Raw genomic sequence first — 57,671 nt, forward strand, 5'->3', positions numbered from 1 at the left:
CGGCAGCTCGCGCACCGCGGCCACGGCGCGGCCCAGGGTCGCGGTCTCCGCCGCGAGGTCGCGCAGGTCCGCTCCCGGCTCCAGCGCCGTGGTCAGCGGGTACTCCTTGTCCGACGGCGGGTAGGCCCACCGCCACGTCACGTGCACCTCGGCCGCCGACACCGCCTCGATGGACGCGACGAGCTCCGGCCGGGGCAGGTCCGGCAGGTCGACGCCGGGCTCCGCGCGGACCCGGACCTCACGCCGTAGGAGCGGGAGGTAGTCCGCGAGGAACTCGTCGACGGCGTCGGCCGGGATGGCGACGTCGGACAGGTGCACCGCGGCGCGCTCCTGGTCGGTGAGCGGCGCCGCCGTCGGGCCCAGGGTGATGGTGCGGCCCTGGGACGACTCCTCGACCGCGAACAGGCCGTGGTCGCCGAGCGGTCCGACGGACGTCGCGGCCGTGACCACGCCGTCGAAGGCGACGGTCCGCTCCAGGCGCGCGCCGCCGTCGGGCAGGGAGAGGTCGAGGGAGACAGACGCGTCGTGGGCCAGCCGCACCGACTCCCGACGGGACTTGCCGACCAGCTCGATCCCGAGCTCCGCCGCGTCGGCGAGGTGGTGCCAGAAGGGGCGGGCGAGCACGTCGTCGAGACTGATCCAGTCACCGGTGCTGAGGTAGCCGTAGCCGCGCGGGCTCGTGGCGCGCAGGGCGTCGAGGGTGGTGAACCACTGCCGGACCGCGGGGTCGACCCCGCGGAGGAACCCGTTGCGGATGTAGTTCCACGAGGCGTTGCCGCCCACCCAGGCGCCCCGGTCGTTGCGCTGCACGGGCCGCATCGACAGCGCCAGGTTGTTCGCGGCGGCGGTGCCGTCGATCCGCAGCTGGAGCGCCAGCTCCGGCGCATCGTCGGGCGCCGGCCCGGCCGGCGGTCCCGCGGGCGCGGTGGGCACGAGCTGCTGGACGACCGCCTTCCACTCCGGCACCTGCGGTGCGCGGGTCAGCGACGACGCGGACCGCACCAGCGAGGCCAGCCCGTCCGTCCCGGACTCCAGCAGAGTCGCCGCCACGTGCTTGCAGGCGGACCTGACCGGGCACGTGCAGTCCGAGCCGACGACGACGGGCGGCCCCGGCGGGTCCTCCTGGAACTCGATGGAGCACGAGTAGGTGCTGCGGCCGCTGCCGCGCACCCAGGAGATGAGCAGCATCTCGGCCGGCAGCCACTCCCACGAGATGACCCGGCCCTGCTGCTGGTACTCCTCCCCGCGCTGGTACGCGCCGCTGCCCACCAGCAGCTTGATGGCCGCGGGGTGGATGCGCGGGGCGGGGATCGGCGGGGGCACCCATCCATGGTTCCACGCCGGCCGGCCCGCACCGCCGAGTTATCCACAGCGTGCCGCGCATCACACGGAGTGTCAGTGGCTTCTGGGAGGGTGTCCGCATGAACCCGTTGCCCGACGCCGGCCGCCGGCCCGCCGCGCTCAGCATCATCGCCCTCGCCCTCGCGGCGTGGATGGCGGTGCCGCAGCGCCTGCTCCTTCCCAGGAGCGAGCTCGACCTGGGGTTCACCACGAACAACCTGGTCTACATGGTGGAGAACGCGGCGACGGCCGGGACCGTGCTGCTCGCTCTGGGAGCGGCCGCGCTGCGGGCCCGACGGCTCCTGGTCGCCGCCGTCGTCGTGGTCGGCGCGCACCTGCTGCTCCAGGTCGGCACGGCCGTGGTGCAGCTCGCGTTCGGCGCCCGGCCCGACCTGCTCCTGGGCACCCTGGCCGAGATCTTCGTGCTGGCCGTCGTGGCGACCGGCGTCCTGCTCGCGCTGCTCCTGCGCGATCCCCGGACGGCGCGGCGGGCCGGCCTGGTCGTCGTCCTGGTCGGTGCGGTCATCCACACCCTGTGGACAAGCGTGCTGCTCCCGGTCGTCTCGATGCTGTCGTTCGGGGGTCTGCTGACCGGGATGATCGGATCGCTGCTGCTGAGCGCGGTGCTCGGGCTGCTCGTCGTGGCGGCGGCCGCGCTGTGCGGCTGGGCGGCACCCGTGACGCGGCGGATCGGGGCGCTGCTCGCGGCGGTCGTCGCGGTGCTCGGCCTCCTGGCCGCGGCCGGCTCGTTCGGCGTACTCGGCGCTGGGTACGCGGTGGCGCAGATCCTGCAGGGGCTGCTGATGCTGACTGTCGTGCCGTTCGCCGTCGTCGCGGCCCGGCGCCCTGCGGTGGCCGTTACCCCTGATCCGGCCACCGTCGAGGCTTGAGAGAACTGCTATCTCGCGGAGCTGGCCCGGATTTCTTCCAGCGCCACGACCTCGAGGATCTGCTTGACGATGATCGGACCGACCGACTCCCAGGAGAGCATCTCGGCGATCACCATGTAGGAAAGGTCGTCCCCGGTGAAGCAGCCGCCACGGTGCAGAGCGTTGAGCAGGCGGTGCTTGGGCCAGGTGAGTTCGTCGAGCCGCTCGACCCGCCGCACTGCGGGGTAGAGGCGGCCGACGGGAAGGGGCTTGAGCCGCGTCACTGCGGCGTCTGCCAGGCGTGCGACGCCTACGTCGGTCTTGTTGTCGACCTTACCGACGTACCAGGCGTCGTCTTCGGCCATGACCTCGCGGAACCAGGGAAATACCTCACCCCAGGTTGGCGTCGGGGTGACGGCGGGTGCGTCGGACATGAACGGGAGCCTCCAGTCCCTGTAGGTAACTAGTCTCAATCCTTGCACCGTTCGACCGGCAAAACAGGCATGTTCGCCTCAAAAGACCGGACCTCATCCACAAATTCACCCGCTTACCGGTTGCCGCACCAGCGCAGCCGTGCGAGTGCCGCGGAGACCGAACAGCAGCGCGGCCAGGACGTACCCCAGGGAGAGGGCGACGAAGAGGCCGGGCGACCAGCCGGCGTCCGGCACGAGGAATGCCGCGAGGGCCGCCGCGCCGACGAACGCGGCGTTGTAGAGCACGTCGTAGAACGCGAAGGCACGACCGCGGTACGCGTCCTCGGAGTCGCGCTGCACGATGGTGTCGACGGCGATCTTGGCGCCCTGCGCCGCGAGGCCGAGCAGCCCGGCGGCGGTGACCACGGCGGCGAAGCCGGGCTCGGGCACGAGGATGAGCTGCGACAACCCCGCCACCAGGAGCATCACGGCGATCCAGGACTGCGGGGCCATGCGCCGGGCCAGCACCGCGGTGAGCAGGATCGCGAGCCCGCCGCCCACGCCGGTCGCCGCGATCACCGTGGCGAACATCGCGAGCCCCGCGGTCGGGTCGTCAGGGTCGGCCAGCAGGTTGCGGGACATCAGGATCGACGCGATGAACACGACCCCGTACAGGAAGCGGTGCAGCGCCATGACCAGCAGCGCCTGGCCGGGCGTGCGGCGTGCGGCCAGGTAGCGCGCGCCGTCGACCAGGCCGCGGACGACGTTCGCCAGCTCGTTGCGGATGGAGCCGACGGCGGGCTCCAGCGGACCCAGCAGCGTGCGCGACATCCGCAGCCCCAGCAGCGAGGCGCAGCCCATCACGACGCTCGCGCAGGCCAGCGCCGTGGCGTCGTGGACCCGGCCCGACGGCATCGCGAGGCTCAGCACGAAGCTCAGGCCGCCCCCGAGGAACGCCGCACCCGCGCCGAGCGTCGGCGTCAGCGCGTTGGCCGTGAGCAGCAGGTCGCCCTGGACCACGCGCGGCAGGCCCGCCGAGAGGCCGGCGAGCAGGAAGCGGTTGACGCTCAGGGCCGCGAGGCCCAGCACGTAGATCGCGGGCGTGACGCCCTGCGTGAGCATGAGCACCGCCATCGTGGCGGTGATCAGCACGCGCACCGCGTTGCCGTAGACCAGCACCTGACGCCGCTGCCACCGGTCCAGGAACACGCCGGCGAACGGTCCCACCACGGTGAAGGGCGCCAGCATCAGCGCGAACGCGCCGGCGATCGCGGACGCCGACCCCTGTGACTCCGGGCTGAAGAACAACAGGTTGGCGAGGCCCACCTGGAACATGCCGTCGGCTGCCTGGGACACGAGCCGCACCGCGAACAGCTTCCGGAACCCGGGAAGGCGCAGCAGAGCGCGCAGCTCGGCGAGGACGGTCACACCGTCGAGCCTAGCCGCGCACGCCCTTCGCCACCTGGGCTCGCGCGCGCGGAAGTTCACCTGCGCGACACCCCCGGGCCAGCCCACGGTCCTCCCAGCGACACCGGATCGCGCGACGGTGCCGAGCGTGTCTCCTCACCGCCGCCATGCGGCCTTCATCGCTTCCGGCGCGGTTCTCGCGCTCGGCCTGAGCACGCTTCCGGCGATCGCCGCCAGCCACCACACCCCGACCGGATCGACCGGATCGACTGGATCGTTCGGCACGACCAGCGCGCGCGAGACGTTCCACCGCCTCGCCACCTACCCCGTCTTCGAGAACGTCCCGGCGGGCACCGATCCCGCCGACGCGACCGTCGCCGAGATCTCCGCGGTCAGCGAGGACGGCCGGACCCTCGTCCACACCGACGCCGCCGCCCGGCGCATCGGCTTCGTCGACATCAGCGACCCGGCCGAGCCCAAGGGCCTGGGCACGCTGTCGCTCGCCGAGCTCGGCTCGGAGCACGACGAGCCGACCTCGGTCGCGGTCGTCGGCGACCACGTGCTCGTCGTCGTCGACAGCTCGACGTCGTTCACCGCGCCCTCCGGCCGTCTCGATGTCGTCGACCTCGCGACCCGCACCCTGGTGCGCTCGATCGACCTGGGCGGGCAGCCCGACTCGATCGCCGTCACGCACGACGGCGCCCACGCCGTCATCGCGATGGAGAACCAGCGCGACGAGGACGTGCTGCCCGACACGGGCGAGGGCGAGGAGGGCGACCTCCCGCAGGCGCCCGCCGGGTTCCTGCAGTTCGTCGACCTCCCCGGCACCGACCCCGCGGCCTGGCAGGTACGCCTCGTCGCGCTCGACGAGGCGGCGCTCGCGGCCGCCGGCCTGGACACCCCGCAGGACCCGGAGCCCGAGTACGTCTCGATCAACCCGTCCGACACCAAGGTCGCGGTGACGCTGCAGGAGAACAACGGCGTCGCCGTGCTCGACGTCGTCTCCGGCGAGCTCGAGAACGTGTTCTCGGCGGGCGACGTCGCTCTGGAGGGCGTGGACACCGAGGACGACGGCGCGATCGACCAGACCGGCTCCGTCGAGGCCGCCCCGCGCGAGCCCGACGCGATCGGCTGGATCGACGACGAGCACGTCGCCACGGCGAACGAGGGCGACTGGAAGGGCGGCACGCGCGGCTGGTCGGTCTTCGAGGCCGCGACCGGCGACGTCGTCTGGGACGCGGGCTCCTCGGTCGAGGAGCTCGCCGTCCGCGTCGGCCTGCACAACGAGGACCGCGCCGGCAAGAAGGGCGTGGAGATGGAGGGCCTCGCCGTCGCGACCCTCGACGGAGTCCGCTACGCGTTCGTCGGCTCCGAGCGGTCCAACTTCGTGGCCGTCTACGACGTCTCCCGCCCGGCGAAGCCGCGGTTCGTGCAGGTGCTGGCCACGACGAACGGTCCGGAGGGGATCCTGCCGGTCCCGTCGCGGAACCTGCTCGTCGTCTCCTCGGAGGAGGACGCGGCCGAGGACGGCGTCCGCGCGTCGGTCTCGGTGTTCGGCAAGGGGCAGCGGTACGCCCGCTCGGCCGGTACGGCTCTGCTCGATGCCGCGGCTTTGCGGGGCTCGCAAGCTCACTCCTCAGCCGCGGCCTTCCCGTCGATCGTCTCGGCCGACGCCCGCACCTCCGCGGGAACGAAGAAGCCGATCGGCTGGACCGCGCTCGGCGCGCTCTCGGCCGACCCGGCCAAGCGTGACCGCCTGTGGACCGTGACCGACGCCGCGAAGTCGCCGACGTCGATCCTCTCCGTCTCGACCGCCGGCACGCGCGGCTCGAAGAACGGCCCCGCGGTGATCGACCGCGAGATCGTCGTGACCGAGGACGGCGAGCCGGTCGGCCTGGACGCCGAGGGCATCTGGGCGCGTCCGTCGGTCCGCGGCACGGCGGGCGGGTTCTGGCTCGGCGTCGAGGGCGCGACCGGTCCGGAGAACGCGCTGGTGCGCGTCTCGGCGTCGGGCCGCGTGCAGGAGCGCGTCAGCCTGCCCGACGACGTCGCCGCAGGCCTCGGCAAGTGGGGCATCGAGGGCGTGGCCGGCACCGTGGACCGCGACGGCGAGCACCTGTTCGTCGCGCTCCAGCGGGGCCTGACCAGCGACGACGGCGTGGGCGGCTACGCCCGCATCGGCCGGTACGACGTCGCGACGGGGGAGTGGACCTGGTTCGGCTACGAGCTGTCCCGGCCCACCGCCGACGGCGACTGGGTCGGCCTGTCCGAGATCACCGTCGTGGACCGCGACACCCTCGCCGTGATCGAGCGGGACAAGCTCAACGGCCCGGCGGCGAAGCTCAAGGCCGTGTACACGGTGGACCTGCCGAAGCGGGACCCGCGTCCGGGCACCGTCCCGGTGCTGCGCAAGAAGCTCGCGATCGACGTGCTGCCCGCGCTTCGTGCCACGAACGGCTGGACGCAGGAGAAGCTCGAGGGCCTCACCATCGGCGGCGACGGCCGGGTGTACGCGATCACCGACAACGACGGCGTGCAGGACGCGACCGGCGAGACGGTGTTCCTGGACCTGGGCAGCGCCCGCAAGATCTTCCGCTGAGTGCTGCCGTCGCTGGTCGAGCTTGTCGAGACCTGGTGAGGTCTCGACAAGCTCGACCAGCGGGGTGAGGTCTCGACAAGCTCGACCAGCGGGGTGGGGTCTCGACAAGCTCGACCAGCGGGGTGGGGTCTCGACAGGCTCGACCAACGAAGGTCTCGACCAGCTCGACCGCCGACGTCGAGGTCAGCCCCGCGCGCCCGCGTGGATCGCCAGCGCCCCGTAGGCCGGGACCGAGGCCGTGAACCAGCCGCCCGAGTCCACGGTCCGCTTCACCGAGCAGTCCGCCGCCGCGACGACGTCGCAGTACGTGCCCGCCGGCAGCGACGTCTGGAACGAGCGCTGCACGGCCGAGGCGGTGTTGTTCAGCACCACGTACCCCTTGGTGCCGCGGCCGTACGAGACCAGGTTGCCGCCGTCGTCCCACCAGTTGGTGACCTCGGTGCCGGCCACCTCGTTGTGGAAGCCGACCATGCCGCGGATCTCGGTCCAGCGCTGCGTGCAGGTCCACCTGCCCGCGCCGCAGGTCGCGTCCGGGACCGTGGTCTCGGTAGCGCCCGGCGCGCCGGCGTCGTTGTTCGAGAACTCGTAGCCCGAGTACACGCTGGGCGAGCCGTACGGCCACGAGAGCAGGAACGTGTTGGCCAGGACGTACTTGGCGCCCCACTTGTAGTTCATCGACTCGCCGTTGCGCTCCGTGTCGTGGTTGTCCACGAACACACCCGCCCGGTCGTACGGCAGCTTGCCGTCCCCGATGAAGCGCAGGTTCTTGATCTGCCCGTCGAAGTCACGCTTGAGCTGCCGTGCGTAGTCGAACTCGTGCGAGTCGCCGCTGCCCAGGTACTCGGACGGCTGGATCGGCTCACCCGCGGCCCCGATCACCTCGTGCACCCAGAACACGTTCGGGTTGCTCATCCGCGCCTTGATCGCCTCCAGGTCCGACGCCGGGATGTGCTTCGCGGCGTCGATCCGGAACCCGTCGACGCCGAGGGACACCAGGTCGTCGAAGTACGCGGCGAGCCGGCCCCGCACGTAGTCGGAGCCCGTACGCAGGTCCTGGAGCGAGACCAGGCGGCAGTTCTGCACCTGGTAGCGGTCGCCGTAGTTCGAGATGTTGCTGCGGCAGTCGTTGAAGTCCGCCGCGCTGTACGTCCCGGCGAAGTTGTCGTCCGAGAACTGCGTGCCGGCGACGCCCGTGCCGGACTGGCCGGCGCCCGCCATGTGGTTCACGACGGCGTCCGCGATCACGCCCACCCCTGCTGCGTCGCAGGCGGCGACCATGTTCGCGAACTCGGCCCGGGTGCCCAGCTTGGACTCGATCCTGTAGCTCACGGGCTGGTACGACGTCCACCACTGCGAGCCGCGGATGTGCTCCATCGGCGGGGAGACCTGCACGTAGCCGAACCCGGCGGGCCCGACGACGTCGGCGCACTCCGCGGCGACGGAGTCCCAGGTCCACTGGAACATGTTCAGGATGACGTCCCCGTCGCCGTGCTCCGGGGTCGCTGCCCGGGCCGGCTCGGCGGCGGGTGTGGCGGCGCTCGCGACCAGACCCAGGGTCAGTGCGGTGGCGAACGTCGTCAGGGTGGCTAGCAGGCGGCGGGGCACGTTCGGATGGCGCGTCATGGCGGCTCCTTGCGGCGTCGTCCCGGCTGAGGCCAGTGCGGCGTTGCACGGCCGTTTCCGGATCTTGCTGCAAGCCTTGCAGAAACGTACGACGACACGCCAGAGGCCCGGGTGAAATACCCGGGCCTCTGGCGTGTCGTTGCCCCGACGGGGGTCGGTTCAGTCCTCGTTGGGCATGAGGATCCAGAACGCGATGTAGGCGAGGAACTGCGGTCCAGGGATGAAGACGGAGGCGACGGTGAGGACCCGGACGAGCGTCGGGTCCCAGCCGAATCGGTGGGCGATACCGGCGCAGACACCGGCGATCATGCGCCCCTGGCGCGGACGGGAAAGTGTCTGTGTGCTCATGTCATCGACGCTACGTGCGCCACGAGCCGCCCGGTATCCGGTGATCCCCCGGCGCGGCCCTGAACCTGCCCGGAGGGGCGGCCAGGGTGGACCCGGGCCCCCGCCGGGGTGCTCAGGCGGCCTGACGCTCGTTCGGGATCGCGACCCAGCAGATGAGGTAGGCCAGCACCTGCGGGCCGGGGATGAGGATCGAGGCGACGGCGACGACCCGCACGACAGTGGGGCTCCAGCCGAACCGGCGGGCGATCCCGGCGCAGACACCGCCGATGATGCGCCCCTGGCGAGGACGGGAAAGGGTGTTTGTGCTCATGTCCTCGACGCTACGTGCGCCGCACCCGGGGCGACATCCGGGCTCACCCGGATCTTTGCCCTGAGCGCGGGCCTGGACCCCTGTACCCCGCTTCGGGTGAACTATCCCGAACTTCGTTGTTGTCGCGTTCTGGCCGACCTACCCTCAGCGAGGCCCCTGCCTACCTGCACGGGGCCTCGGCGACCCCTGAGGGGTCCGTGGGAGGACGGCGACGTGAATCCGCTTCGACTCTCGGCTGCATCGAGCCGGGCGCTGGCCCTCCTGACCGGAGGCGCGCTCCTTGCCGGCCTGATCACGGTTCCCGCGATCCCCGCCCCGGCCGCCACGGCGGAGCCGTCACCCTCTGCGACAGGACCCGCTCCTGTGCTGTCGACCATGATCAACGGCGAGGCCTGCGGCGACGACCCGGTCTGGTACCACGGCGACGGCTCGTACCTGGTGCTCCGGTGGTCCTCCACGTTCGACGTGCCCACGGCCGACACCGCCGTCCTCTACACGGTCGTCAGTCCGGACGGCGTGGACCTGGACAAAGCCCCCGCCCCGGTGGACGACGGCGTCGCCGTCAGCAGGGATCGCACGCTGAGCGTGGACGACGGCACGGTCTACACCCTCGAGGTGCGGCTCCGGGACGCGGACGGGGTCTGGGCGGAGGAGCCCGTGGCGTCGTGCGTCTTCGGCGTCCGTCACCCACCCGTCATCCGGGCGGTGGTGCCGGATCTCGGGGCCGACGCGGTGTACGTCTCCGGCGAGGCCCGCGGCGGTGCGGGCGTGGCCGGGCGATACCTGGTGGCCGACACGTATCAGCATCGGGGAGAGGCCGTCGCGTACGAGTACGCCCTGACGACGAACTCGAGCCGGCCCACGACGTGGGAGACCGTCCTGGTGCCCGACGCCGGCCCGGCGTCGATCCCGGTGCTCCCGATGGCACCGGGCAGCCACTACCTGCACCTGCGGGGGATCGACCAGTACGGGGTCGCCGGTCCGAGGTGGTCCAAGAACCTCCTGGTGGGCGCGGCCGGCACGTCGAAGCCGGTGCCCCCCGCGGTCACCGTGGCGGATCTTGCCGGAGAACCGGGCGACGGCCGAATCCCCCTGGCCGTCACGCTGACGAGCGACCTCGCGTCCAAGCCGATGGGCGAGGTCGTGCTCCGGTACGGGGCGGTGGTGCTCGGCCGTGCCACGTTCGACGCACAGACCGAGACCGTCCTCGTGGAACCGGCCCCGCTCGGCACCGGGTTCCGGCAGATCACGGCGGAGTACCAGCAGCTGGAGGGTGCCCCGGTGCTCTCGACGACAGCCCGTGTCTGTGCGAAGGACTGTGTCTTCACCGGTGGGTGGGCTGTGGTCGAGTCGATCGAGTCGTCCGGCAACGCCCATCCCAGCTACAACAGCTTCTACCGGGCTGTGGTCGACGGCTTCAGCCCGACCCCGGCGTCGTACACGTACCAGTGGCTGCGCGACGGTGCGGCCATCAAGGGCGCCACGAGCAGTCAGTACCTGAGCTCGCCGGCGGACGTCGGGCGCAGCATCGCCGTACGCGTCACGGCGACGGGGCCCAGCACGAGCCCCCGGTCGGTCACGTCGACACCGTTCACGGTCCGGCCGCGGGACACCATGCACGTCAGCTATGGGCTCAGCGGCGTCGGCAGCCCCTGGGAGAGCAACTACTGCTACTGCCAGGCCAGTGACGGCCGCAGCGCTGGAATCGCAGGAAGCGGATGGGCAGCGCAGGCTCTGATCGCCCGCCCGTACTCGGAGTCGTACGCGACGAGCCCGGTGCCCTCGACCAGCACCGAGTCGCGGGCCGCCTTCTGGTTCGAGTCCGAGGGCTACGTGCAGGGCCGCGGATGGGTCGGTTCCCAGGCCAGGTCGAACATGTACTACCTCGGCAGCATCGGGGAGAAGCGTCGGCTCGAGGCCATCCGGATCTCGCCTGGCGGTCCGCACGCGTCGTTCTACGACGTCTGGTACCGCGTGTACGTGCCGAAGTTCGGCTGGCTGGGCTGGGCGAAGAACGGGGAGGCCGCGGGTACGACGGGGTACGCCTACCGCATCGAGGACGTCCAGATCCGCGTGCTGGCCAAGGGCAAGACACCCACGGCGACCACGACCGGCAACGCACCCTTCTACGACAAGACGACCCAGAACCAGGCGGAGGTGCAGCCCTACCTGCGGCCGGCGGGCTGGAAGCCGATCGTTCGCGGTGGGGCGACCGCCGGGTACACCAGCACCTCGCAGCGCCTCAACGCCGTGAGCATCGACGTGAACGGCCGGGAGTACTCGGGCGGTGTCCAGGTGTCGGCCAAGGTCGAGGGCTCCGGCTGGCGGCCCTACATGGGCGACGACCGGGTCTCGGGCACGTACCACCGCACCAACCGCACCTCCGCCTACCGGATGCGGCTCACCGGCGAGATGGCCAAGCAGTACGACCTCTACTACCGCGTCCACGTGGCCGGCACCGGCTGGCTCGGCTGGGCGAGGAACAACGGGCGCGCCGGCACGGAGTCGTACAAGTACCGCAACACGGCGGTCCAGGTGGTGCTCGTCAAGAAGGGCGAGCGTCCGCTGATGAGCGCCTACGGCCGAGCGGCCTACAAGGGCTGAAGCGGGCCGGTGCCGGGCGGCGGTCCCGCCCGGCACCGCGAGGCGTCTCACCACCCGCCCGGCGCCAGCACCTTCCTGATCCGCTTCTCGCTGACCGGCCCGTCCGTGCCGAGCTGCTGCGCGAACAGCGACACCCGCAGCTCCTCCAGCATCCAGCGCACCTCGGCCAGCTCGGCGGCGCGGGCGGCGTCCGGCGACCCCGCCGCGTATGTCGCCTGCGCCTTCTCGTATGCCGACGTCACGTCGCCGATCCGCCACGCGAGGTCGGCGTCGCGCCCAGGGTTCTCCGCCGCCTTGGTCAGGCGGTGGGAGTCCGCCCGCAGGTAGCGCGCCAGGTGCGGCAGCCGCCGCGGCGGCGTCGCCGAGACGAACCCGTCGTGGATCAGCGTCGCGCGGTGCTCGCGGACGTCCTGCAGCGTGTTGAGCAGCGCCAGGCTGCCCGACGCGCGGACCTCCGCCTCGAGCGTGCGGCTCGCCGACAGCGCGGCGACCACGTGCCCGACGACGCGGTGCACCTCGTCCTCCAGGTGCTTCCGGACGAACGCGAGCGCGTCGGCGTAGTCCGCCGCCGACCGCACGGCCGCCGCGTCCGGCCCGCCCGGGGGCGTGTCGTACCGCGTCTCGTCGGCCGGTGCCGTCAGCGAGCCGACGGCGGCGAGCTGCAGGTCCGCCACCAGCGCCTCCGTGCTGGGGTACGGCGACGCCGCGAGCGTGAGCGACTGCGTGCCGGTCCACCGCGACGTGATCCGCCCGGTCCCGAGCGCGGTCTCCGACAGCAGCAGGCGGCGCACGCCGGCGGCGTGCGCGGCGGCCTGGGCCGTCTCGTCCGCCAGGATCCGGAGCGCGACGCCGACGGTGCGGGCCTGTCCCTTCACCTTCGGGGCGGTCTCCTCGACCAGCGCGGGGAAGCCCCGGACCACGACCCCGGCGCCCACGTCGGTCGACACCGACTCCGGCAGCGTCCCGCCGTCGGGCAGCCCGGCGGGCCACCCGGTCAGCCCGGTCTGCTCCCCGACGACGGCGCCGGCGCTCGTGCCGCTCCCGGCCGCGCCCGAGGCGCGCGCGCCCACCGCGGCCGGCGACGCGGAGCCCGGCGCGGGCGCCTTCGCTCCCGGTACGGCCCCGTCGGCGCTCCCGGACGCAGCGGATCCGGCCGCAGCGCCCCCGGCACCGGCGGCGGCCCGGGCCTCGGCCAGCGCGGCGCCGACGGCCCCGCGCACGGCCGACCGCACCGCGGCCTCCGCGCGCGACGCGAGCTTGCGCTGCAGCAGCACCAGGTCCTTGGACTCGTCCAGCACCACGGACGAGGCGTTCCGGCCCCGCCCGCGCTCCTCGATCACCCGGAACGTCACGCGCAGGTGCCCCGGCAGCCGGGAGACGCGCTCGTCGTCCCACACCTCGGCGGGCACCACGACGTCGCGCAGCGCGCGGACCGCCCGGGTGAACGCCGACGTGTAGGGCTCGGCCATGTCGCCCGCCCGGGCGATGTCTTCCCAGGCCGGAGCCTCGGTGCGCAGCCAGGCGACGATCTCGCGGGCGACGTCGGGGGCCGGCACGAGCTCGCGCCGCACCGTCTTGGGCAGCGACTTGATGGTCGCCACGGTCAGCTCCTCGAGCAGCCCGGGCACCATCCAGTCGAACCCGTCCGGCACCACGCGGGCCAGCACGGCCACGGGCACGTGCACGGTCACGCCGTCGGCGTCGGACCCGGGCTGGAACTGGTAGGTGAGCGGCAGGGTGAGCTCGCCCTGCGGCCAGGTCTCCGGGAACTCGGCCGTGTCCACGGAGGCGTCGCCGACGAGCTGCTCCATGGTGAAGGTGAGCAGGTCCGGCGTCTCCTTGCGGGCCCGCGACCACCAGCGGTCGAAGTGCGCAGCGGACACCACGGTCTCGGGCACGCGCTCGTCGTAGAAGGCGAACAGGTCGTCCTCGTCCGCCACCAGGCCGCGCTGCCGGGACCGGGCCTCCAGCTCGCCGGCCTCCTCCAGGAGCGCCCGGTTGTCGTGGAAGAACCGGTGGTGCGTGGTCCACTCGCCCTGCACCAGAGCGTGCCGCACGAACATCTCGCGGGCCGCCTCGGGGTCCACCTTCGCGTAGAGCACGCGGCGGTCGGACACGATCGGCACGCCGTACAGCAGCACCTTCTCCGTGCACATCGCGGCGCCCTGCTTGGTGGACCAGTGCGGCTCCGAGTAGGTGCGCTTCGCGAGCGGCCCCGCGAGGTCCTCGGCCCACTCCGGCTGGATGCGGCTGACGTCGCGGGCCCACAGCCGGCTGGTCTCGACCAGCTCGCCCGCCATGATCCACACCGGCGGCTTCTTGGACAGCGGCGAGCCCGGGAAGATCGCGAACCGCGCCCCGCGGGCGCCGATGTACTCGTTGCGGGCCTGCTTCTTGGCCCGCTTCAGCGCGCGCTCGCGCGCCTCGCCCCGCAGGTGCGCGACGGCGGACGCCTTGACCTCGCCGGTGTCCTGCATGCCGATCTGCGACAGCAGGCCCGCGAGCAGCGACCGGTGGATCGTGTCGTCGTCCCAGGTCTGCCGGTACGACGCCACCTCGGGCTCGATACCGTCGGTGGTCGGGCTCGACCCGCGGTCCGGACGGTTGCGCGGCTGGAACGACATCTCGATGCCCAGCGGCTTGGCCATCTCGCGGAGCTGCGCCACGACGTCCTGCCACTCGCGGATGCGCAGGAAGTTCAGGTACTCCGCCTTGCACTGCCGGCGGAACGCCGAGCTGGAGAGCAGCCGCTGCTGCTCCCGCACGTACTCCCAGAGGTTCAGGTACGTCAGGAAGTCGGAGCGCGGGTCGGCGAACCGGGCGTGCAGCTGGTCGGCCTGCGCGCGCTGCTCGGCGGGGCGCTCGCGGGGGTCCTGGATCGACAGCGCGGCCGCGACGATCGCCACCTCGCGGGCGACACCGTGCCGCGAGCCCTCGATGACCATGCGCGCCAGGCGCGGGTCCATCGGCAGCTGGGCGAGGGTGCGGCCCACCTCGGTGAGCTGCGTGACGCCGTCGATCTCCTCCAGCGCGCCGAGCTCGGTCAGGAGCTGCACGCCGTCGCGGATGGCGCGCGTGTCCGGCGGCTCCACGAAGGGGAAGCGGGCGACGTCGTCGGGCGTGCTGACCACGCCCACCGAGATCATCTGCAGCAGCACCGACGCCAGGGAGGTACGCAGGATCTCGGGCTCGGTGAACTCGGGCCGGCCGTCGAAGTCCTCCTGCGAGTAGAGGCGGATCGCGATGCCGTCGGCGACACGGCCGGAGCGGCCGCTGCGCTGGTTGGCCGAGGCCTGCGAGACCGGCTCGATGGGCAGACGCTGCACCTTGGTCTGCTTGGAGTAGCGGCTGATGCGGGCGGTGCCCGGGTCCACCACGTAGTGGATGCCCGGCACGGTCAGCGACGTCTCGGCCACGTTCGTGGCCAGCACGATGCGCCGCGACGCGTGCTGCTGGAAGACCCGGTGCTGCTCCGCGCTCGACAGCCGCGCGTACAGCGGCAGGATCTCGATGTGCTGCGGGTGCTTCGGGTCGCGCGCCCGCTCCTTGTAGTGGCCGGCCAGGCCGTCGGCGGCGTCGTGGATCTCGCGCTCGCCCGAGAGGAACACGAGGATGTCGCCGCTGCCCTCCCGGAGCAGCTCGTCGCAGGCGTCGATGATGCCGGTGACGAGGTCCTTCTCCTCCTCGCCGCGGGCCTTGCCCTTCTTCGCCCTCGCCGGTCGGGTCTGTCGAGCACCACCGGTGGTCTCGGCCGGCTCGACCTGCGAGGCCCCGTCCTCCGGTCCCTCGTCGGGCGACAGCGGGCGGTACCGGATCTCGACCGGGTAGGTGCGGCCCGAGACCTCGACGATCGGGGCCAGGTCCGGAAGCACGTCGGTGACGTACTCGGGCGCCCCGCCCCGCTGCGCCAGGGCCGCGGGGGAGAAGTGCGCGGCGAACCGCTCGGAGTCGATGGTGGCCGACGTGATGATCAGCTTGAGGTCGGGCCGCTGCGGCAGCAGCCGCGACAGGTACCCGAGCAGGAAGTCGATGTTGAGCGACCGCTCGTGCGCCTCGTCGATGATGATCGTGTCGTAGGCCAGGAGCTGCGGGTCGCGCTGGATCTGGGCGAGCAGGATGCCGTCGGTCATGACCTTGACCAGCGTCTCGTCGCTGGACTGGTCGGTGAACCGCACCTGGTAGCCCACGACGCCGCCGAGCTGGGTGCCGAGCTCCTCGGCGATGCGCTCCGCGACGGTGCGCGCGGCGAGGCGGCGGGGCTGCGTGTGGCCGATCTGGCCCTCGCGCCCGCGCCCCAGCTCGAGCGCGATCTTGGGGATCTGCGTCGTCTTGCCGGAGCCGGTCTCGCCGGCCACGATCACGACCTGGTGGTCCCGGATCGCCGCGGCGATGTCCTCGCGGCGGGCGGAGACGGGCAGCTGGGCCGGGTAGGTGATCTCCGGCATCTCGACGGCGGCCCGCTTGGCCGCCGCGGCCGCGAGCTGTTCCGCGGAGACGCGCTGCGGCCCGGATCGCCGCGGACGGCGGTTCTGGTTGCCGGCGCGCCTGCCCGAGCCACGGCGGTGGTTCCGGCCTCCGCCCGCGCGACCGCGATCGCCGTCGGACACAGGGGTGGAAGAAGGCTCGGTACTCACAACCCCTCATTCTCCCAGGAACGGCAAGATGATTTGCCGCGGGGTCCACCGGGGCCCGCCCACGTGTCAGACGTACAGGTCACGGGGGTGATCTGTACGTCTGACACGGGGTGCTAGCCGGCCTCGGCCGCGTTCATCAGGTCCAGCACGCCGTGCTGGCAGCCGTGCCCCGTCGCGGGCCGCACCAGCGGCCCGGCCCAGTGCGGGCCGTACATGCCGAGCGAGTCGCGGTCATTGGCGTACGCGGCGTCGGCCTGCCGGTCGAGGTAGGCACTGTACGGCCGGTCGCCCAGGGCCACGTTCAGCTTGCCCAGCCCGCGCACGTAGGCCCCCTTGAACGACGCGCCGTCGCTGTTGCAGTCGTCGCCCTCGTTCACCTCGCGGAGGATCCCGCCGGGGTTGAGGTACGTCGAGCCGGTCGAGGCGTCGGCCAGGTCGCGGGCGGTCTCCAGCAGGGCGGCGTCACCGGTGGCCCGGTGCAGCTCGGCCAGCGCCCCGAGGATCACGCCCTGGTTGTACGTCCAGGTGGGCTGGCCGTTGTTGGCGCACGAGTCGTTCAGCCCGTCGTTGACCAGGTTGCCCGAGTTGATCATGCCGCTGTCCCGGAACCACTCCCACCCCTCCTGCGCCCGCTGACGGTAGGTGGTGTCGCCGGGGATCCGGTTGTGCAGCGCCGCGTTGAGCTGCACGTACAGCTCGTTGGTGATGGCGTTCTTGTACGCGATGCCCGTGTTCCACTGCACGCCGCCGCCGCACTTGTCGGTCCAGTAGGCGCGCATGTGGTCGGCGTCCGCCCGGGCGGTGCTCAGGTACCGGCTGTCCCCGGTCAGGTCGTAGGCGGCGACCCAGGCCAGGCCCCACCAGCCCGTGTCGTCCAGGTACTCGTTGCGGAACTGGCCGTCGCGCGCGTTCACGTTCTTCTCGTAGGTCTGCGCGATCGCGTAGCGGTAGCTGCCCATGCCGCTGATCCGGGCGTTGTCGATGACGGCGGTCAGCGCGTTGGCCCCGGTCCACCAACCGTTGGTCTCGAACAGCCCGGTGTCACGGTCCCACAGCATCATCAGCGCGGTGGCGGCCGCCGTCGAGCGGCTGCCCGCGTTGCGGTCGTTGCGCGCCCACCCGGTGCAGGCGATCTCGGCGCGGTCGCCCGCCTTGCCGCAGGCCCGCAGCGCGCCGACGCCGGTGTTGTTCCAGTCGTCCACGTTGTACATCTGGGTGCGCCAGCCGGTGGAGCCCGCCGGAATCGTCGTGGCGCCCAGCCGGCTGCCCGACGCCCACGTCCGGCCGCCGTCGAACGAGCGGTCCAGCCAGACCTCGTCGCCGGGCTGCCCGCCGTCGACCGAGCCCCAGCCCATGACGTCGGGGTCGGACACGTGCAGCCGGATCGTGCGGCCGTGCACCGTGGTGGTCACCGGCACCCGGTCGCCCGCCGCGGCCCCCGGGTCCCGGGCGTCGCAGTAGATGTCGCAGATCTCGGCCAGGGCGGCGGCCCGCGTCCCGGTCCCGGCAGGTTCGACGGCGGCTTCCGGGCCGACGGCGCTCGCGGCCGCCGGTGCCGCGTCAGCCGGTGCCGCGCCGGCCGGCGCGGCGGGGGCGAGCGGTACCGCGACCAGGCACGCGGCGGCCAGCGCGGCGGCGATGCCGAGGGCGGGTCGTCCGGGCCTCCGGCCGGGGTGTCCCCTGAAGCGTCGGTGCGTGCGGTGCGAGGGCGTCTCTGACAGCGTTGTCATCGGTTCTCCCTGTGCTCGTATGTCGTCCGTCGGTTGGAGAGCTGAGCAGTGCGAACGCGGCCCGCCGGGCCGCGGCCCGACCAGACTCACGGCTCCGCGCGGATCCGTCAACAGCCGCAGGGGTGCGCCACGGGACCCGGACGTGACCCGCGTCGGCGGCCCCGGGGGATGGGGATCGCTCCCCATGTTGTCTCCGGTGGATGCCGCCTAGGCTGCCGAAAATCCCTGTGACGTGCGGGGATGCCGGAGAGGGAGCTGGATGGCTGAGCAGCTGAGGGTCGACGTCGGCACGCCGGAGCGCACACCATGAGCCCCGAGACCGTCGCGCGTTCCGTACGACGCCTCACCGCCGCGGGCGTCGGCTGGCCGACGACGCGCCGGGTCGCCATCACGGTGCGGCTCGCCGGCCTCGCCGACGTGATCGCGCTCGGCGACGCCGTGGTCGAGGGGCCGACGGCGGCCCGCGACGCCGTCGGGCACGTGCTGCGCACCGCGGGCCGGGAGGCCGACCCGGCCGCCGCGCTCCGCGAGATCGCCAGGATCCATCGGGTCCTCGCGGTGCTCGACCGGCTCGGACCGGAGCCGGCGACGGGCCGGGCGGCCGGGCAGCCGACCCAGCAGCCGACCCAGCCGGCCGGGACTCCAGCACGCGTCGACACCCCGGACCGTGCCGGGGCGGTCGCTGTGGACCGCCCGACGGGACCCCGGCCGCTGCCGGTCCGCCAGGTGGGCCGACCGGACCCCGCAGCAGGTCCGGCCGATCCCGCCGGTGCCCCCGGCGAAGGTCCGGCGTGAACCTGCTCGAGCTCATCGACCTGTGCGAGAGCCGGATCGACGGGCTGAGCCGCAGGCGCCAGGGCTTCGAGCACCTGGACGTCCCGGAGTACGTCGAGATCCTGACCGAGGACCTGCGCACGGCATCGTCCGACTGGGACGCCGCCGTCGGCCACCTGCCCGGCGGGAGCCCGGCGGAGGTGCGGGGGAGGGCGCGCGCCGTCCGCGACGCCGCCACGGGGCTGCGCACCATGCGCACCGCGCTGCGCGGACCCGGCGCGACCACGTCGGGCACGCGGGGCCTCGACGCGATGGCCGACACGTTCGACGACTACGCGACCGCCCTGGAGTCCGGCCAGACGCGGCACATCTCCGGCGTCGCGCGCCTGCGGGTGGCCCGGCACGGGGCCACCCGGCTCGCCTCGGTCGGCGGGACGGCCCCGCCCGAGGAGGTCGACGCCGTCTCGCGGGCCGCGATCGGCGTGGTGGACGCCGCCTGCGCGGGGTACGCGGCCTGCCGGGACGCCTACCAGGCCGTGCTCGACGCCGAGGAGACGCTGCGTCGCACGCTCGCCCGGCTGTCGGACGCCCAGGTCGGCGAGGTGGCCTGAGCGCCCGGCGGCGGGCTCAGTACGAGCAGCTGTCCAGCAGCGGCTGCAGGGCGGCCATCTCGGCCGCGTCCACGCTCAGGCCCCAGCGCGACTTCGTGTGGATCCACATCTTCGAGTAGGCGCAGCGCTTGCTCGCCAGCGGCGGCACCCACTCGGCGGGGTCCTTGTCGCTCTTCGAGCTGTTCACCTCCGCCGTGACCGCGATGAGCTGCGGGCCGGTGAGGTCGTTCGCGAAGTCCTGCCGCCGCGCCGTCGTCCACCCGTCGGCGCCCGAGCGCCAGGCCTCGGCCAGGGCCACCACGTGGTCGATCGAGATGTCGGCGGGCGCCGTGCGGGTCTGTCCGTCGTACTCGCTGTACCAGCTGCCGGACGTCGGGTAGCAGTCGCTGCCCACCTCCACGCCGTCGCCGTCACGGCGCAGGACGGTCTCGCGGGTGGTGCAGCCGTCGACGGTGATCCAGTGCGGGAAGAGGTCCCGGTCGTACGGTGCCGACTCGCTCTCGGCGCGCACCGGGAGGGCGTCGAGCTCGGACTGTGCCACCGCCTTGGACGGGAGTCCGGGCGGGTAGGCGCTCGCGGACTGGGGATGCACCACCGTCAGGAGGGCGACGAGCGCCAGCGCCAGGGCCGACGCGACGAGATGGCGGGCGCGGTGGCCGCGCCGGGGGTCTCGCTGGACGACGAGCTGCGACATGGGACAGACCTTCCTCGAGACTGACCGGGGCCCGTTCATGGTCGAGGCGTCCGGTGACACCCGAATGACCACCATGTGTAGGTTAGCGAAATTTCACCCGTTCTGACCGAGTCGTGAGACGTGAGCTCCCGGGCAGAGCACGAGGTCCGCCCCGCCCGGCGGTCCGGCACGGCGTCTGGGGAGAGGCCGTGCGGGAGGGCTCGGGGGAGGCGGACCTCGGCAGGAGTACGGGGCGGCTCAGATGGCGCCGGCGGTCAGCAGGCCGAAGTAGTAGCCGATGCCGACCAGGATCAGGGCGCCGACGGTCTCGGCGATGGCGAGCGCGAGGCCCCACTTGGCGAGCCACAGGTCGAAGCCCTCCTTGCCGGCGCGGGCGACCGCGATGGCGTTCAGGATGACGCCGATGATCGGGAGCGCGGCGAGGAAGAAGGTGACGAGGCTGAAGACCGTGGTCTGCGGGTCCTCTTCCTCCTCCTCGACGACGGCGGGAGCGGGCGCGGCGACGGCGGTCGCGGCGGCCGGAGCGGCGACCTCGGTCGAGGCTGCGGCCGCGACCGCGGGGGCCGCGGCCACCGCGGCGGCGGGCACGGTCTCGGCGACGACGGCCGGAGCGGTCTCGACGGGGGCGGTCTCGGCCGGAGCGGCCGTCTCGACCGGAGCGGTCTCGGCCGGAGCGGCCGCGGCGGGCGCCTCGGTGGCCGGCTCGGAAGCGGGGGCCTCGGTCTCTGTCTTCGCCTCGGACGTCGCCGCCGCCTCGGCGGACTCGGTCTCCACGACCTCGGTGGCAGCCGTGGCCGCGTTCTCTTCGGTCGCGGCCTCGGGGGTCGTGGTGTCGGGCGTGGTCATGGTGGTAGTGCTCCCCTGGTTGGCAGGTAGTCGGAAATGTCAGGCCATATTGTGGAGTATCCGATTGGTTCTGGATAGGGCACCGACATCTGGCCTTGGAACGACAGAGGCTGTCGCCCCCGCGGGGGCGACAGCCTCTGTGCTGTGAGTGGTGCTGCCGGGCGCGCGTGGCTGCCCGGTGCGCGCTACCTCAGGTCAGACGCCGGAGCCGGCCGGCAGCGAGAGCGCCGCGACGACGCCGAGCGCGACGAAGACCAGGTACAGCACGGTGAAGATGATCGAGAGGGCCAGACCCCACTTCGCGAGCTTGCTGTCGATGCCCGTCTTGCCGGCCTTCGACACAGCGATCGCCGAGAGGATGATCCCGATCGGGGGCGCGACGAACGCGAGGACGAAGCCGACGATCGCGATGACGTTCGCCTGCGGGTCCTGCACGGTGCCCTCGACTGCGGGTGCGTTGGGAGTCTCGGTCATGGGGGACTTCCTTTCACGGCCACACTTCCGGCCGCTCGGTTGCGGGCGCGGTGCGCCCGTACGGACCCGGGTCAGTGTGAAGCATCCGAGATGCACCAGGAAGACTTCATTGCGTTGTACGCCCGAATCGTTACTCTTGTCGATCGTGGGGCGTCACAGACGCCTGGCGTGCGCTGTCCGCTGCCTCCGGGCCGGGCGGTTCACCTGGGCGCCGATAATTACTCCACCCGAGTTCACCAGATCGTGATACTGCTGTGTAAGGATCCGAAACGGCATGCGCCGCGCTCCAGCAGGCGGCGCACCGACCGAGGGGGAGACGCGTGAACCAGGCGAAGTCGCTCGTTCCACACGTACCCCGGACCGGCCTGCGCAGGTATCTCCGGCGGGCCTGGACCGGCGCCGTCGCGACCGCGATCGCCGCGGGCGTACTGGTCACCGCGGCGGCGAGCGTTCCTGGCACGCAGGTCGCCCGCGACGGCGACGACCTGCCGATCCGGCTTTACGGGCTGCTCCAGAGCGTCACGGTCGGCGAGACCGAGACCGCCCCGCAGGGCGTCTCGCTCGCCCAGATCGTCGCGGTGCTCGAACGCGCGGAGCAGGAGGCGCAGGAGCAGGGACCCGCCTTCAGCCCCACCGTGGCGCAGGCTGCCGCCGAGCTCGGCATGCTCTACACGACCTACCAGATGCAGCAGCTCGCGTTCGGCGAGAACAACGAGGGCCTGCGCATCGAGGACGCGCCCGCGCGCGGCACGGGACCGGACGCCGGGCCCCCGTCCCGCGACTCCGACCGGGAGGACGACGCCGACGGGCGCGACGCCGGCCAGGACGCGGACGAGGAGAACACGGACGAGGGTGACTCCGGCCAGGACGACTCCGGCCAGGACGAGACCGGGACGCCGTCCGACGACGACACCCCGCCCGCCGTCCAGGTGTCGAACGAGCTCACCTCGGTGGTCGAACCGGCGGAGGACGACCCGCACGCTGGTTATGTCACCTACGACGAGGTGGTCATCGCCGCCGTCCGGCTGGCGAACATGCTGGACCCGTCGGTGCCCAACGCGCTGGTGGAGGTCGAGGGCCTCGGCGGTGTCGGCGGGCGGGCGGGCGTCTCCCTCCGTGAGAGCCTGCTCGACGTCGTCTCCGCGTTCGGCGGCTCCACGCTGGGATACTCCAACGGCCGCATCCCGACCGACGTGCTGTGCCCGCTGAGCTTCGCCCCCGGCCACATGCTGCGCTGCGACGCCGCGGAGCGCTTCACGGCGCTCAACGCGGAGTTCGAGAGGGAGTTCGGCTACCCGATCCCGATCACCGACTCCTACCGGTCCTACGAGCTGCAGGTCGCGGTGGCGAAGACCAAGCCGCACCTGGCGGCGGTCCCCGGCACGTCGAACCACGGCTGGGGCCTCGCGGTGGACCTGGGCAACCCGATCGCGGGCGGCGCCTCGGCCCAGTACGTCTGGCTGCGGCTGCACGGTCCCGACTACGGCTGGGACAACCCGTCGTGGGCCCGGATCGGCGGCGCCAAGCCCGAGCCCTGGCACTTCGAGTTCTTCGCGGCGGGCTCCATCCCGAACCGTGCGATCGACCCGTCCGACGTCGGCACCTGGACGCCGTCCGACTCGGCGACCCCGCGCTACAAGCCGTCGCCCGACCCGAAGCCGAGCGGCGGGAGCAGCGCCGGCAAGCCCGCGAAGCCGTCGGACAAGCCGGGCGCCAACCCGCCGTCGCAGAAGCCGCCGAAGCCGACGCCCAAGCCCACGCCGAGCGACCCGAAGCCGACGGAGCCCAAGCCGACGGACCCGACGACGAAGCCCACGCCGAGCCCGACTCCGACTCCGGACCCGAGCGACGACCCGTCGGAGGAGCCGACTCCGGATCCGAGCGACGAGCCCACGGAGGAGCCGACTCCGGACCCGAGCCCGGACCCGTCCGAGGAGCCGAGCCCGGACCCGTCCGATCCCGAGTGCGAGGTCGAGGTCCCGGCCGGGGCCACGGCCGAGGAGAAGGCCGCCGCCGAGAAGGCTGCCGCTGAGAAGGCCGCTGCCGAGAAGGCCGCGGACGAGGCGTCGGCGGAGGAGGGCACGTCCGCGGACGACGACGCGACCGACGAGGACCCGTGCGCGCCGGACGAGGACCCCGAGGGCACGGCCGACGCGGCGTCGTCCAGCCCCCTCGGCGTCCTCTCGAAGTCGTCGACCGTGCGGGCGAGCCGCCGGCCCCGCCGGCCGGAGCTGAGCTGACGGATGACGGCCGAGCAGACGTCGGGCGGCCGGACCGCGGGTGAGCCTGCCGTGGGCGAGCCGGTCCCGGGTGAGCCGGCCCCGGCCGGTGACCCCCGGCGGTTCCTGCGCTCCGGGCGGCTGGAGGCACTGCCGCGCCGCTGGCGGGACAAGGTCGCGGTGACGCGGTATCTGGCGGCGCAGGCGCTGCCCACGCTGCTGGAGCCGGTGACCGAGCGGGAGCTCACGGACCGGCTGCGCGAGCTGTCCTACGACCCGGTGGGTACCCGGCGTGTGATGGTTGACCACGGACTGGTGCAGCGCACGCGCGACGGGGCCGAGTACTGGCGCACCGAGCGCACCGAGTACGACGCCTGAGGAAGCGCCGCACAGGAGATACCTTGACCATATTGCGAGACAACGAAGACTCGCGTTTTCAGGATAGGAAATTCCATGAGTGAAGAACGAGCTGTCGCGGCGCTCGAGGCGGCGGGCATCCCGTTCGAGATCACCCGGCACGGTCAGGTCGCGAGCCTCGCCGAGGCGGCCGCCGCCCGCGGCGTCGAGCCGGCCAAGCTGATCAAGACGATCGTCGTGCGCCGTGCCGATGACGACTTCCTGTTCGTCCTGGTCCCCGGCGACCGGCAGATCTCGTGGCCCAAGCTGCGGGCGCTGCTGGGCGTCTCGCGGCTGTCGATGCCGAGCAAGGACGTGGCTTTCGAGGTCACGGGCTATGAGCGGGGAACCATCACCCCGTTCGGGTCGTTCCACAGGTGGCCCGTCGTCGCGGACTCCCGGCTCAGCGAGCCGGGGCCTGTGTCGATCGGCGGAGGCGCCCACGGAGTGGGTGCCACGCTCGATGCCGTCGACCTCACGTCGGCGCTCGGAGCCACGATCGCGGACGTGACCGACCCCGTCTGAGTCGCGTCCCGGACGGGCGCCGAACGGGCCCGCACCATGCGGAAGGTGGTAGTTCTCCTCCGTGCAACGTGACCGTAACGCCTTGGGGGTGGACGTAAGCCCGGTGTCGGGTGAACACTCGCCCTAGGCAATTCTTGCCCTGCCGGGGCAAGGGGTGGTCAGACAGCACCAAGAAGTGTCCAAGTTGACGTTTACGTCAGTTGTGCAGAAGCAAGTGTCAACGAAGTCGAGGCCCGACCAATGCAGGACGGAGCGAATGACCCCATGGACCCTCTCCCGTCAGACTCAGCGCAGGACATGGTTCCCGGACGCCTGGGATCCGGAATCGCCTGCCGGAACACCTACGAGGGCACGGTGCTGACCCTCTGGGGTGACATCGACGCGCTGCTGCGCGAGAACGCGAGCGAGGCGATGGCCACGCTCGCAGCACGACCCGACCCCGATCCCGTCATCGTCGACGCCCGGGACGTCACGTTCATCGACTCCTCCGGGGTCGCCTTCATCCTCCAGGTGTTCGTGCTCGGCGAGGAGACGGGATCGCCCGTCCAGCTCCGGGAGCCGTCCGCCGTCGTCATGGAGGTCCTGGACATGGTCGGCATCAGCCAGCGCATCCCGGTGGTGCGCAGCGCCGGCGCCAGCGCCTGAGTCCTGCCGCAGCACCACACCGCAGCACCACGTGAACGGCCGCGTCCCGACGGGCGCGGGAGTGGCACCCTGGTCCGGTGAAGAACTGGGCAGCGAACCTCACGTACTCCTCCGCGCGCACCGAGCGCCCCCGGACCCTCGCGGAGCTTGCCGGCATCGTCGCCGGCGAGCCCCGCGTCCGGGCCCTCGGCTCACGCCACTCGTTCTCGGACGTCGCCGACACCACGGGCGTGCACGTCCAGCTCGACCTCCTCGACGACGGCCGGCCGGCCCTCGAGGTCGACGCGGCCACGGGCGTGGCCTCCGTCCGGGCCGGACTTCGCTACGGCGACGTCGTCGCCGGGCTGCACGGCCAGGGCCGCGCCCTGACCGCCATGGCCTCCCTGCCGCACATCTCCGTGGCCGGGGCCGTCGCCACCGGCACCCACGGCTCGGGTGACGGCACGCGCTCGCTCGCGGGCGACGTCGTCGGCCTGGAGCTGGTGACCGCGTCCGGGGAGACGCTGACCCTGCGCCGCGGCGACGCCGACTTCCCCGGCGCCGTGGTGGCGCTCGGCGCGCTCGGCGTCGTGACGCGCGTCGAGCTGGCCACGGTGCCGACGTTCGACGTGCGCCAGGACGTGTTCACCGGCCTGTCCTGGGACGCCCTGGCCGAGAACCTCGACGCCGTCATGGGCAGCGCGTACTCGGTCAGCGTCTTCACGAGCTGGTTCGAGCCCGACGTCCGCATGGTCTGGTGCAAGTCCAAGGTGGACGAGATCTCGATAGGCTCGATCCGGCGCGCCGTGGGCGCCGCCCCCACCCTGCTGACCGACCTGGGGGCCGTCCCGGCGACCGGGCCGATGCATCCCCTGCCCGACGTCGCCGCCGTCGCCTGCACGGAGCAGGGCGGGGTGCCCGGGCCGTGGTTCGAGCGCCTGCCGCACTTCCGCCTCGACTTCACGCCTTCGCTGGGGGAGGAGCTCCAGTCGGAGTACCTGCTTCCGCGCGCCGCGGGGCCCGACGCCGTCCGCGCCGTGCGGGCGCTCGGTGACCGGCTCGGCCCGCTGCTGCTCACGTCCGAGATCCGCACCGTCGCCGGCGACGACCTCTGGCTCAGCACGACTCCCGGCGACAGCCTCGCACTGCACTTCACGTGGAAGCAGGACTGGCCGGCCGTGCGGGAAGCGCTGCCGGAGCTGGAGGCGGCGCTGCTGCCCCTGGGTGCGCGGCCGCACTGGGGCAAGCTGTTCACCGTCCCGGTGACCGACCTCCCGGGCCTGTACCCGCGGTTCGACGACTTCGCGGCGCTGGCGGGCCGGCTCGACCCGGCGGGCACGTTCCGCGGCGGCTACGTGGCCGAGCTGCTGGAGCGCTGAGCGGCGGGTCTGTTCGGCGCGGGTGCTCCGGGTGAACTGGTGCCCGGAGCACCTGATTTCGCACTCGGGCGATATATCCCGCAGGATCGAGGGATGAGCGACGCGCAGAGCACGACCGCGAAGCCCGAGAAGCGGGAGGAGTTCAGCGGACAGCTGGGCTTCATCCTGTCCGCCATCGGTTCGGCCGTCGGGCTGGGTAACATCTGGCGGTTCCCGGGGGTGGCCTACGAGAACGGCGGGGGCGCGTTCATCGTGCCCTACCTGATCGCGCTGCTGACGGCGGGCATCCCGATCCTCTTCCTGGACTACGCGATCGGGCACCGGTACCGCGGGTCCGCGCCCCTGGCCCTGCGCCGGGTCAAGCGCTGGCTGGAAGGCCTCGGCTGGTTCCAGGTGGCCATCTGCTTCGTCATCGCCGTGTACTACGCGGTGATCATCGCGTGGGCGCTCAGCTTCTTCGTCTACTCCTTCGACCTGCGCTGGGGTGACGACACCGCGGGGTTCTTCACCGGCACGTACCTCCAGCTGGCGGACGTCGGCGGCGCGGACCCGTGGTTCACGCTCGACTTCGTGCCCGCGGTGCTGATCCCGCTGGTCCTCGTGTGGGTGGCGACCGTCGTCGTGCTCGCCGCCGGCGTGGCCAAGGGGCTGGAGAAGGTCAACTTCGTGTTCATGCCGCTGCTGCTGCTCGCCTTCGGCACGCTCGTGGTCCGGGCGCTCTTCCTCCCCGGCGCGGCCGACGGGCTGAACGCGCTGTTCACCCCGGACTGGGGTGCCATGGCCGACCCGAACGTCTGGATCGCGGCCTACAGCCAGATCTTCTTCTCGCTCTCGATCGCGTTCGGCATCATGATCACGTACGCCTCCTACCGGAAGCGCCGGGCGAACCTGACGTCGCCCGGGTTCGTGGTCGCGTTCGCCAACTCCGGGTTCGAGGTGTTCGCGGGCATCGGCGTGTTCGCCGCGCTCGGCTTCCTCGCCCACGAGCAGGGCGTGGCCGTGGCCGAGCTGGAGGGCCTCAGCGGCCCGATCCTCGCGTTCGTCACCTTCCCGGCCCTGGTCTCCCAGATGCCGGCGGGCGGCCTCTTCGGGGCGCTGTTCTTCGGGTCGCTGGTGATGGCCGGCTACACGTCCCTGCTCTCGATCCTGCAGGTCGTGTCGGCGTCCTTCCAGGAGAAGTTCGGCTGGACGCGCGCGCAGGCCTCCGTCCGCATCGGCGTGGTGGCCGCGGTGCTCTCGGTGCTCGCCTTCTCCACCACCACCGGCCTGGTCGCACTGGACACCGTGGACCAGTGGGCCAACAACATCGGCATCGTCGCCTCGGCGGTCGCGACCACCGTCGTCATCGGGTGGGTCCTCCGGCGTACCGAGGAGATGCGGTTCCACCTCAACGCGGTGTCCACGATCCCGGTGGGTCGCTGGTGGAACTTCTGCATCGTGGTGCTCGGCCCGGTGGTCCTCACGTCCATGCTGGTCTCGCGCATCGTGACCCTGGTCCAGGACGGCTACGAGGGATACGCCGGGTGGTATCTCAACGTCATGGGGTGGGGCGTCGTCGCCCTGTTCCTCGTCGCGGCCGTCGTGCTCACCCGGATGCGGTGGCGCGTCGAGCCCGACCGGTTCGACACCTGGCCCACGTTCGGAGGTAAGTCATGAGCGGCACCGCCGTCACCCTGCTGGTCGTCGCGCTCGTCGTCGTGTGGGGCGGCCTGGCGGTGAGCATCGTGGCCCTCGTCAGGCGGCCGGAGCGGACCAGCTACCCGGCTGGCGGGGAGGACGAGGGCGGTCCCGCGGGTCGCCCGGACGGCCCGGTCGAGCGCGACACCTGACCGGTTCGTTCCCTTCCGCGCGCGGCGACGGACAAGTTCGCCGAGCGGCCGGGTTTCACGTCTTCGCAGGTCAGGAGCTGTGCGAAGGGCGAAATGTAACAGAAACATGCCCTTCATCACAGTGTGACAATGGTCTCTAAGTTGCGGGTTTACGCCAGCGACCAGTCACGGTTGGGTGAGACTCGAGTCGAGGCGCCACGTGCGCCGTCGGGTTCTCTGCTCCCCTGATGACAGAGATCTGTCGGGTCGCCGGGGGCCTCGCGAGACGTTCAAAAACTCGACCAGGAGACCCCTGATGCGCAGGCTTCCCGCCCTGACCGCCACGGCCGTACTCGCCGTGGCCACCCTCGCCCTGACCGCGTGCACCGACGCGTCGCAGCAGCCCGCCGGCTCCGACGGAGCGTCCGACGAGGCCAGCGCCGAGGCGTCGTTCGACCCCTCGACCGTCGCGGTCGACGAGGAGATCGCCGCGCTGCTCCCCCAGGAGATCGCGGACAAGGGCACGCTGACCGTCGGGTCCGACACCGCCTACGCGCCGGCCGAGTTCATCGACGCCGACGGCAAGACGCCGGTCGGGTTCGACATCGACACCATCACCGCGGTCGCGGCCGTGCTCGGCCTCGACGTCGAGGTCCAGTCGGCGGCGTTCGACGGGATCATCCCCGCCATCGGCTCCAAGTACGACGCGGGCATCTCGGCGTTCACCATCACGGACGAGCGCACCGCCGAGGCCAACATGATCAGCTACGCCGTGGCCGGCTCGCAGTACGGCGTCGCGGCGGGCAACCCCGAGGACTTCGACCCCGAGAGCCTGTGCGGCACCACCATCGGCGTGCAGACCTCGACCATCCAGGACGACGAGCTCACCGCGGCCACCGAGCAGTGCGAGAAGGACGGCGAGGAGCCGATCGACGTCGTGCGCTACGAGTCGCAGGCCGACGTCACCACCAACCTCGTGGGCGGCAAGCTCCAGGCGATGTACGCCGACTCGCCGATCACGGCCTACGCCGTCGAGCAGACCTCGGGCGAGGTCGAGACCGTCGGTGACATCCTGGACGCGGCGCCCTACGGCATCGTCGTCTCGCAGGACGACCAGGACCTGACCGACGCCGTGCAGGCCGCGGTCCAGAAGCTCATCGACGACGGCACGCTCGAGCAGGTCTTCGCGGCCTGGGGCAGCGCCGACGCCGTCGTGGAAAAGGCCGAGCTGAACCCGGCCGAGTGACCCGACCGCCGAGTGCACGGCGCCCGCGGTCCGCACCACGTGCGACTGCGGGTACCGTGCACTCAGCTTTTCCAGGAGTCATCTCACGCAAGGTTCGAGGAAAGGACAGGCTGACGTGACGACGCAGACGTCGCCGTCGGGCAGCGACCCGGTGCCCAACCGGATCCACGCGCGGCCCGTGCCCCGGCCCGGCCGCCTCGTCGCGGCCGTGGCCGTGCTCGTGCTGGCCGCCATGGCGGCCAACGCACTGATCACGAACGAGAACTTCCGCTGGGACGTGGTCTGGCTCTACCTGCGGGACATCGTGGTGATCCGCGGTGTCATGTGGACCCTGGTCCTCACGTTCGGCTCCATGGCCATCGCCGTGGTGCTCGCCGTCGCGCTCGCGATGATGCGCCGGTCGGACAACCCGGTCATGCGCTCGGTGAGCTGGGCGTGGATCTGGTTCTTCCGCGGGACGCCGATCTACACGCAGCTCATCTTCTGGGGCCTGCTCGCCGTGCTGTACCCGCGGCTGTCGCTGGGCATCCCGTTCGGGCCGGAGTTCTTCTCCTTCCGCACGGACGAGGTGCTCACCGCGTTCTGGCTGGCGCTGTTCGGCCTCGCGTTCAACGAGTCGGCCTACCTGGCCGAGATCGTGCGCGCGGGCCTGACCTCCGTGGACCCCGGGCAGACCGAGGCCGCGAAGGCGCTCGGCATGAAGGACGGCAAGATCATGCGCCGCGTGATCCTGCCCCAGGCCATGCGCGTGATCGTGCCGCCGACGGGCAACGAGACGATCTCGATGCTCAAGACCACCTCCCTGGTGGTCGCCGTGCCGCTCACGTTCGAGCTGACCTACGCCACCAGCGCGATCGGCAACCGCACCTTCCTGCCCATCCCGCTGCTGGTCATCGCGGCGCTCTGGTACCTGCTCATCACCTCGATCCTGATGGTGGGCCAGCACTACCTGGAGCAGTACTACGGGCGCGGGTTCGGCACGAGCACGCGGCGCCGCGGCCGGGGCAAGGGCCCGGCCGGCGGCAAGCAGGCGGCGATCGCCGCGGCCGGGACCGTGCAGGACGACGTGAACAAGGACGTGACACCATGAGCGCCCCCACCGATGCCGCGGCCGTCCCGGCCGCCTCGACGGACATGGTCTCCGTCCGCGCCGTGCACAAGGTGTTCGGCCACGGGCACGACGCCGTGCACGTGCTCAAGGGCGTCGACCTCGACGTCCCGCGCGGCTCGGTCACGGTGATCCTGGGCCCGTCGGGCTCCGGCAAGTCCACCCTCCTGCGCTGCATCAACGAGCTGGAGGAGATCACCGGCGGCTCCGTCGTCGTGGGCGGCGACCTGATGGGCTACCGCAAGGACGACAAGGGGGTCCTGCACCGGCTGCACCCCAAGGTGGTCGCGAAGCAGCGCTCGCGGATCGGCATGGTGTTCCAGCGGTTCCACCTGTTCCCGCACATGACGGCGGTCGAGAACATCATGGAGGCGCCCGTCCAGGTGCGAGGGCTGACCAAGAAGGCGGCCAGGCAGCGCGCGCTGGAGCTGATCGAGCGGGTGGGGCTGTCCGACCGGACCGACCACTACCCGGCCCAGCTCTCGGGCGGCCAGCAGCAGCGTGTGGCCATCGCGCGGGCGCTCGCCATGGACCCCGAGCTCATGCTGTTCGACGAGCCGACGTCGGCGCTGGACCCCGAGCTCGTGGGCGAGGTGCTCTCCGTGATGCAGGACCTGGCCCGGTCCGGCATGACCATGATCGTCGTGACCCACGAGATCGGGTTCGCCCGCGAGGTCGCCGACCACGTGGTGTTCATGGACGACGGCGTCATCGTCGAGTCCGGCCCGCCCAGGAGGGTGCTGGACGACCCGCGGGAGCAGCGCACCAAGGACTTCCTGGCGCACGTGCTCTGACCTCGGGAGACGCAGGTCACACGGGTCCGTCGAGGAACCGCTCCGACAAGAGCGCAACCTCGGCGGGCCCGCTCTGCGTCTAAGGTGCATGACGCAGACGAGGCGGCGCGCGGCGCGCCGCGGACCCACGCCGGGGCAGGGCGCCGGCCACGCCTCCGGGCGGTGTACCGGATGAGCGAGGTGGCGGTGAGCCTGGAACCCGAGCGGGGCACCGGCGAGATCCCGGTGGTGCGCAGCGGCCAGGACCCGGTCGCGGACTTCACGGCGTTCGCGCAGGCCAGCACCCCGGCGCTGTACCGGATCGCGTATCTGCTGAGCGGTGACGAGCACCGCGCCAAGGACCTGGTGCAGCTCGCGCTGGAGCGCACGTTCAAGGCCTGGAAGAAGGTGGCCGACGGCGACCCGTTCGCCTACGCGCGCCGTGTCCTGTCCACGGCCCGGATCGACACCTGGCGCCGTACCCGCCGCGAGGTGCTCACCGACGAGCCGGTGCTCGGTCTGCGCGAGGCGAGCACCCCGGCGTCGGACGCCGAGCTGGCCGAGCGGGACCGCCTGGTCCGCGCCCTCCTGGCGCTCACCGTCAAGCAGCGGCGGGTGGTGGTGCTGCGCTACCTGCTCGACCGGTCCGAGGCCGACACGGCCGCAGAGCTGGGCATCTCCACCGGGACGGTCAAGTCCACCGCCTCACGCGCCCTGGAGCGCCTGCGCACCCTCGTGGTGCCGACCGGCGAAGGGAGCCGATCATGAACGTGCACGACATCCACGCCAAGAAGGACGCCGCGCTGCTGGCCGGCATGAAGGCGACCGGCTCGGCGATCAGGCCGCCGGCCGACCTCGACGCCGCCGCCATGGCGACGCGCGCCGTGCGCAACGTGCGCCGGCGCCGGGTCGTGGCCACGGCGACCGCCTGCGTGGCCGCGGTGGTGCTGGCCGGCGCGGGCATCAGCGCGGCCGGGGCGTTCTACGCCGGCCAGCAGGAGCCCCTGCCCGGCACGGTGAAGACCACGGCCAAGGGGGCCCCGTCCGACGAGCCGTCGTCGACGAGCTCGACGGCGGACCTGGCCGACGAGCCCACCGACGAGCCCACCGAGTACCTGGAGACCGGTGGCGGCACGCTGCCGGTGCTGGCGGGTGTCGAGCACGGCGTGGTCGACGGAGCGGGTGCCGCGCCCTACATCCTCGGCGGGCTCTGGTACGAGGTCCCGGCCGGCGGCTGGATCGCCGTCGGCGACGTCAACGCGGGCGGCGTGGCCGGCTGGCTCGCCCCGGACCACCCGGAGGCGGACGGCCTCGGCGAGACCGGCACCATCGACGACATGGACGCCACGATCGAGCTGCGCAACGTGTTCGACGTCGCGGGCTGGACCGCACCGGCGAAGGACTCGGGCGCGACGACGATCGACATCGACGGCGCGGACCTCGTCGTCATCGAGCGGCACGAGCGGGAGGGCAAGATCCGGCCCGCCACCATCACGGTCCGCAGCGGTGACGAGGGCTGGATCATCGACACCCGGTTCGCGGCGACCGAGCAGGGCGACAAGATGCTCCGCGACTTCGTCGGGAACCTCTGGCTCAAGGAGGCGGGTGAGCCCGACTGGTACCTGCCGGAGTTCTCGGCCCCGGTGCTCGACGCCATCGAGCGCGGGATCCCGGCCGGCTGGGAGCGGACCGAGCACAACGGGCTGACGTTCGGGGTGCCGGAGGGCTGGACCTCGGCGGAGACCGACGGCGAGTTCTCCCCGGGCGTGGAGTGGACCGGGCCGACGGTCATGTACGTCGAACCCGGCCTCGACGAGGACACGCTGAACATGTGGACCGACGCCACCGCCGAGGAGAAGGCGCGCGCCGCCGAGGACAAGGACGTGTTCGAGCGGGTCTATGTCCAGGGCGGCAAGCCCGGCGGCGTCTGGTGGACGCCGTCCGGCCGGCCGGGGTCCAAGATGATCGACGTCCCCGGCGCCGACTACGCCGAGGTGATCCCGACCGCGCACAACGTCGACGGGGAGACCGACTACTACTGGGTCGACATCTACGTCCACCAGGAGGACCGGGGCGAGAACCTGTTCCTCGTGGTCGAGTTCGACGGCGGCGAGCAGGGCCTGCGGGACCTCCACACGTTCCTGGGGACGCTGGACTTCCGCCGCTGATTGCGCCAGACGAAGCACGTGTCAGACGTACAGGTCACCCCGGTGATCTGAGTGTCTGACACGTGCTTCGTCGTCCCGGGAAATTTTTCTGAACCAATATGGAACCTTCGTCCCGGTCGGGCCGTGTTCCGTTCGTGACAGTCACGAGTCCGCGCGTTCGAGCGCCAGAGTCCCGGGCACCCAAGCCCGTGGTCCTGCGCGTCGTGCGTGCCGACTCCAGCTCTGCGGACGACCTGGAGACCGTGACCACCCAGCAGAACACCCCAGACTCCTCATCCACCACGACGCCGAAGGCAGACTCCGTCCCCACGACCCGGCCACTCACGGTGGTGCGAGGTGGGGGCCAGGATGACGTAACCTCGCTGCCCGTGCGTACCGACCGGCCCAGGGCCACTCACGCGCGCAGGACCGCCCAGATCTCGAAGAACGAAGAGTTCACGGCGTTCATGCGAGAGGCCAAGGATCCGCTGCACCGGATGGCCTTCCTCCTCAGCGGTGACGCCCACCGCGCCGAGGAGCTCACGCAGCAGACCTTCGAGCGCTGCTACCGGCACTGGCACAAGGCCCGGCAGGGCGACCCGCTGGTGTACGCGCGGCGTGTGCTGGCGAACCTGCGCATCGACGCCTGGCGCCGCACGCGGCGCGAGGTGCTGACCGGGCCCGACGAGCTGCCGCAGGAGGACACCCGCGCGGCCCGCCCGGCGACCCGGATGCCCACGCGCACCGTGGACGACCGCGACACCGTCGTGCGCGCCCTGCTGCGCCTCCCGCTCAAGCAGCGCCGGGTCGTGGTGCTGCGCCACCTGCTCGACCTGTCGGAGTCCGAGGTCTCCAGCGAGCTCGGCATCCCCCTCGGCACCGTCAAGTCCACTGCCTCGCGCGGCCTCGCCCACCTGCGCGCGATCCTCGATCTCGATTCTCTGGGCGGAACGCGATGAACATGAACCTCTCCCACGGCGCTCCTGACGACGACTTCGTCGCCCGGCTCCGCGAGTCGGCGCACGCGTCGGTGCCCGAGTCGACGCTCGACCTGGACGGCGTCCTGCGGTCGAGCCGGCGCAAGCACACCGCACGGCGGGCCGGCGTCTCGCTGGCCTCGACGCTCGTGCTGGCCACGGCGGGTGCCGGAGTGGCGGGCGCGCTCCCGGGGATCCCGGGGCTCTGGAGCAGTGCCCCGGTAGAGGTCACGCCCCTCGGCACGCCGGAGCCGATGGCGACGGTCGACGTCGAGCCCGCGCCGTCGCCGACGGACATCCCGACGCCGGACCCGGCCACGGAGCTCGCGGAGCTGGCGCCCGGGGTGACGTCCGTGGCGCAGCCGGCGGCCTACCGGGTGGACTCGAACACCGCCGTGCTCGACCTCGGCCTCCCGGCGGGGAACGGCGACCGCTACCTGGCGGTCGTCACCCTGGCGAAGATCGACGGCCGGCACAGCGCCACCGACCTGGAGGTCCTGGCGGGCGGCGACACCGCCCTGCAGAACCTCCGCGCGGGGAACCTCGGCGGAACCCTGCTCTGGCGCGGCGTCACGTCCGACGCGATGGTCCTGCCGTCCGACGGCGGACCGGCCCTCGTGTTCGGCTTCTCCTCCGGTGCGAAGGAGGGGGACCAGTTCCTGGTCTTCGACGACCCGCAGACCGATGGTGCCGCGGACGCGCAGGGGGCGTCCGCGTCACCGGGGCCGGGGGCGGACGCCGCCTCCGGCGCACCCGAGGCCGGCGCGTCGCTGCGGGTCACCCCGTTCGACGTGCTCGGCGACGGCACCGTGTGGATGCGCGTGCTGCAGGTGGACCGGTCGACGGCGGAGCCGCGGGGATTCGTCTACGCGAGCAAGAACACCTGGAGCGCCTCCTGGTGCCGCAGCACCTCGCCCGAGTGCGCCGTCATCCACGACGTCGCCGGGAAGTCCGTGGACACGCCCCGGGCCGCCGAGCCCGCGCCGATGGTCGCGGAGCTCGCGCCGATGCTGGTCGAGGACCCGCAGGCGAACGAGGTGCCCGCTATGGAGACCTGCGTCGCGCAGCGCACCGACAGCGGCTGGACGGCTCCGGCGGAGCTCACCGGCAAGTCGTTCTGGCGGGCGCCCAAGGGGGTCGACCCCGACGTCTGGCGGCTGTGCCTCATCGACATGAGCGAGGCGCTGCAGCTCGCCTCGGCCGGCGAGGTCCGGCCCGACGGCGGCGTGTCACCCAGCCCTGCTCCCAGCGAGGAGCAGACCCAAGCTCCCGAGAACGAGGATCCCCTCGGTCTCGGTGAACTCCTGGAGGGACTCTTCGGGGGTTAGAGACTTCCCGGTCCGCGTCTCGTCTGGGGAGATGGCGTGGGCCGGGAACAACCGAGCGGGCCGAGACAGAATCTGGGGATCTGTCTCGGCCCGCTCATTCTTGCGCCGGTGCGGTGGGTCGGAGCTACTCGCCGTCCTCGCACGCGATGCCGTTGTTGTTCCGGTCGAGGTGCGGCATGTAGCCCGGCTGGGTGTTGGGCAGGGGCGCCGCGCCCGCGGCACGCACCGCGTCGCAGCTCCAGTAGAAGACGGTGCCCGGGTTCCCGTTGCCGTTCCCGTTGTTCTCCTGCTCCTGCTCTTCCTGCTGCTGTTGCTGCTCCTGCTGTTGCTGCTGCTCCTGCTGCTGCTTGAGCGCGGCCTCCTGCTCCTTGACCTGCGCCTCCCGGTCCCCGAGCGCCTGCTCGCGCTTGGCCACCTCGTCGCGCTGCTTGTCGACCTGGGCGCGGTCGGCCTCGATCTCGGCGCGCTGCTCGTCGATGCCGGACTGGATGTTCTGGGCGTCCGAGATCGCCTGGTTGGCGTCGGCCTGCTGGCCCGCGGTGACGATCACGCCGATGATCACGCCGAGCGCGAGACCGGCGATGCCGATGGCGACCATCAGGCCGGCGCCCGGACCACGTCGCTGCGACCCGCCGGGCCGCTGACCCGGGCCCACGGGCCCGGGCGCGACGGTGCCGACGGGGATCGAGCCGCCCGACCGGCGGTTCGCGTCGTCGATGCTCAGCGGGCCGGGGCCCGAGCCACCGGGTCGCTGTTCGGCCGGCGGCGTCGTCTTGCGGCCACCGAGGCCCTTGATCGCGGCGAGCACGCCCGACGCCGGGCCCTTGGCCGACGTCTCGGGCGGCGGAGGCGGCGGCGCCGTGCCGGGCTGCGGCGGGTAGACCGGCTGCGGGCCGGAGCCCGGGCGCGGGGCGCCTGCCGGCGGGGCGCCGATGGGCGCCATCGTCATGGTCGAGCCCATCGCCTCGGCGGGCAGCACGGCCGGGGGCGCGGGCGCCGGGCGCCGGGCGGGGGCGTCGATCACCTGGATCGCGACGGTGCGGGTGTCTCCGCCTCCGTCCGGGGCGCCTGCGGGCGCCGGGGGCGCGGGGGGTGCCGGCGGGGCGGCGGCAGTGGGTCCGGAATCGGGCTGGGGGGCGGCGTCGGGGCGGTCGACCCAGTAGTCCCAACCGGGCGGGGCCGGTGGCCACGACGGGTCGGGAGCCCAGGTGGAGTCGGGTCGGAATCCCGGGGGCACCTGCCAACCCGGAGGCGGGTTGAAGCGCACGGGCATGGTTGCTCCTTCGATACGGTCGGCCCCACTATCGGCCATGCGGGTGGGTCGGCGCCAGAACCATGGGACCGATCGGACATTTCTCCCGCGTGTGGGAGCGACAGTAGCGCGCTCGTGTCGGAGGTCACTGGTAGACCTGGGGGCATGTTCCTCCTGGAGCGTGAAGATGCCAGCACCCTCGTGTACTCGGCCAGCGACCTCGTGACCGCGGGCGAGTGCGAGTTCCGCCTGCTCAGGCGCCTCGACGAGCTCCTGGGCCGCAGCCCGCGCCGGGTGCGGGAGGAGGACCAGATGCTCGCCCGCACGGCGGCCCTGGGCGAGGACCACGAGCGGCGGGTCCTGGCGGGGCACCTCGCCGCCTTCGGCCCGGCCGACGACGACGGGCCCGGCGGCGTGGTGGAGGTCGCGCCCGCGCGCCGGATGTCGCGGGACGAGCTGCTCGACGCGCACTCGCGCACCCTGGCCGCGTTGGAGCGGGGTGCCGACGTCGTCTACCAGGCGTCGTTCTTCGACGGGCGGTTTCACGGCCGGGCCGACTTCCTGGTGCGCGACCCCCTGGGGGCGGGGCTCCGGTACGCCGTGCACGACTCGAAGCTCGCCCGCCGCACCAAGGTGCGTGCCCTGCTCCAGCTCGCCGCCTACGCGGACCAGCTGCTGGCGGCGCGGGTCGACCCGACCGACGAGGTGCACCTGGTGCTCGGCACGGGGGAGACCACCTCGCACCGGCTGGCCGACCTGCTGCCCGTCTTCCGCAAGCGGCGCTCCCGGCTGACCGAGGTGCTCGACACCCACGTCGCCGACGCTGGCCCGGTGCGCTGGCAGGACGAGCGCTACCTGGCCTGCGGCCGCCTGCGCGACTGCCCGGACTGCGCCGAGGCCGCTCAGCAGAGCCGCGACGTGCTGCTCGTCGGCGGGGTCTACGGGCCGCAGCGGGCGCGGCTGTCCGCCGCGGGCATCACCACGATCGACGGCCTCGCGACCGCGGAGACCCCGCCCGACGGCATGGCCGCCGGCCGCTTCGAGGGCCTGCGCGCGCAGGCGCGCCTCCAGCTCGGCCTGGACGACGGCGACGGCTCGGTGGCGCTCGACCACCTGCCCGACGGCGTCGACCCGGACGGGCCCGACGCCCGGCTGCGCTGGCAGCTCGTGGCGACCGAGGCCATCGACGGGCTGCCGGCACCGAGCCCCGGCGACGTCTTCTTCGACTTCGAGGGCGACCCGCTGTGGGAGGCGGCGCGGCTGCCCGGCGACGACCAGGCACCGGCCATGGGCCTCGACTACCTCTTCGGCTGGGTCGAGCGGCCCGGCGTCGACGACGGCACCCCGCCGTTCCACGGGCTCTGGGCCGACGACCTGGCGGCCGAGCGCGACGCGCTCGTGCGGTTCGTCGACTACCTGAGCGCCCGCCGCGAGACCTACCCCGATCTGCACGTCTACCACTACGCCGCCTACGAGAAGACGCACCTGCTCTCGATCGCGGCGCGCCACGGCGTCTACGAGGACGAGGTGGACCAGCTGCTACGCGACGGCGTGCTCGTGGACCTCTACGCGGTGGTCCGATCCTGCCTGCGCATCTCCAACCGGTCCAAGTCCATCAAGAAGCTCGAACCCCTCTACATGCAGGACGACCCGGCGCGCGAGGGCGTCACGAGCGCGACGGCGTCGGTCACGGAGTACGCGGAGTACGCCAAGCTCGCCGCCGACGGGGACGAGCTGGCGGCGGCACTGCGGCAGCGCATCCTCGACTACAACGAGTACGACTGCCGCTCGACGCTGCGGCTGCTCGACTGGCTGCGCTGGGCGCGCGGCGCGGTGGCACCGGAGGTCACGGCCTACGCGGTCGCCTCGTCGGGGGCCACCGGTGCCGGGGCGAACGAGTGGGCGCCCGGGCTTGCGGATGGCGACGACTCCTGGGGGTCGGGGTCGACCGGCGGTGGTGCCGCGGAAGCGGCCACCGGGCCGGACACGGCCGGGGCAGCGGGCGGCGTCCCGGACGCGGCCGGCTCCGGGGGCAACGGGGAGGCGGCGGTCGCCCGGGCCGAGGCCCGGCGCGAGGCCCGGGAGCGGCGGCTGGCGCTGGCCGCCGAGATCGCCGAGCGCGTCGGCGAGAACCGGGGCGACCGGTCGCTGGAGGTGCAGGCGCTCGCGCTGCTGGGTGCGGCCGTGGGCTACTACCAGCGGGAGGAGAAGCCGTTCTGGCAGGAACACTTCGCGCGGCTCGAGCTGCCGCTGGACGAGTGGCCCGGCCGGCGGTCGACGTTCCACGTGGAACATGCGCGCGTGCTGCGGGACTGGGACGTCGTCGGGCGCGACCGGCTCGCCTCGCGGGAGGTCGAGCTGGTGGGCCGCATGCTCGACGGTTCCCGCATCGACGGGTCCGACCTGGGCGTGGGCGACGCGGTGCACGTGCTCTACGACCAGCCGGTACCGCCGGTCGTGGGCGAGCTGGAGGCGCGGGCGATCCGGGGCGAGCACTCCGGCGGCGTGATCCTGTCGGTCGGGGAGGCGGAGCCCGCCGACCAGGAGGACGGCCGGCGCGGCCGCGACGTCGTGGTGCTGCGCGAGCGGCTGTCCGGGGGAGCGGACCCGCACGACCAGGCACCTGTCGCCCTCGCACCGCAGCGCGGTCCGGCGCACGACGCCCAGGAGCAGGCCACCGAGGACGCCGCCCGGGCGGCGCTCGCCGCCTGGGACGCCGACCGCACCCTGCCCGACGGCGCGGCCGTCGACCTGCTGCGCCGCGACCCGCCCCGGCTGATCGGACCTTCGACAGGCTCAGGACAGCGCGGCGGGGACCTGCCGCGGCTGACGGAGGCCGTCGTGCCCGGCCCGGTTGGTGGACCGGCCGAGCCCGGTGCGCCCGGCGGGGAAGCCGCCGGCGGGCTGCACCTGGAGGCGGCCGTGCTCGCCGCCGTCGAGCGGCTCGACCACTCCTATCTCGCGGTGCAGGGTCCGCCGGGCACCGGCAAGACGCACGTCGGCTCGCACGTCGTGGCCCGGCTCGTGGAGGCGGGCTGGCGGGTGGGCGTGGTGGCGCAGTCGCACTCCGCGGTCGAGAACCTGCTGCGCTGCCTGGTCGAAAAGGCCGGGGTGCCCGTCGAGGTGGTCGCCAAGAAGCAGCGGGCCAAGGGCGTGGAGCAGGAGTCCGGCACCCCGTGGCCGGAGCTGACGGGCAGCCAGCTCGCCGACTTCGCGGCCGGGAGCTCCGGCGGCTGCGTGGTGGGCGGCACGGCGTGGGACTTCGCGCACGAGCGCTGGCCGGCCGAGGGCCTGGACCTGCTCGTCATCGACGAGGCCGGGCAGTTCTCGCTCGCGGACACGGTCGCCGTCGGCCGGGCCGCGCAGCGGCTGCTGCTGCTCGGCGACCCGCAGCAGCTTCCGCAGGTCAGCCAGGGAAAGCACCCCGAACCGGTGGACGAGTCGGCGCTCGCCTGGCTCGCGGCCGGCAGCTCCGTGCTGCCCGAGGGCCTGGGCTACCTGCTGCCCGAGTCCTGGCGCATGCACCCGATGGTCTGCGCTGCCGTGTCCGAGCTCGCGTACGCGGGCCGGCTGTCGGCCCACCCGGTCACGACCGAGCGGTCGCTCGACGGCGTGCCGCCCGGGGTGGTGCACGCCCCGGTGGTCCACGAGGGGCGCTCGACGTCGTCCCCGGCGGAGGCCGACGAGGTGGTGCGGCAGGTGCAGGACGTGGTCGGCCGCACCTGGCACCCGGGCCACGGCCGGCCCGCCCGCCCGCTGGGCCCGGACGACGTCGTGGTGGTCGCCGCGTACAACGCGCAGGTCCACACCGTGCGCCAGGCGCTGCGTGCCGCCGGTCTCGACGGCGTCCCCGTCGGCACGGTCGACATGTTCCAGGGGCGGGAGGCGCCGGTCGCGATCCTGACGCTCGCAGCCTCGGCGCCGGAGAACGTCTCGCGGGGCATGGGGTTCCTGCTGTCGCGCAACCGCATCAACGTGGCGGTCTCGCGCGCGCAGTGGCGGGCCGTGGTCGTCTCGTCGCCCCGGCTCACCGACTACCTGCCCGGCGACCTCGAGGCCGACGGCGTGCGGCACCTCATGGAGCTCGGCGCGTTCCTGCGCCTCATCGGCTCCTGACGAAGTAGAACCCCGGCGAAGTAGAACTGTGGCGAGATGGAACTCCAGCGCCTGCCAGAGTTCTATCTCGCCACGGTTCTACTTCGCCACGGTTCTACCTCGGCGGGAGGGGTCAGAACTCGCCGCCACCGAAGTCGCCGCCGAAGTCGCCACCACCGTCGCCGCCGCCGAACATGTCGCCGAAGAAGCCACCGCCGCCGTCGCCGCCCGCGTCCGCACCGGCGTCACCGCCCTCGGCGCCGGACGCCTCGACGGGCTCGGCCCCGGCCTCCTCGCCGCCTGCCTCCTCGGCACCGGCCTCGCCGCCGCCCTCCTCACCGGCGAAGTCCTGGCCCGGGTCGCCGAACGAGCTGCCGAACATCATGTCCGCCACGGCAGAGCCGATGACCATGCCGCCGATGGTGCCGAGCATGCTCGCGCCCAGCATCGAGCCGAAGCCCGGGCCGCGGCTCGCCCCGAAGTTGCGCTCCAGCGTGCCGGGGTTGCGCATCTCGGCGCGCGTGGCCATGCGGGCCAGGTCGCGCGGGTCGTCCGACGTCGCGCGCTCGTTGGGCGGCACCGTCTCGCTGAGCTGGGCCAGGACCTGGTTGCGCTGCTCGGGCGTGAGCTGGGCGAACGCCTCCGCGTGCGCCTCCTCCACCCGGTCCGGCGGCGCGGTGCGCAGCAGGTACCGGTAGCGCTCGATCGCCACCTCGTCCTCGCTGCGGCCCGTGCTCGCGGCGGATCCGTAGACGGGGGCCGTGCCGTAGGCCGGGGTCTGACCCGGGGCCTGCTGGTACTGCGGCCGCGGCGTGCCGCCACCCTGGTACATGCCGGGTGTCTGCTCGCGCGGCTCGCGGCCGAGCAGTCGGTCGAGGAAGCCCATTGATCTCAGTCCTTCGTGAGGTTCGGTCCTGACGGTCCATCCCGGTCAACGGCGCGCCGCCGCCCCGGGTTCCCGCACATCGTCCCTCCGTCACACGAACAGGACATGACGAAGGCCCGGCCACCGAGGTGACCGGGCCTTCGTGCTGTGTCAGCCGGGAGCGTCAGCCCTCGACCGAGCCCTCGATCGCACGGTCGAACACGAGCGTGTTGTCGTCGGCGTAGTTGTAGACACCGATGAACGCGGACGACGGGTCGTTGTCCTCGTTGATCGGGCCGATGCCGGAGACACCCTTGTAGTGGATGTCGTCGCCGGCCTCGAGTGCCGTGACGCCCTCCTCGAAGGTGGACACCTCGGTGCCGCCGTCCGCGCCGGACACGGAGCGGATCGCCGCGGCGATGTCGGTGCCGGAGGTCGACTCCGCCTTCACCGCGGCGAGCGCGGCGAGGATGACGGCGTCGTACGACTCAGCGGCGTAGGCGTAGTCGGTCAGCGGCGAGCCCTCGCTCTCCTCGTACCAGGCGCTCGCCTCGTCCTTGAACTCCTGCGCGGGGTCGGCGCCGGGGATGGTGCCGACGACGCCCTTGAGCGTCCCCGGGTCGAAGTCCTTGGAGTAGTCGGCGGTGTTGCCGTCGCAGAGGTACGTGGTGCCGTCGAAGTCCCAGCCCTGGGACACGAGCTCGGCCACGGCCGCCTTGGTCTCCTCGAACGCGAGGATGACGATGGCGTCCGGCTTGGCGGCCAGCGCGTCGGTCACGATGGACGAGAAGTTGGTCTCGCCCGGGGCGAACTCCTCGCCGGAGCCGGTGCCGCCGTAGACGGCCTCGGCGCCGCCGGCCTCGATCGACTTCTGCACGTTGTCGCGCAGGCCGGTGCCGTAGGTCTCGTTCTGCACGAGGAACGCGACCTTCTGGTGGCCGCCGTCGAGCACGAGGGAACCGAGCGCCGCACCCTGGACGGTGTCCGGCGGGGCGGTACGGGTGAACAGGTCGCTCACGCCGGAGAGCTCGGTGGCGGTGTTCGCGGGCGAGATCTGGAGGACCCCGGCCTCGGTGAACTGGTCGACCACGTTCTGCGAGACGGACGAGGACGCCGCGCCGATCGCGACCTGGACGCCCTTGCCGATGAGGTCGGTGGCCGTGTTGGTCGAGACGCTCATGTCGGTCGAGTCGCCGGAGTCACCGGACTCCAGGGTCACGTCGTTGCCGAGCACACCCCCGGCCGCGTTGATGTCGTCGATCGCAAGTCCGACGCCCGCGACCTCGGGCGGACCGAGGTAGGCAAGAGAGCCGGTGATCGGGAGGATGGTGCCGACGACGAGCGGCTCGGCAGAGCCCTCGCCCTCTCCATCGCCAGAACCCGAGGTGGAGCAGGCCGCCAAGCCCACGCTGAGGACTGCCGCTAGCGCGAGCCCGCGCGCAGCCGTGGAACGTCGAATCATGTCTGCTGTTCCCCTTCAAGCGGGAGTGGATCTGACGGCGCACTTTGCTCCGTCGTGGTCGCTGAAAGTAGTCACCTTGTGTGACGCCCATGTCACGAATCCCCCACTGCGGCCGAGATTGTTACGAGGACGTGACCCACGTCACCCTAGACCCAAGGAAAGTTCATCCGGTCACCCGCCAGACGCACCTCACGGAGATTGGTCGGGCTTTCCGCGGCGGGTCCAGGTACGCTTGCCGTGTTGCAGTGCCTCGATCGTTCTTCCAAGAGATGACGACGACACCGTGATTACAGCGATCCCGAAGGCCGGGGTCGTCGCATCTTGCAAGGAGCAGTACATGGCATTCGGAACCGTCAAGTGGTTCAACGCCGAGAAGGGCTTCGGGTTCATCGCACCCGAGGACGGTGGGCAGGACGTGTTCGCCCACTTCAGCGCGATCCAGTCGAGCGGCTACCGCTCGCTCGAGGAGAACCAGCGCGTCGAGTTCGACGTGAAGCAGGGCCCGAAGGGCCTCCAGGCGGAGAACATCCGCCCGCTCTGACTCTGACAGCCGCGGCGGGCTCCTGAGCCTGCCAGGTTGTACGCCGAGGGCCCGGTCACCTTTCCAGGTGGCCGGGCCCTTGGCCTGTCCGGCGCCGGACGGCGGGAGAATGGGCCCGTGCAGCACTTCGCCTCCGACAACTACGCTCCCGTCCACCCCGAGGTCATGGCGGCCATCGCCGCGGCGAACGACGGCGCGGCCGTCTCGTACGGCGACGACCCCGTCTCGGCCCGCCTCCAGGACCGTGCCACCGAGGTGTTCGGCGAGCGCGCCCGCATCTTCCCGGTGCTGAACGGCACCGGCGCGAACGTCATCAGCCTGATGGCCTCGGCCCCGCGCTGGGGCGCCGTGATCGCCAGCGACGTCGCGCACATCCACACCGACGAGAACGGGGCGCCCGAGCGCGTGGGCAGCCTCAAGGTGCTGGCCGTCCCGAGCGTCGCGGGCCGCATCGGGCCCGACGCCGTGGACCGCTACGCGGGCGACATCGGCAACGTGCAGCGCGCGCAGCCCGCGGTGCTGAGCCTCACCCAGGTGACCGAGCTCGGCACGGTCTACTCGGTGGCCGACCTCAAGCTCCTCGCGGACGCCGCCCACGCGGCCGGCCTGCGCGTGCACGTGGACGGCTCGCGCCTCGCGAACGCGGCGGCGACCCTCGGCGTCGGGCTGCGGGAGATCACCACCGACGTGGGCGTCGACGTCGTCTCGCTCGGCGCGGCGAAGAACGGCGGCATGCTGGGCGAGGCCGTCGTCGTGCTCACCGACGACGACGCCGGCTCCGGCGACGCGGCCGGGCCGACCGGCGCCGTGCCGTATCTGCGCAAGGCGACGATGCAGCTCGCCTCGAAGACCCGCTTCGTGTCGGCCCAGCTCCTCGCCCTGCTCGGCGAGCCGGGCACGCCGACGTCGGGCACGTCGACCTCCGGTGCGGCAGGCACCGCCGACGGTGCGCCCCTCTGGCTGCGCAACGCGGTGCACTCCAACTCGATGGCCGCGCGCCTGCGCTCCGGGATCGAGGCGGCGGGGCTGCTGGAGCCCGGGACCGGGGTCCGCGTGACCTACCCGACCGAGGCGAACGTCGTGTTCGCGACCCTGCCCCGGGCCGCCGCCGACCGCGCGCGCGAGCACGCCCGGTTCTACGACTGGGCGCCGGGCGAGAGCGCCGACCGGGTCGAGGTGCGCTGGATGTGCGCCTGGGACACCACGGCGTCCGACGTCGACGACTTCGTGCGGGCGATCGCCGCCGCGCTCTGATCCGGCCCCGCCGCCGAGCCGATTGCACGCCTGGGCCGCGGCGGGGTGAGACTTGTGGTCATGATCCGTTTTCGCCCCGCGGGCCTGCTGGTCGCCACCGTTCTCACGGTCGCGACGCTGGCCGCGGGATGTTCCGCTCCGGCCGGTGAGCCCGGACCCACCTCCCTGCCCGGACCCGTGCAGTCGAGCACCCGGCCGAGCTCGTCCCCGTCCGGCGGGGGGACGCCGTCGCCGTCGCAGCCCGCACCCAGCGCGACGCCGTCCGCACCGCCCACGCAGGAGCCCGCGCCCGGCGAGCCGGACCTCTCGCTCGTGGCCGGCTGGTCCCTGGAGCAGAAGGTGGGCCAGGTCGTGATGGTCGGCCTGCCGGTCAAGGGCCCGTTCCAGCCGACGTTCGACATGCTGCGGGACCAGAAGATCGGCGGCGTGTTCCTGCACGGCCGCACCCAGGCCGGGCGCGGGCCGGTGAAGAACCTGGTGGACGCCGCCGTCGCCGCGGCGGACTCGCCGGTGCCCCTGTTCGTGTCCACCGACCAGGAGGGCGGCGAGGTCCAGGTGCTGCGCGGCAAGGGCTTCAGCGACATCCCGAGCGCGCTCGATCAGGCCACGCTGTCCGCGCCGGACCTGCGCGCCCGTTCGGAGGTCTGGGGGCAGGAGCTCGCCGCCGCGGGAGTGAACCTCAACCTCGCGCCCGTGCTGGACCTGGTGCCGCAGCAGGGCGCGGCGTCGAACGCGCCCATCGGCGTGTTCGCGCGCAACTACGGGTACACCGAGCAGTCCGTGATCACCCACGGCAACGCGTTCGCGGAGGGCCAGCGGGACTCGGGCGTGCAGACGTCGATCAAGCACTTCCCGGGGCTGGGCCGGGTCACGGCGAACACCGACACCACGGCCGGCGTGACCGACACCGTCACCGGGCCCGACGACCCGTCGGTGGCGGTGTTCGATGCCGGCATCAAGGACGGCACCGGCCTGGTCATGATGTCGTCCGCGATCTACGCGAAGATCGACCCCGACGCGCCCGCGGTGTTCAGCCCCACCGTGGTGGGCCTGGTCCGCGAGCACGGGTTCGACGGCGTGATCATCACCGACGACCTGTCCGCCGCGGTGCAGGTCCAGAACGTGCCCGCCGGCCAGCGGGCGGTCCGGGCCGTCGACGCCGGGGTGGACCTGGTGCTGGCTTCCGCCAAGCCGTCCGTCGCCCCGGCGATGGTGGACGCGCTGGTCCAGGCCGCGCGCCAGGACCCGGCGTTCGCCGCGAAGGTCGACGCCGCGGCGGCCCGGGTGGTCGCGGCCAAGTCGGGCCTCTGACCAACCGCCACCGCTGGTCGAGCCCCCGCCCACCGCTGGTCGAGCTTGTCGAGACCTGGTTTCGACAGGCTCAACCAGCGGGGTGCGGCTCAACCAGCGGGGGCGGTGGTGCTCAGCGGTCGGCCAGCCCCAGCACGTCCAGGGTCCAGGCGTGCTCGAACGCGATCTGCTCCCACGCCGAGTACCGGCCCGAGACGCCGCCGTGCCCCGCGGACATCTCGATCTTCAGCATCGCCGGCGCCCCGGCGGCCTGCAGCCGGGCGACCCACTTGGCGGGCTCCACGTACAGCACGCGGGTGTCGTTGAAGCTGGTCGTCGCCAGCACCTTGGGGTAGCTCGAGGCGTCGTCGGCCACGTTCTCGTACGGGGTGTACGAGCGCATGTACGCGTAGACCCCGGGGTCGTGCAGCGGGTCGCCCCACTCGTCCCACTCGGTGACCGTCAGGGGCAGCGTGGGGTCGAGCATCGAGGTCAGCGCGTCCACGAAGGGCACGCCCGCCTGCACTCCAGCGAACAGCTCGGGCGCCAGGTTGGTCGCCGCGCCGACCAGCAGCCCGCCGGCGCTGCCGCCGTCGGCCACCATGCGGTCGCTCGCCGTCCAGCCCGTGGCGACCAGGTGCCGGCCGCAGGCCACGAAGTCGGTGAACGTGTTGCGCTTGGCGCCCAGCTTGCCGTCGTCGTACCAGGCGCGGCCCATCTCGCCGCCGCCCCGCACGTGCGCGACGGCGAAGACGACGCCGCGGTCGAGCAGGCTCAGGCGCGCCACCGAGAAGTACGGGTCGATCGAGTACTCGTAGGCGCCGTACCCGTACAGGAGCAGCGGCGCGGGCTCGGCGGGCGCGTCGTCCGCCCCGCCGGCCGAGCCCGTCCCGCCGGCCGAGCCCGTCGAGACCCCGAACCGCACCTTGTCCTTGCGCCAGACCAGCGAGATCGGCACGCGCGTGCCGTCCTCGGCCACGGCCCACTCCCGGCGCTGGTCGTAGTCGCCGGCGTCGTAGCCGCCGAGCACCGGCTGCTGCTTGAGCAGGGTGCGCTCGCCGGAGGCGACGTCGTACAGGTAGAGCGAGGAGGGGGTGACGAACGAGGTGTAGCCCACCTTGAGGTTGGGCTGCTCCCACACGCCGACGCCCGCGCCGACCGACTCCAGCGGCTGGCCGAACGAGATCTCCTGGAAGTCCCAGGTGACGGGCCCGCCGCCGGCCCCGGCGGGCTCGATCAGCGACAGCACGGCGGAGCGCGAGATCGCCTCGCGGCGGTAGTAGAGCACCAGGTAGCGCTCGCTGGCGCTCACGCCCTCCAGCCGCACCTCCGGGTCGTGCGGCACGACGACGTCCGCGTCCTGCGGGGCGACCGTCTCGCCGGGCGCGGGCACCGGAGAGGTGACCAGCTCGAAGTTCAGCGCGTCCTGGTTGTGCAGGATCAGCAGCACGTCGCGGGTCGGGCTGGTCGAGTCCGGGGTCTCGACAGGCTCGACCGGCGAGACGGGCAGCGCCGCGTGCTCCACCGAGTACTCGACGCCCTCGCGGCGGGGCCAGACCACGCGGAACTCGCCCGTCGGGTCGTCGGACTCCAGCAGCCACGACTCGCTCGTCACCTTGGAGCCCAGCTCGATCTGCAGGTACTTCTTGGACCGGGACAGGCCCACGCCCACCCAGAACCGCTCGTCGGGCTCCTCGAACACCAGCGTGTCCTGGGAGCCGGTCGCGCCGAGCTGGTGCCGCCAGACCCGCCACGGGCGCCAGGCCTCGTCCACGGTCAGGTAGAAGATGTGCCCGCCGTCGGGGGTGAACATGGCGCCCGGCGCGGTGTCGCGCACCTCGTCGGGGAGGTCCTCGCCGGTGGCCAGGTCGCGCACGCGCAGCGTGTAGCGCTCGTCCCCGGCCGTGTCGGTCGCGTACAGCAGCCGCGTGCCGTCGTCGGACACGTCGAGCGAGCCGAGGGCGAAGAAGTCGTGGCCCTCGGCCGCGGCGTTCTGGTCCAGCATGATCTGCTCGCCCGGCACGGGCTGCCCGGGCTCGAGCACGCGGGGCGTCCAGTCGTCCGGCCCCGCGGCGGGGTAGCGGGCGTGGATCGGGTACTGCTGGCCCTCGACCGTGCGGGCGTAGTACCACCAGTCGCCGTCGCGCGCGGGGACCGAGAGGTCGGTCTCGAGTGTGCGCCCCTTGATCTCGTCGAACAGGGTCTGCCGCAGCGGCGCGAGGTGCTCCTGGCGGTCCAGGGTCCAGGCGTTCTGCGCCTCCAGGTGCGCGACGACCTCAGGGTTCTCCTTCTCGCGGAGCCACTCGTAGTCGTCGACGAAGGTGTCGCCGTGGAAGGTGCGCTCGCGGGGGCGGCGCTCGGTGCTGGGCGGTTCGGACGGCGGGAGCACCCGCACGGAACCGGTCGGTCGATCGGCCGAGGGGGCGGCCGCTGGGGGAGTCTGGGCGTCGTCGGACACCGCGTCAGCCTAACCGTGCGGACCGCCGGGCGAAGGGGTGTTCCACGCCCTCCCGGTGCCCGGATCGTTGGCACTCCGTGACCGGGGTGTGACCCACGGGTGTAACGAGTGACACATCGCACGGCTACACTTCCGGCACGCTGATGCCATCAGTTTGATGCAGGCCTGGTTAAGCAGGACTGAATCATGTTGGTATCGAGTGGAACCGAGACCTCGCAGCACCACACACCAGAACCGACGGAGGACCCGGCAGATGACAGCCGACCGACCGAACCTCGCGACGGGCGCGCGGAGGCTGCTGGCCACGCTCGCGGCCGTGGCCATCCCAGCCGTGATCGCCGCGGCGCCCGCGGTGGCCGCCGCCGCGCCCGCCGACTGCAAGCCCGACGACACGACCGCATGTGTCGTCGCGATCGTCCTGGACGAGGACAGCAACCCTGTCCCCGACGTGGGCGTGACCATCTCAGGCGCGGGGTTCGAGCAAGACGTGACCACCACCCAGGAGGGGCCTGCGTCCGTGGAGGTGCCGCAGGTCGGCACCTACACGCTCACCCTCGACGAGGAGACCGTCCCCGACGGCCTCTTCCCCAACGCCACCGAGCAGCAGGTCACCGCGCAGACCGGTAGCTCGGCGCGCGCCGCGTTCCGGCTGGGCACCACGCCTCCGGAGAGCGCCGAACCGACCGACGGCGCCACCACGGCGCCCGGTGCCGGCGAGACCGGCGGCACCGAGCCCACCGACGCGGCGTCCGGCCCGGCGGCCGGTGACGAGGGCCTCGGCGGAGCCGGCACCGCTGCCACCGGCGGTGGCGGGCCCTCGCTCCAGCAGGTCTGGCAGCAGTTCGGCTCGGGCATCCGCTTCGGCCTCCTGCTCGCCCTGGCCTCGGTGGGCATCAGCCTCATCTACGGCACGACCGGCCTGTCGAGCTTCTCGCACGGCGAGCAGGTGACGCTCGGCGCCATGTTCGGCTTCATCGGCATCAACTGGCTGCACCTGCCGGTCTGGCTCACGGTGATCCTGGTGATCGTCGCGTGCGCCGCCACCGGCTGGGCGCAGGACGCCGCCATCTGGGCCCCGCTGCGCAGACGCGGCACCCCGGTGACGCAGATGATGATCGTGACCATCGGTCTCTCGCTCGCGCTGCAGTACGCCATCCAGATGGTCATCGGCGGCCGGTCGCACCGCGTGCTTCCGCAGAACCCGAAGCCGCTGGAGATCGCGGGCATCACGCTCAGCACCGCCTCCTGGCTCTCGATGCTGGTCGCGGTCGTGGTGATCTTCTTCATCGCCTGGTTCCTCACCCGCACCCGCATCGGCCGCGCCACGCGCGCCGTCTCGGACAACACGGCGCTCGCCGCGGCCACCGGCATCAACCCGGACCGCATCATCCGCATCGTGTGGGTCATGGCCACCGGCTTCGCCGGCCTCGCGGGCATGCTGCTGGCCATCTCGTTCGGCTCGTTCAACTGGTCGCTCGGCATGCTGCTGCTGCTCCTGATGTTCGCCGCCGTCACCCTCGGTGGCCTGGGCACCGCCTACGGCGCCCTGCTCGGCTCCCTCGTGATCGGCCTCGTCGTCGAGATGTCCACCCTCATCCCCGGAATGCCGAGCGACCTGCGCTACGCCTCGGCACTCGTGATCCTCATCCTCGTGCTGCTGTTCAGGCCGCAGGGCCTGCTCGGCCGCGCCGAGCGGATCGGCTGAAAGGAGAACCATCATGGAACTGAGCCGCATCCTCACCCAGGCGCTCGCCGAGCTCATCGCTCCGACCACCGCCGCCATCGCGCTCGCCGCGATCGGCCTCAACCTGCACTTCGGGTTCACCGGCCTCCTCAACATGGGGCAGGCAGGCTTCATGCTGCTGGGCGCCTACGGCTTCGGCATCGCCACCATCTCCGGCGCGCCGTTCTGGCTGGCCCTGCTCATCTCGCTCGCCGCGGGAGCACTGTTCGCGCTCATCCTCGGCGCACCGACACTCCAGCTACGCGGTGACTATCTGGCGATCGTGACGATCTCGGCCGCGGAGATCATCCGAATGCTCGGCCGTGCCACGGTGTTCCAGGAATACACCGGCGGCGCGGCGGGTCTCACGGGTGGCTCCTTCAAGTCGACGTTCCAGGAGCTGTCGTTCCTGCCGGCACCGCCCGAGCGCGGTGCGTTCGGCCCGCTCGAGTACGTGTTCACCGGGTCCGACTCGTGGTGGACCCGCCTGTTCGCCTGGGCCGTGGTGCTCATCGCGGTCGTGTTCGTCTGGCTGCTGACCCGCAGCCCCTGGGGCCGCGTGCTCAAGGGCATCCGCGAGGACGAGGACGCCGTCCGCGCACTGGGCAAGAACGTCTTCTCCTACAAGATGCAGGCGCTGGTGCTCGGCGGCATGTGCGGTTCGCTCGCGGGCATGCTGTACGTGCTGCCCAGGTCGGTCGCACCCGACGCCATGGGCCGCTCGCTGACCTTCTTCGCGTGGACCGTCCTGCTGCTCGGTGGCGCCGCCACCTTGTTCGGCCCGGTGCTGGGGTCCATGCTCTTTTATGCGGTCTACATGTTGCTCCGCGCGGGTATGCGCGAGGGCCTGGAGGGCGTCGTGTCGGCCACGATGGTCGAGCAGATCGGTGGTCTGCTCGTCGGCGTGACCCTGATGCTGCTGGTCATCTTCCGCCCACAAGGAATCCTGGGGAACAAGAAGGAGCTCGCCTTCGATGCCCGATGAGACGACGGAGAACAAGGTGACAGAGGTGTCCGACGTGCCGGAGGCGACCGACGTGCCCGAGAGCACCGTCGAGGCGCTCGACACCGTCGAGCGCAGCGACACCGAGGCCGCGAAGGCCGCGGAGCACGTCCTGGCCGCGGTCGAGCCCACGGTCGGCGTCAGCAAGCCGGACCCGATCCTGGTCGTCGACGACGTGCAGCGCCGGTTCGGCGGCATGACCGCCGTCGACGTCGACCACCTGGAGGTCCAGCGCGGCGTCATCACGGCGCTCATCGGCCCGAACGGCGCCGGCAAGACGACGTTCTTCAACCTGCTGACGGGGTTCGACAAGCCCAACCAGGGCTCGTGGGCCTTCGAGGGCAAGCCGCTGGGCGGCGTCAGCGCCGCCAAGGTGGCCCGCAACGGCATGGTCCGCACGTTCCAGCTCACCAAGGCGCTCTCGCGCCTGACGGTGCTGCAGAACATGCTGCTCGCCGCCATGGGCAACCCGGGCGAGAACCTGTTCGGCTCCCTGGTCAAGCCCCTGTGGGCGGGCACCGAGAAGAAGAACACGGAGAAGGCGCTCGAGATCCTGGCGCGGTTCAAGCTCGACGCCAAGAAGGACGACTTCGCGGGCTCGCTGTCCGGCGGCCAGCGCAAGCTCCTGGAGATGGCCCGGGCCCTGATGACGGACCCGACCATGATCATGCTCGACGAGCCCATGGCCGGCGTGAACCCGGCCCTGGTCCAGTCGCTGCTGCACCACATCCAGGCCCTGCGCGACGACGGCATGACCGTCCTGTTCGTGGAGCACGACATGCACGCCGTGCGGCACATCTCCGACTGGGTCGTGGTGATGGCCGAGGGCAAGATCGTGGCCGAGGGACCGCCCAAGTCCGTCATGCAGGACCAGGCCGTCGTCGACGCCTACCTCGGCGCGCACCACGACACCGACCTCGGGGACGACTCGCTGCTCGACCCCGCAGTGCTGGCCCGGCTCGAGGCCGAGGAGGAGAAGCGATGAACGACGCGGCCAAGACCGAGAAGCGGGAGATCCTGCTCAAGGCGACCGACATCGTCGCGGGCTACCTGCCCGGCGTGAACATCCTGAACGGGTGCAACCTCGAGGTCGCCAAGGGCGAGCTCGTGGGCATCATCGGCCCCAACGGCGCCGGCAAGTCGACGCTCCTGAAGTCCCTGTTCGGCCTGGTGCACGTCCGCTCCGGCAGCGTGACCCTGGGCGGCGAGGACATCACGAACCAGAAGGCGAACACCCTCGTGTCGCAGGGTGTGGGGTTCGTGCCGCAGAACAACAACGTGTTCCCCTCGCTCACGGTCGAGGAGAACATGCGGATGGGCGTGTACCTGCGGCCCAAGGCGTTCGCGGAGCGGTTCGAGTTCATCACCGACCTGTTCCCCACCCTCGGGGAGCGGCGCGCGCAGCGTGCGGGCGCCATGTCGGGCGGTGAGCGGCAGATGGTCGCCATGGCCCGCGCCCTGATGATGAACCCGTCGGTGCTGCTGCTCGACGAGCCGTCCGCCGGCCTGTCGCCGGTGCGCCAGGACGAGACGTTCCTGCGCACCCGGATGATCAACAAGGCGGGCGTGTCCGTGGTCATGGTCGAGCAGAACGCCCGGCGCTGCCTGCAGATCTGCGACCGCGGCTACGTGCTCGACCAGGGCAAGGACGCGTACACCGGGACGGGCAAGGAGCTCCAGTCCGACCCGAAGGTGATCTCGCTCTACCTGGGCACCCTGGCGGAGGACGTCGACAAGGCGAGCTGACCTTCTCCGCCGAAGTAGAACTGCAGCGAAGTAGAACGGTGGCGTACCCCCTGACCAGGGGGTACGCCACCGTTCTATCTCGCCACGGTTCTACTTCGCCACGGTTCTACTTCGGCAGCCTGACGTCGGTCCAGGTGAGGCGGTGGTCGCTGCTCGGGAACGGGTAGACGCCCGTGAGCCGGGACAGCGGGTCGGCCGCGGCCGGCCAGAACACGCCCGCGTCCCGGACCCGCATGTCGCGCGACGGGAGCACGTAGTCGACGCGCAGGTTGCCCGGCGTCGTGTCGGCGAAGTCGGCCGTGTCGAGCGTCGGGTCGCCCAGGTGCGTCAGGTTCGCGCCCGCCTGGAGCGCCGAGGCCTCGGGTGCGCCCGCCGACGTCGGACGCGGGTCGGTGATGCGCGGGTGCCGCAGGAGCTGGTCGATCGCGGGGACGCCGTCGGCGCCCGTGGCCGAGTCGCCGTCGAGGGGGTCGGCGTTGTAGTCGCCCACGATCACGAACGACGAGCCGGGGCGCAGCCCGCCGCGGTCGCCCTCGTCGTCGTAGATGTACCGGGCGGCGCGGCCGCCGCGCACGTAGTCGGCCCAGAACCGGATCTCGTCGTGGTTGCGCAGGCCGTTGCGGTCCTCGGCCCCGTCGAACGACGGCGGGGTCGGGTGCGCCGCGAGCACGTGCACCGTCTCGCGGCCCACGCGGACCGGCACGTCCCAGTGCGACTTGGACGAGAGCGGGAGCACCGCGAGCTCCTCGGCCGAGTACCAGTCGGCCGGGGCGTCCGTGGCGGGGTCGTCCGGCAGCAGGGCGCCGGGCATTTCCTGCCACCTGAAGTCCTGGAAGGTGCGGACGTCGCGGTGCCGGATCGGGTACTTGGACAGCACCACCATGCCGTACTGCCCCGGGAACAGGCCGAAGCCGAGCGCGTCGTCGCCGCCCCCGACGGTGCCGTCGTTGTTCAGGTCGAACCCGCTCGGGACGCCCGTGTTCGACGGCGCCACGAACGCGTACGGGTACTCGACCGGCTCGCCCGTGCCCTGCGGCACCTCGAGGTAGTTCTCGCGGAACAGGTCGGCGGCGGCGTACGGGTCGGCGTCGCCGGAGTAGTCGAACTCGTTGAGCAGCACGACGTCGGGGTTCGCGTGCTGGATGACCTCGGCCACCGTGGCGGCCTGGACGTCGTCGCCCGTGGACAGGTCGGCGACGAGCTCGCCCTCCGTCGCGCGGTTCAGCGACAGGTTGTAGGTCGCGGCCCGCAGCGTCCGGTGCTTGCCGTGGTCCCGGTCCCGGTCCCGGTCGTGCCTGGCCGACGTCGCCGCAGCGGTGCCGTCCGTCGTGCCCGCCGAGGCCGTGCTCGCCGAGGCGAGGAAGGCCCCGGCCAGCAGGGCCGCCGCCGCGGCCGCGCCCGTCAGGCGCGAGGTGGTGCTGGCTCGCATGACTGCTCCTTCTTCGGGGTGTCGTGCGCGGGTGGTCCGCAGCGACACCGTAGGGCGGCGCCCGCTCGCGCGGGTGAACGACGCGTGAACAGGGCCCCGTGTCGCACCCCCGCGAGCCCCGGCAGCGGCCGCCGTCGGCCGTAATCGAATCGTTGCCCGCTCGCCACCAGTACGGACGTTCGAGAGGGTATTTTTCCGGGGCGGCCCGAGGTGGCCGCGACGAGGGCGTTCGCCGTCGTGCCGAACCACAAGGAAGAACTTGATGAACCGCACTGCCCGTACCGTCCGTCGTCCGGCCCGCCTGCTGGCAGTGGCGGCCGCAGCGGCCGTCTCGCTCACGATGCTCACCGGCTGCTCGGTCCTCGACGACATCATGTCGAGCGGCGAGGCCCCGCGTGACGAGCCGGGTGGCGAGATCACCGCGTCGGCGGACGCGGACGCCTTCGACATCCTCAAGGGCGACTGCATCGACCTGGCGGCCCTGGACGGCTACGGCGAGTCCGCGGAGGGCGAGGACTTCGAGGTCGAGTCGGTGCCCGTGGTGCCCTGCGCCGAGGAGCACACCGGCGAGGTCTACGCCGAGCTGATCATGGACGACGCCAAGTACCCGGGCGACGAGGCCATGTCGAAGAAGTTCGACGAGTGGTGCTACGACGAGTTCGAGAAGTTCGTCGGGATCTCCTACGACGAGTCCGTCTACGGCTACACCGGCTTCTACCCGACCCAGGCCACCTGGGACCAGCTGAACGACCGCTCCCTGCAGTGCATCATCAGCTCCGAGGAGCCGTTCACGGGCAGCCTCAAGGGCGCCGCGAAGTAACCCCCGGCACGGTGTCGTGCGGCGTGGCGGTCCGGCGGGCCGCCACGCGCACGTCGACCCCGACCACCACCAGCGCGACCAGCACGAAGCACGCCCCGACCAGGGGCACGGTGTCCACGCCGACCGTGGCGACCACCAGCGCGCCGAGCGCCGCGCCGCCACCGATCCCGACGTTGAACACCGAGCTCGAGATCGCGGTCGCCGACTCGGTGGCGCCGGGGGCCACCTGCATGGACAGGAACGACAGGGCCGGCGGGATCGCGCTGAACGCGAGGCCGAACAGCGCCAGCCCGACGAGCGCCAGGGCCGGGACGTGGCCCAGCGTCCACAGCAGCACCAGCGCGCCGGTCAGCATGCCGAGCGCCACGAGCACCGTCTGCCACGGCCGCCTGTCGAGCACCTGGCCGATCACCAGCGTGCCGACCAGGCCGGCGATGCCCTGGCCCAGCAGCAGCGCGCTGAGCCAGCGGTCCGGGAACCCGGCCGTCTCCAGCAGGAACTGGGTGACGAACGTGATCATCATGAAGCCCCCGGTCACCAGCAGGACCGTGACCACCATGAGCACCAGGAACCGGCGCATGCTCGGGTGGGTGCCGCGGGCCGTGCCGCTCTGCTCGGCGTCGACGTTCGGCATGGCGATCGCCATCGCGAGGCAGGCCAGCAGGCTGACCGCCGAGAACACCAGGAACGCGGTGCGCCAGCCCGCCTGCTGGCCCACGAAGGTGCCGAGCGGCACGCCCAGCAGCGGGGCGAGCGAGTTGCCGATGGCGAGGCGGGCGATCATCTTGCCGCGGACGGCGGGCGCGAACAGGCTCGCGGCGGCCGGCGTGACGACGGACCAGAACAGCGCCTGCCCCAGCGCCGTCACCATGCGCGCGGCCATCAGGTCCGCGTAGCCGGCGGCGACCGCCGACCACAGGGTGCCGACGGTGCAGACCGCCGTGGTCGCCGCGAGCACCCAGCGCCGCGGGAACCGGCGGGTCAGGCGCGAGAGCGGCAGCGACGCGAGCACGACGACGGCGGCATACGCGCTGACCAGCAGGCCGATCTCGGACGTGCTGCGGCCCAGGTCGGGGGCGATGAGGGTGAGCAGGCCGCCCGGCAGGTTCTCCGCCGTCACGAAGGTGAAGGCACTCACCGAGAGCGCGATCAGGGCCACGGCGGCGCGGCGCTGGTCGACCGGGGGTGCGGCGAACGAGGCCGCAGCGGCAGGGCTGTTCGCGGTCATGGGCATCTCCGGCTGGTTCGACGGGCGTGGGGCTCACCCGGACGACGAACCGGTCCGGCGGACACCGACCAAAATACGCGCCCTCGAACCGATTCTACGAGCCCATTCCTGGCATACGTGGTGAAGCAGAACTGTGTCCTAGGCAACATTGTCGTAATATTTCCCTGGTTTCCTCCTCCGTGGACAAAGGTGTCCAGCAGGTCCGGGAGCCCCGTACGCACCACCTCCTCGCTCCCGGACGTAGCTCTCTTCACGGAGGAAACATGAATCGACGTATCTGTGCAGTCGGTGCGGGAGCAGCCCTGCTGCTGTCGGCCGCCGTCGTACCGATCACCGCTTCCGCGGCACCGCCGGTCGAGGAGCCGCCGCAGCAGGCGGCGCCCGCCAAGGAGGACAACCGCCCGGACGCCCTCGCGGAGAAGCAGACCGAGAAGCGGCAGCTCGCCGTCGACATGGTCGCGACCGGCCAGGCCAAGGTCGAGACGCGTGGCAAGGGCAAGCACAAGTCGAAGGTCGTGGAGATCTCGCCGCGCGAGTACGTCGAGTACGGCGTCGAGGAGACCGCGCAGCTCTTCAGCATCCTGGTCGACTTCGGCGACCAGGCCGACGAGCGCTACCCGGACGCGACGGCGGGTCCGGTGCACAACGAGATCCCGGAGCCCACGCGGAGCGACAACTCCACCTACTGGGAGTCCGAC

46 protein-coding genes (2 of these 46 running past the window's edge) are annotated in these 57,671 nt (G+C 72.2%); 29 read left to right on the top strand and 17 right to left on the bottom strand.

Going from position 1 to position 57,671, the window contains the following annotated elements:
- Nucleotides 1–1,323, bottom strand: partial view of a DEAD/DEAH box helicase gene (locus tag H291_RS0122995; protein ID WP_020017379.1) — the 5' end (the start) only. Its footprint begins 1,956 nt before the window's first position; the window shows 1,323 of its 3,279 coding nt (coding positions 1–1,323); the start codon lies at nt 1,321–1,323; its stop codon lies off the left edge, out of view.
- A gap of 98 nt (nt 1,324–1,421) precedes the next feature.
- On the opposite strand from H291_RS0122995, the gene H291_RS0123000 reads away from it, so the two are divergent.
- Nucleotides 1,422–2,231: a hypothetical protein gene (locus tag H291_RS0123000; protein WP_020017380.1), complete on the top strand. Its 810-nt coding sequence runs from the start codon at nt 1,422–1,424 to the stop codon at nt 2,229–2,231.
- A gap of 8 nt (nt 2,232–2,239) precedes the next feature.
- On the opposite strand, the gene H291_RS0123005 is transcribed toward H291_RS0123000, so the two are convergent.
- On the bottom strand, nt 2,240–2,644 hold the full coding sequence (locus H291_RS0123005) for a hypothetical protein (protein WP_157237274.1): 405 nt from the start codon (nt 2,642–2,644) through the stop codon (nt 2,240–2,242).
- A gap of 105 nt (nt 2,645–2,749) precedes the next feature.
- Nucleotides 2,750–4,051 carry a hypothetical protein gene (locus H291_RS0123010; protein WP_020017382.1) on the bottom strand — a complete coding sequence of 434 codons (1,302 nt, stop codon included), beginning with the start codon at nt 4,049–4,051 and terminating at the stop codon, nt 2,750–2,752.
- A gap of 127 nt (nt 4,052–4,178) precedes the next feature.
- On the opposite strand from H291_RS0123010, the gene H291_RS0123015 reads away from it, so the two are divergent.
- Entirely contained in the window at nt 4,179–6,629 is a 2,451-nt protein-coding gene (locus H291_RS0123015; RefSeq protein WP_232216148.1) for an esterase-like activity of phytase family protein, read from the top strand.
- 183 nt (nt 6,630–6,812) lie between these two features.
- Here H291_RS0123015 and H291_RS0123020 read toward each other — a convergent pair whose 3' ends face one another.
- The 3 genes from H291_RS0123020 to H291_RS31375 all read right to left on the bottom strand — a co-directional run bounded on the left by H291_RS0123020 (nt 6,813) and on the right by H291_RS31375 (nt 8,910).
- Complete coding sequence (locus H291_RS0123020; protein WP_020017384.1) at nt 6,813–8,252, bottom strand: alpha-amylase; 1,440 nt, start codon at nt 8,250–8,252, stop codon at nt 6,813–6,815.
- A 159-nt stretch (nt 8,253–8,411) separates the two neighbouring features.
- Nucleotides 8,412–8,600, bottom strand: a complete 189-nt coding sequence (locus H291_RS0123025; RefSeq protein ID WP_026366039.1) for a PspC domain-containing protein — start codon at nt 8,598–8,600, stop codon at nt 8,412–8,414.
- A 112-nt stretch (nt 8,601–8,712) separates the two neighbouring features.
- Nucleotides 8,713–8,910 (bottom strand): PspC domain-containing protein, encoded by a 198-nt coding sequence (locus H291_RS31375; RefSeq protein ID WP_033327770.1) that lies wholly within the window; start codon nt 8,908–8,910, stop codon nt 8,713–8,715.
- A gap of 213 nt (nt 8,911–9,123) precedes the next feature.
- On the opposite strand from H291_RS31375, the gene H291_RS0123035 reads away from it, so the two are divergent.
- Nucleotides 9,124–11,514, top strand: a complete 2,391-nt coding sequence (locus H291_RS0123035; RefSeq protein ID WP_157237275.1) for a hypothetical protein — start codon at nt 9,124–9,126, stop codon at nt 11,512–11,514.
- A gap of 47 nt (nt 11,515–11,561) precedes the next feature.
- Here the strand turns inward: H291_RS0123035 and hrpA are convergent, their stop codons facing one another.
- Together hrpA and H291_RS0123045 are read right to left on the bottom strand one after the other, a co-directional pair.
- Nucleotides 11,562–16,121: an ATP-dependent RNA helicase HrpA gene (gene hrpA, locus H291_RS0123040; RefSeq protein WP_020017388.1), complete on the bottom strand. Its 4,560-nt coding sequence runs from the start codon at nt 16,119–16,121 to the stop codon at nt 11,562–11,564.
- Between the two features lie 140 nt (nt 16,122–16,261).
- Nucleotides 16,262–17,878 (bottom strand): glycoside hydrolase family 76 protein, encoded by a 1,617-nt coding sequence (locus H291_RS0123045; RefSeq protein WP_020017389.1) that lies wholly within the window; start codon nt 17,876–17,878, stop codon nt 16,262–16,264.
- A 306-nt stretch (nt 17,879–18,184) separates the two neighbouring features.
- On the opposite strand from H291_RS0123045, the gene H291_RS0123050 reads away from it, so the two are divergent.
- Nucleotides 18,185–18,673 carry a hypothetical protein gene (locus H291_RS0123050; protein WP_020017390.1) on the top strand — a complete coding sequence of 163 codons (489 nt, stop codon included), beginning with the start codon at nt 18,185–18,187 and terminating at the stop codon, nt 18,671–18,673.
- Entirely contained in the window at nt 18,670–19,263 is a 594-nt protein-coding gene (locus H291_RS0123055; protein ID WP_020017391.1) for a hypothetical protein, read from the top strand. The genes H291_RS0123050 and H291_RS0123055 overlap by 4 nt, the downstream gene beginning before the upstream one ends.
- Nucleotides 19,264–19,279: 16 nt before the next feature.
- Here H291_RS0123055 and H291_RS0123060 read toward each other — a convergent pair whose 3' ends face one another.
- The 3 genes from H291_RS0123060 to H291_RS0123075 all read right to left on the bottom strand — a co-directional run bounded on the left by H291_RS0123060 (nt 19,280) and on the right by H291_RS0123075 (nt 21,277).
- Entirely contained in the window at nt 19,280–19,957 is a 678-nt protein-coding gene (locus tag H291_RS0123060) for an HNH endonuclease family protein (RefSeq protein WP_020017392.1), read from the bottom strand.
- A 237-nt stretch (nt 19,958–20,194) separates the two neighbouring features.
- On the bottom strand, nt 20,195–20,803 hold the full coding sequence (locus H291_RS32915) for a hypothetical protein (RefSeq protein WP_051109609.1): 609 nt from the start codon (nt 20,801–20,803) through the stop codon (nt 20,195–20,197).
- A gap of 195 nt (nt 20,804–20,998) precedes the next feature.
- A complete protein-coding gene (locus H291_RS0123075) occupies nt 20,999–21,277 on the bottom strand; it encodes a hypothetical protein (RefSeq protein WP_020017394.1) in 279 nt (92 codons plus the stop codon).
- Between the two features lie 320 nt (nt 21,278–21,597).
- Between H291_RS0123075 and H291_RS32920 the strand changes: the two genes are divergently transcribed.
- The 14 genes from H291_RS32920 to H291_RS0123145 all read left to right on the top strand — a co-directional run bounded on the left by H291_RS32920 (nt 21,598) and on the right by H291_RS0123145 (nt 35,807).
- Nucleotides 21,598–23,517 carry a D-alanyl-D-alanine carboxypeptidase family protein gene (locus H291_RS32920; protein ID WP_020017395.1) on the top strand — a complete coding sequence of 640 codons (1,920 nt, stop codon included), beginning with the start codon at nt 21,598–21,600 and terminating at the stop codon, nt 23,515–23,517.
- A 3-nt stretch (nt 23,518–23,520) separates the two neighbouring features.
- Complete coding sequence (locus H291_RS31395) at nt 23,521–23,874, top strand: DUF2087 domain-containing protein (RefSeq protein WP_020017396.1); 354 nt, start codon at nt 23,521–23,523, stop codon at nt 23,872–23,874.
- Between the two features lie 75 nt (nt 23,875–23,949).
- On the top strand, nt 23,950–24,417 hold the full coding sequence (locus H291_RS0123090; protein WP_020017397.1) for an aminoacyl-tRNA deacylase: 468 nt from the start codon (nt 23,950–23,952) through the stop codon (nt 24,415–24,417).
- Nucleotides 24,418–24,714: 297 nt separating this feature from the next.
- Nucleotides 24,715–25,062, top strand: a complete 348-nt coding sequence (locus H291_RS0123095) for an STAS domain-containing protein (RefSeq protein ID WP_020017398.1) — start codon at nt 24,715–24,717, stop codon at nt 25,060–25,062.
- A gap of 77 nt (nt 25,063–25,139) precedes the next feature.
- Nucleotides 25,140–26,420, top strand: coding sequence for an FAD-binding protein (locus H291_RS0123100; protein WP_020017399.1), 1,281 nt, complete (start codon nt 25,140–25,142; stop codon nt 26,418–26,420).
- 93 nt (nt 26,421–26,513) lie between these two features.
- Nucleotides 26,514–28,076 (top strand): sodium-dependent transporter, encoded by a 1,563-nt coding sequence (locus H291_RS0123105; RefSeq protein ID WP_020017400.1) that lies wholly within the window; start codon nt 26,514–26,516, stop codon nt 28,074–28,076.
- On the top strand, nt 28,073–28,249 hold the full coding sequence (locus tag H291_RS33500; protein WP_020017401.1) for a methionine/alanine import family NSS transporter small subunit: 177 nt from the start codon (nt 28,073–28,075) through the stop codon (nt 28,247–28,249). Before H291_RS0123105 ends, H291_RS33500 begins: the two co-directional genes overlap by 4 nt.
- Before the next feature lie 295 nt (nt 28,250–28,544).
- Nucleotides 28,545–29,474 carry an ABC transporter substrate-binding protein gene (locus H291_RS0123115; RefSeq protein WP_020017402.1) on the top strand — a complete coding sequence of 310 codons (930 nt, stop codon included), beginning with the start codon at nt 28,545–28,547 and terminating at the stop codon, nt 29,472–29,474.
- A gap of 115 nt (nt 29,475–29,589) precedes the next feature.
- Nucleotides 29,590–30,564: an amino acid ABC transporter permease gene (locus H291_RS0123120; RefSeq protein WP_020017403.1), complete on the top strand. Its 975-nt coding sequence runs from the start codon at nt 29,590–29,592 to the stop codon at nt 30,562–30,564.
- Nucleotides 30,561–31,376 (top strand): amino acid ABC transporter ATP-binding protein, encoded by an 816-nt coding sequence (locus tag H291_RS0123125; RefSeq protein ID WP_020017404.1) that lies wholly within the window; start codon nt 30,561–30,563, stop codon nt 31,374–31,376. Before H291_RS0123120 ends, H291_RS0123125 begins: the two co-directional genes overlap by 4 nt.
- A gap of 171 nt (nt 31,377–31,547) precedes the next feature.
- Entirely contained in the window at nt 31,548–32,123 is a 576-nt protein-coding gene (locus H291_RS0123130) for a SigE family RNA polymerase sigma factor (protein WP_020017405.1), read from the top strand.
- Entirely contained in the window at nt 32,120–33,523 is a 1,404-nt protein-coding gene (locus H291_RS0123135) for a hypothetical protein (protein WP_020017406.1), read from the top strand. Before H291_RS0123130 ends, H291_RS0123135 begins: the two co-directional genes overlap by 4 nt.
- Before the next feature lie 368 nt (nt 33,524–33,891).
- Nucleotides 33,892–34,461 carry a SigE family RNA polymerase sigma factor gene (locus H291_RS34670; RefSeq protein WP_051109610.1) on the top strand — a complete coding sequence of 190 codons (570 nt, stop codon included), beginning with the start codon at nt 33,892–33,894 and terminating at the stop codon, nt 34,459–34,461.
- A gap of 2 nt (nt 34,462–34,463) precedes the next feature.
- Nucleotides 34,464–35,807, top strand: a complete 1,344-nt coding sequence (locus H291_RS0123145) for a hypothetical protein (protein WP_033327772.1) — start codon at nt 34,464–34,466, stop codon at nt 35,805–35,807.
- A 124-nt stretch (nt 35,808–35,931) separates the two neighbouring features.
- On the opposite strand, the gene H291_RS34675 is transcribed toward H291_RS0123145, so the two are convergent.
- Nucleotides 35,932–36,831 carry an excalibur calcium-binding domain-containing protein gene (locus H291_RS34675; RefSeq protein ID WP_020017409.1) on the bottom strand — a complete coding sequence of 300 codons (900 nt, stop codon included), beginning with the start codon at nt 36,829–36,831 and terminating at the stop codon, nt 35,932–35,934.
- 393 nt (nt 36,832–37,224) lie between these two features.
- Between H291_RS34675 and H291_RS34680 the strand changes: the two genes are divergently transcribed.
- Nucleotides 37,225–41,175: a TM0106 family RecB-like putative nuclease gene (locus H291_RS34680; RefSeq protein WP_020017410.1), complete on the top strand. Its 3,951-nt coding sequence runs from the start codon at nt 37,225–37,227 to the stop codon at nt 41,173–41,175.
- A gap of 112 nt (nt 41,176–41,287) precedes the next feature.
- Here the strand turns inward: H291_RS34680 and H291_RS0123160 are convergent, their stop codons facing one another.
- Nucleotides 41,288–42,040, bottom strand: a complete 753-nt coding sequence (locus tag H291_RS0123160) for a hypothetical protein (protein ID WP_020017411.1) — start codon at nt 42,038–42,040, stop codon at nt 41,288–41,290.
- A 163-nt stretch (nt 42,041–42,203) separates the two neighbouring features.
- A complete protein-coding gene (locus H291_RS0123165; RefSeq protein WP_026366045.1) occupies nt 42,204–43,481 on the bottom strand; it encodes an ABC transporter substrate-binding protein in 1,278 nt (425 codons plus the stop codon).
- 337 nt (nt 43,482–43,818) lie between these two features.
- Between H291_RS0123165 and H291_RS0123170 the strand changes: the two genes are divergently transcribed.
- From H291_RS0123170 to H291_RS0123180, 3 genes are all read left to right on the top strand, one after another.
- Nucleotides 43,819–44,022 carry a cold-shock protein gene (locus H291_RS0123170; protein WP_020017413.1) on the top strand — a complete coding sequence of 68 codons (204 nt, stop codon included), beginning with the start codon at nt 43,819–43,821 and terminating at the stop codon, nt 44,020–44,022.
- A 117-nt stretch (nt 44,023–44,139) separates the two neighbouring features.
- Nucleotides 44,140–45,276, top strand: coding sequence for a threonine aldolase family protein (locus H291_RS0123175; RefSeq protein ID WP_020017414.1), 1,137 nt, complete (start codon nt 44,140–44,142; stop codon nt 45,274–45,276).
- A gap of 60 nt (nt 45,277–45,336) precedes the next feature.
- Nucleotides 45,337–46,587: a glycoside hydrolase family 3 N-terminal domain-containing protein gene (locus H291_RS0123180; RefSeq protein WP_051109617.1), complete on the top strand. Its 1,251-nt coding sequence runs from the start codon at nt 45,337–45,339 to the stop codon at nt 46,585–46,587.
- Nucleotides 46,588–46,699: 112 nt separating this feature from the next.
- Here the strand turns inward: H291_RS0123180 and H291_RS0123185 are convergent, their stop codons facing one another.
- Nucleotides 46,700–48,961, bottom strand: coding sequence for a S9 family peptidase (locus H291_RS0123185; RefSeq protein ID WP_020017416.1), 2,262 nt, complete (start codon nt 48,959–48,961; stop codon nt 46,700–46,702).
- Between the two features lie 316 nt (nt 48,962–49,277).
- Here H291_RS0123185 and H291_RS0123190 point away from each other — a divergent pair, with 316 nt between their 5' ends.
- From H291_RS0123190 to H291_RS0123205, 4 genes are read left to right on the top strand one after another with little or no spacing between them, the layout of a single operon-like run.
- The gene (locus tag H291_RS0123190) at nt 49,278–50,729 is read left to right on the top strand and encodes an ABC transporter permease subunit (protein WP_020017417.1); all 1,452 of its coding nucleotides are present in this window, start codon (nt 49,278–49,280) and stop codon (nt 50,727–50,729) included.
- A 13-nt stretch (nt 50,730–50,742) separates the two neighbouring features.
- Nucleotides 50,743–51,732 (top strand): branched-chain amino acid ABC transporter permease, encoded by a 990-nt coding sequence (locus tag H291_RS0123195; RefSeq protein WP_020017418.1) that lies wholly within the window; start codon nt 50,743–50,745, stop codon nt 51,730–51,732.
- Complete coding sequence (locus H291_RS0123200) at nt 51,722–52,735, top strand: ABC transporter ATP-binding protein (RefSeq protein WP_020017419.1); 1,014 nt, start codon at nt 51,722–51,724, stop codon at nt 52,733–52,735. Before H291_RS0123195 ends, H291_RS0123200 begins: the two co-directional genes overlap by 11 nt.
- Nucleotides 52,732–53,496 carry an ABC transporter ATP-binding protein gene (locus H291_RS0123205; protein WP_020017420.1) on the top strand — a complete coding sequence of 255 codons (765 nt, stop codon included), beginning with the start codon at nt 52,732–52,734 and terminating at the stop codon, nt 53,494–53,496. Before H291_RS0123200 ends, H291_RS0123205 begins: the two co-directional genes overlap by 4 nt.
- Before the next feature lie 106 nt (nt 53,497–53,602).
- On the opposite strand, the gene H291_RS0123210 is transcribed toward H291_RS0123205, so the two are convergent.
- Nucleotides 53,603–54,925 carry an endonuclease/exonuclease/phosphatase family protein gene (locus H291_RS0123210; protein WP_020017421.1) on the bottom strand — a complete coding sequence of 441 codons (1,323 nt, stop codon included), beginning with the start codon at nt 54,923–54,925 and terminating at the stop codon, nt 53,603–53,605.
- A 262-nt stretch (nt 54,926–55,187) separates the two neighbouring features.
- Here H291_RS0123210 and H291_RS31405 point away from each other — a divergent pair, with 262 nt between their 5' ends.
- The gene (locus tag H291_RS31405; protein ID WP_020017422.1) at nt 55,188–55,745 is read left to right on the top strand and encodes a septum formation family protein; all 558 of its coding nucleotides are present in this window, start codon (nt 55,188–55,190) and stop codon (nt 55,743–55,745) included.
- Here H291_RS31405 and H291_RS0123220 read toward each other — a convergent pair.
- Nucleotides 55,726–56,973, bottom strand: a complete 1,248-nt coding sequence (locus tag H291_RS0123220; RefSeq protein WP_020017423.1) for an MFS transporter — start codon at nt 56,971–56,973, stop codon at nt 55,726–55,728. The two genes, H291_RS31405 and H291_RS0123220, sit on opposite strands and share 20 nt — an antisense overlap.
- A gap of 263 nt (nt 56,974–57,236) precedes the next feature.
- Between H291_RS0123220 and H291_RS0123225 the strand changes: the two genes are divergently transcribed.
- Nucleotides 57,237–57,671: the beginning of an immune inhibitor A domain-containing protein gene (locus tag H291_RS0123225; RefSeq protein WP_020017424.1), read on the top strand. 1,884 nt of this gene lie beyond the right edge of the window; only the first 435 of its 2,319 coding nucleotides appear in the window; the start codon lies at nt 57,237–57,239; its stop codon lies off the right edge, out of view.

It is taken from the genome of Promicromonospora sukumoe 327MFSha3.1 (genome assembly GCF_000385135.1).
Classification (GTDB): domain Bacteria; phylum Actinomycetota; class Actinomycetes; order Actinomycetales; family Cellulomonadaceae; genus Promicromonospora; species Promicromonospora sukumoe_B.

Coding starts and splice junctions, on each gene's coding strand:
- H291_RS0123105 (WP_020017400.1), top strand. CDS start 26,514: ATGAGCGACGCGCAGAGCACGACCGCGAAGCCCGAGAAGCGGGAGGAG.
- H291_RS32915 (WP_051109609.1), bottom strand. CDS start 20,803: ATGACCACGCCCGACACCACGACCCCCGAGGCCGCGACCGAAGAGAAC.
- H291_RS31405 (WP_020017422.1), top strand. CDS start 55,188: ATGAACCGCACTGCCCGTACCGTCCGTCGTCCGGCCCGCCTGCTGGCA.
- H291_RS0123045 (WP_020017389.1), bottom strand. CDS start 17,878: ATGACAACGCTGTCAGAGACGCCCTCGCACCGCACGCACCGACGCTTC.
- H291_RS0123095 (WP_020017398.1), top strand. CDS start 24,715: ATGGTTCCCGGACGCCTGGGATCCGGAATCGCCTGCCGGAACACCTAC.
- H291_RS0123125 (WP_020017404.1), top strand. CDS start 30,561: ATGAGCGCCCCCACCGATGCCGCGGCCGTCCCGGCCGCCTCGACGGAC.
- H291_RS0123170 (WP_020017413.1), top strand. CDS start 43,819: ATGGCATTCGGAACCGTCAAGTGGTTCAACGCCGAGAAGGGCTTCGGG.
- H291_RS33500 (WP_020017401.1), top strand. CDS start 28,073: ATGAGCGGCACCGCCGTCACCCTGCTGGTCGTCGCGCTCGTCGTCGTG.
- H291_RS0123090 (WP_020017397.1), top strand. CDS start 23,950: ATGAGTGAAGAACGAGCTGTCGCGGCGCTCGAGGCGGCGGGCATCCCG.
- H291_RS31395 (WP_020017396.1), top strand. CDS start 23,521: ATGACGGCCGAGCAGACGTCGGGCGGCCGGACCGCGGGTGAGCCTGCC.
- H291_RS0123130 (WP_020017405.1), top strand. CDS start 31,548: ATGAGCGAGGTGGCGGTGAGCCTGGAACCCGAGCGGGGCACCGGCGAG.
- H291_RS0123160 (WP_020017411.1), bottom strand. CDS start 42,040: ATGGGCTTCCTCGACCGACTGCTCGGCCGCGAGCCGCGCGAGCAGACA.
- H291_RS0123165 (WP_026366045.1), bottom strand. CDS start 43,481: ATGATTCGACGTTCCACGGCTGCGCGCGGGCTCGCGCTAGCGGCAGTC.
- H291_RS0123115 (WP_020017402.1), top strand. CDS start 28,545: ATGCGCAGGCTTCCCGCCCTGACCGCCACGGCCGTACTCGCCGTGGCC.
- H291_RS0123205 (WP_020017420.1), top strand. CDS start 52,732: ATGAACGACGCGGCCAAGACCGAGAAGCGGGAGATCCTGCTCAAGGCG.
- H291_RS0123210 (WP_020017421.1), bottom strand. CDS start 54,925: ATGCGAGCCAGCACCACCTCGCGCCTGACGGGCGCGGCCGCGGCGGCG.
- H291_RS34680 (WP_020017410.1), top strand. CDS start 37,225: ATGTTCCTCCTGGAGCGTGAAGATGCCAGCACCCTCGTGTACTCGGCC.
- H291_RS0123075 (WP_020017394.1), bottom strand. CDS start 21,277: ATGACCGAGACTCCCAACGCACCCGCAGTCGAGGGCACCGTGCAGGAC.
- H291_RS0123005 (WP_157237274.1), bottom strand. CDS start 2,644: ATGTCCGACGCACCCGCCGTCACCCCGACGCCAACCTGGGGTGAGGTA.
- H291_RS0123020 (WP_020017384.1), bottom strand. CDS start 8,252: ATGACGCGCCATCCGAACGTGCCCCGCCGCCTGCTAGCCACCCTGACG.
- H291_RS0123195 (WP_020017418.1), top strand. CDS start 50,743: ATGGAACTGAGCCGCATCCTCACCCAGGCGCTCGCCGAGCTCATCGCT.
- H291_RS0123145 (WP_033327772.1), top strand. CDS start 34,464: ATGAACCTCTCCCACGGCGCTCCTGACGACGACTTCGTCGCCCGGCTC.
- H291_RS0123060 (WP_020017392.1), bottom strand. CDS start 19,957: ATGTCGCAGCTCGTCGTCCAGCGAGACCCCCGGCGCGGCCACCGCGCC.
- H291_RS0123135 (WP_020017406.1), top strand. CDS start 32,120: ATGAACGTGCACGACATCCACGCCAAGAAGGACGCCGCGCTGCTGGCC.
- H291_RS31375 (WP_033327770.1), bottom strand. CDS start 8,910: ATGAGCACAAACACCCTTTCCCGTCCTCGCCAGGGGCGCATCATCGGC.
- H291_RS0123180 (WP_051109617.1), top strand. CDS start 45,337: ATGATCCGTTTTCGCCCCGCGGGCCTGCTGGTCGCCACCGTTCTCACG.
- H291_RS0123200 (WP_020017419.1), top strand. CDS start 51,722: ATGCCCGATGAGACGACGGAGAACAAGGTGACAGAGGTGTCCGACGTG.
- H291_RS0123220 (WP_020017423.1), bottom strand. CDS start 56,973: ATGACCGCGAACAGCCCTGCCGCTGCGGCCTCGTTCGCCGCACCCCCG.
- H291_RS0123190 (WP_020017417.1), top strand. CDS start 49,278: ATGACAGCCGACCGACCGAACCTCGCGACGGGCGCGCGGAGGCTGCTG.
- H291_RS0123025 (WP_026366039.1), bottom strand. CDS start 8,600: ATGAGCACACAGACACTTTCCCGTCCGCGCCAGGGGCGCATGATCGCC.
- H291_RS0123050 (WP_020017390.1), top strand. CDS start 18,185: ATGAGCCCCGAGACCGTCGCGCGTTCCGTACGACGCCTCACCGCCGCG.
- H291_RS0123000 (WP_020017380.1), top strand. CDS start 1,422: ATGAACCCGTTGCCCGACGCCGGCCGCCGGCCCGCCGCGCTCAGCATC.